The 57,671-nt window shown below is 55.2% G+C and carries 55 protein-coding genes and 2 tRNA genes (2 of these 57 cut by a window edge); 25 read left to right on the top strand and 32 right to left on the bottom strand.

Features of this window, described 5'->3' with window-relative positions; all coding sequences use genetic code 11:
* From rpsO to SK54_RS04700, 7 genes are all read right to left on the bottom strand, one after another.
* Positions 1–160, bottom strand: the 5' portion of a protein-coding gene (gene rpsO / locus SK54_RS04730) for a 30S ribosomal protein S15 (RefSeq protein ID WP_003861789.1). It extends 110 nt beyond the left edge of the window; only the first 160 of its 270 coding nucleotides appear in the window; its start codon is at positions 158–160; the stop codon falls past the left edge of the window.
* Between the two features lie 154 nt (positions 161–314).
* Complete coding sequence (gene truB / locus SK54_RS04725; RefSeq protein WP_017693918.1) at positions 315–1,265, bottom strand: tRNA pseudouridine(55) synthase TruB; 951 nt, start codon at positions 1,263–1,265, stop codon at positions 315–317.
* Positions 1,265–1,669 (bottom strand): 30S ribosome-binding factor RbfA, encoded by a 405-nt coding sequence (gene rbfA / locus SK54_RS04720; RefSeq protein WP_003861793.1) that lies wholly within the window; start codon positions 1,667–1,669, stop codon positions 1,265–1,267. The genes truB and rbfA overlap by 1 nt, the downstream gene beginning before the upstream one ends.
* Positions 1,670–1,775: 106 nt before the next feature.
* Positions 1,776–4,463, bottom strand: a complete 2,688-nt coding sequence (gene infB, locus SK54_RS04715) for a translation initiation factor IF-2 (RefSeq protein WP_006812117.1) — start codon at positions 4,461–4,463, stop codon at positions 1,776–1,778.
* 24 nt (positions 4,464–4,487) lie between these two features.
* Positions 4,488–5,990 carry a transcription termination factor NusA gene (gene nusA, locus SK54_RS04710; protein ID WP_003861798.1) on the bottom strand — a complete coding sequence of 501 codons (1,503 nt, stop codon included), beginning with the start codon at positions 5,988–5,990 and terminating at the stop codon, positions 4,488–4,490.
* Positions 5,991–6,018: 28 nt separating this feature from the next.
* Positions 6,019–6,471, bottom strand: coding sequence for a ribosome maturation factor RimP (gene rimP / locus SK54_RS04705; protein ID WP_014833432.1), 453 nt, complete (start codon positions 6,469–6,471; stop codon positions 6,019–6,021).
* Positions 6,472–6,678: 207 nt separating this feature from the next.
* A tRNA-Met gene (locus tag SK54_RS04700) sits at positions 6,679–6,755 on the bottom strand.
* Between the two features lie 286 nt (positions 6,756–7,041).
* Between SK54_RS04700 and argG the strand changes: the two genes are divergently transcribed.
* Positions 7,042–8,388, top strand: coding sequence for an argininosuccinate synthase (gene argG / locus SK54_RS04695; RefSeq protein ID WP_015571974.1), 1,347 nt, complete (start codon positions 7,042–7,044; stop codon positions 8,386–8,388).
* Between the two features lie 187 nt (positions 8,389–8,575).
* Here the strand turns inward: argG and SK54_RS04690 are convergent.
* The 6 genes from SK54_RS04690 to rlmE all read right to left on the bottom strand — a co-directional run bounded on the left by SK54_RS04690 (position 8,576) and on the right by rlmE (position 14,167).
* Positions 8,576–8,662, bottom strand: a tRNA-Leu gene (locus SK54_RS04690).
* Between the two features lie 9 nt (positions 8,663–8,671).
* Complete coding sequence (secG, locus tag SK54_RS04685; protein WP_003861803.1) at positions 8,672–9,004, bottom strand: preprotein translocase subunit SecG; 333 nt, start codon at positions 9,002–9,004, stop codon at positions 8,672–8,674.
* Between the two features lie 222 nt (positions 9,005–9,226).
* Positions 9,227–10,564: a phosphoglucosamine mutase gene (glmM, locus tag SK54_RS04680; RefSeq protein WP_003861804.1), complete on the bottom strand. Its 1,338-nt coding sequence runs from the start codon at positions 10,562–10,564 to the stop codon at positions 9,227–9,229.
* Positions 10,557–11,405 carry a dihydropteroate synthase gene (gene folP, locus SK54_RS04675; protein WP_003861807.1) on the bottom strand — a complete coding sequence of 283 codons (849 nt, stop codon included), beginning with the start codon at positions 11,403–11,405 and terminating at the stop codon, positions 10,557–10,559. Before folP ends, glmM begins: the two co-directional genes overlap by 8 nt.
* Positions 11,406–11,503: 98 nt before the next feature.
* Entirely contained in the window at positions 11,504–13,438 is a 1,935-nt protein-coding gene (gene ftsH / locus SK54_RS04670; protein WP_003861810.1) for an ATP-dependent zinc metalloprotease FtsH, read from the bottom strand.
* A 102-nt stretch (positions 13,439–13,540) separates the two neighbouring features.
* A complete protein-coding gene (gene rlmE, locus SK54_RS04665) occupies positions 13,541–14,167 on the bottom strand; it encodes a 23S rRNA (uridine(2552)-2'-O)-methyltransferase RlmE (RefSeq protein ID WP_003861812.1) in 627 nt (208 codons plus the stop codon).
* A gap of 127 nt (positions 14,168–14,294) precedes the next feature.
* Here rlmE and yhbY point away from each other — a divergent pair, with 127 nt between their 5' ends.
* Positions 14,295–14,588: a ribosome assembly RNA-binding protein YhbY gene (gene yhbY / locus SK54_RS04660; protein WP_003861814.1), complete on the top strand. Its 294-nt coding sequence runs from the start codon at positions 14,295–14,297 to the stop codon at positions 14,586–14,588.
* A gap of 151 nt (positions 14,589–14,739) precedes the next feature.
* Here yhbY and greA read toward each other — a convergent pair whose 3' ends face one another.
* Complete coding sequence (gene greA, locus SK54_RS04655) at positions 14,740–15,216, bottom strand: transcription elongation factor GreA (protein ID WP_006812122.1); 477 nt, start codon at positions 15,214–15,216, stop codon at positions 14,740–14,742.
* A gap of 228 nt (positions 15,217–15,444) precedes the next feature.
* On the opposite strand from greA, the gene dacB reads away from it, so the two are divergent.
* Genes dacB through pmrB form a run of 3 tightly spaced genes read left to right on the top strand, consistent with a single transcriptional unit; the run spans position 15,445 to position 18,583 of the window.
* Positions 15,445–16,878 carry a serine-type D-Ala-D-Ala carboxypeptidase gene (gene dacB, locus SK54_RS04650; RefSeq protein ID WP_015571976.1) on the top strand — a complete coding sequence of 478 codons (1,434 nt, stop codon included), beginning with the start codon at positions 15,445–15,447 and terminating at the stop codon, positions 16,876–16,878.
* Between the two features lie 2 nt (positions 16,879–16,880).
* Positions 16,881–17,543, top strand: a complete 663-nt coding sequence (pmrA, locus tag SK54_RS04645; RefSeq protein ID WP_015571977.1) for a two-component system response regulator PmrA — start codon at positions 16,881–16,883, stop codon at positions 17,541–17,543.
* On the top strand, positions 17,540–18,583 hold the full coding sequence (pmrB, locus tag SK54_RS04640; RefSeq protein ID WP_045334232.1) for a two-component system sensor histidine kinase PmrB: 1,044 nt from the start codon (positions 17,540–17,542) through the stop codon (positions 18,581–18,583). Before pmrA ends, pmrB begins: the two co-directional genes overlap by 4 nt.
* A gap of 33 nt (positions 18,584–18,616) precedes the next feature.
* On the opposite strand, the gene cgtA is transcribed toward pmrB, so the two are convergent.
* The 4 genes from cgtA to rplU all read right to left on the bottom strand — a co-directional run bounded on the left by cgtA (position 18,617) and on the right by rplU (position 21,457).
* A complete protein-coding gene (gene cgtA, locus SK54_RS04635; RefSeq protein ID WP_003861823.1) occupies positions 18,617–19,792 on the bottom strand; it encodes an Obg family GTPase CgtA in 1,176 nt (391 codons plus the stop codon).
* Between the two features lie 15 nt (positions 19,793–19,807).
* Positions 19,808–20,773 (bottom strand): DMT family transporter, encoded by a 966-nt coding sequence (locus SK54_RS04630; RefSeq protein ID WP_015571979.1) that lies wholly within the window; start codon positions 20,771–20,773, stop codon positions 19,808–19,810.
* A gap of 95 nt (positions 20,774–20,868) precedes the next feature.
* On the bottom strand, positions 20,869–21,126 hold the full coding sequence (gene rpmA, locus SK54_RS04625) for a 50S ribosomal protein L27 (RefSeq protein WP_003861831.1): 258 nt from the start codon (positions 21,124–21,126) through the stop codon (positions 20,869–20,871).
* Between the two features lie 19 nt (positions 21,127–21,145).
* A complete protein-coding gene (gene rplU, locus SK54_RS04620; RefSeq protein WP_003025032.1) occupies positions 21,146–21,457 on the bottom strand; it encodes a 50S ribosomal protein L21 in 312 nt (103 codons plus the stop codon).
* 257 nt (positions 21,458–21,714) lie between these two features.
* On the opposite strand from rplU, the gene ispB reads away from it, so the two are divergent.
* Both ispB and sfsB read left to right on the top strand, forming a co-directional pair.
* A complete protein-coding gene (gene ispB / locus SK54_RS04615; RefSeq protein WP_048246807.1) occupies positions 21,715–22,686 on the top strand; it encodes an octaprenyl diphosphate synthase in 972 nt (323 codons plus the stop codon).
* A gap of 229 nt (positions 22,687–22,915) precedes the next feature.
* Positions 22,916–23,203: a DNA-binding transcriptional regulator SfsB gene (gene sfsB, locus SK54_RS04610; protein WP_020480545.1), complete on the top strand. Its 288-nt coding sequence runs from the start codon at positions 22,916–22,918 to the stop codon at positions 23,201–23,203.
* A 63-nt stretch (positions 23,204–23,266) separates the two neighbouring features.
* On the opposite strand, the gene murA is transcribed toward sfsB, so the two are convergent.
* The 7 genes from murA to mlaF all read right to left on the bottom strand — a co-directional run bounded on the left by murA (position 23,267) and on the right by mlaF (position 28,060).
* Positions 23,267–24,526, bottom strand: a complete 1,260-nt coding sequence (gene murA, locus SK54_RS04605; protein ID WP_015571980.1) for a UDP-N-acetylglucosamine 1-carboxyvinyltransferase — start codon at positions 24,524–24,526, stop codon at positions 23,267–23,269.
* A 50-nt stretch (positions 24,527–24,576) separates the two neighbouring features.
* Positions 24,577–24,831 carry a BolA family iron metabolism protein IbaG gene (gene ibaG, locus SK54_RS04600; RefSeq protein WP_003861840.1) on the bottom strand — a complete coding sequence of 85 codons (255 nt, stop codon included), beginning with the start codon at positions 24,829–24,831 and terminating at the stop codon, positions 24,577–24,579.
* Positions 24,832–24,957: 126 nt separating this feature from the next.
* Positions 24,958–25,251: a lipid asymmetry maintenance protein MlaB gene (mlaB, locus tag SK54_RS04595; RefSeq protein WP_003861843.1), complete on the bottom strand. Its 294-nt coding sequence runs from the start codon at positions 25,249–25,251 to the stop codon at positions 24,958–24,960.
* Complete coding sequence (gene mlaC / locus SK54_RS04590; RefSeq protein WP_006812130.1) at positions 25,251–25,886, bottom strand: phospholipid-binding protein MlaC; 636 nt, start codon at positions 25,884–25,886, stop codon at positions 25,251–25,253. Before mlaC ends, mlaB begins: the two co-directional genes overlap by 1 nt.
* Before the next feature lie 18 nt (positions 25,887–25,904).
* The gene (gene mlaD / locus SK54_RS04585; protein WP_006812131.1) at positions 25,905–26,453 is read right to left on the bottom strand and encodes an outer membrane lipid asymmetry maintenance protein MlaD; all 549 of its coding nucleotides are present in this window, start codon (positions 26,451–26,453) and stop codon (positions 25,905–25,907) included.
* Between the two features lie 4 nt (positions 26,454–26,457).
* Positions 26,458–27,240 (bottom strand): lipid asymmetry maintenance ABC transporter permease subunit MlaE, encoded by a 783-nt coding sequence (gene mlaE / locus SK54_RS04580; RefSeq protein ID WP_003861848.1) that lies wholly within the window; start codon positions 27,238–27,240, stop codon positions 26,458–26,460.
* A gap of 7 nt (positions 27,241–27,247) precedes the next feature.
* A complete protein-coding gene (mlaF, locus tag SK54_RS04575) occupies positions 27,248–28,060 on the bottom strand; it encodes a phospholipid ABC transporter ATP-binding protein MlaF (protein WP_006812132.1) in 813 nt (270 codons plus the stop codon).
* Between the two features lie 227 nt (positions 28,061–28,287).
* Between mlaF and SK54_RS04570 the strand changes: the two genes are divergently transcribed.
* From SK54_RS04570 to npr, 11 genes are all read left to right on the top strand, one after another.
* Positions 28,288–29,265 (top strand): calcium/sodium antiporter, encoded by a 978-nt coding sequence (locus tag SK54_RS04570; protein WP_047051237.1) that lies wholly within the window; start codon positions 28,288–28,290, stop codon positions 29,263–29,265.
* 13 nt (positions 29,266–29,278) lie between these two features.
* Positions 29,279–30,265: an arabinose-5-phosphate isomerase KdsD gene (kdsD, locus tag SK54_RS04565; RefSeq protein WP_003861853.1), complete on the top strand. Its 987-nt coding sequence runs from the start codon at positions 29,279–29,281 to the stop codon at positions 30,263–30,265.
* 14 nt (positions 30,266–30,279) lie between these two features.
* Complete coding sequence (gene kdsC, locus SK54_RS04560) at positions 30,280–30,846, top strand: 3-deoxy-manno-octulosonate-8-phosphatase KdsC (protein WP_047051238.1); 567 nt, start codon at positions 30,280–30,282, stop codon at positions 30,844–30,846.
* A complete protein-coding gene (gene lptC, locus SK54_RS04555) occupies positions 30,843–31,418 on the top strand; it encodes an LPS export ABC transporter periplasmic protein LptC (RefSeq protein ID WP_015571983.1) in 576 nt (191 codons plus the stop codon). The genes kdsC and lptC overlap by 4 nt, the downstream gene beginning before the upstream one ends.
* Positions 31,387–31,941 carry a lipopolysaccharide ABC transporter substrate-binding protein LptA gene (gene lptA / locus SK54_RS04550; protein ID WP_015571984.1) on the top strand — a complete coding sequence of 185 codons (555 nt, stop codon included), beginning with the start codon at positions 31,387–31,389 and terminating at the stop codon, positions 31,939–31,941. The genes lptC and lptA overlap by 32 nt, the downstream gene beginning before the upstream one ends.
* Positions 31,942–31,947: 6 nt before the next feature.
* Positions 31,948–32,673 (top strand): LPS export ABC transporter ATP-binding protein, encoded by a 726-nt coding sequence (gene lptB / locus SK54_RS04545; protein WP_003861862.1) that lies wholly within the window; start codon positions 31,948–31,950, stop codon positions 32,671–32,673.
* A 47-nt stretch (positions 32,674–32,720) separates the two neighbouring features.
* Positions 32,721–34,154, top strand: a complete 1,434-nt coding sequence (gene rpoN / locus SK54_RS04540) for an RNA polymerase factor sigma-54 (RefSeq protein WP_003861864.1) — start codon at positions 32,721–32,723, stop codon at positions 34,152–34,154.
* 22 nt (positions 34,155–34,176) lie between these two features.
* Entirely contained in the window at positions 34,177–34,464 is a 288-nt protein-coding gene (gene hpf / locus SK54_RS04535; RefSeq protein ID WP_003861866.1) for a ribosome hibernation promoting factor, read from the top strand.
* 82 nt (positions 34,465–34,546) lie between these two features.
* Positions 34,547–35,038, top strand: a complete 492-nt coding sequence (ptsN, locus tag SK54_RS04530) for a PTS IIA-like nitrogen regulatory protein PtsN (RefSeq protein ID WP_003861869.1) — start codon at positions 34,547–34,549, stop codon at positions 35,036–35,038.
* Positions 35,039–35,083: 45 nt separating this feature from the next.
* Positions 35,084–35,938: an RNase adapter RapZ gene (gene rapZ / locus SK54_RS04525; protein WP_003861870.1), complete on the top strand. Its 855-nt coding sequence runs from the start codon at positions 35,084–35,086 to the stop codon at positions 35,936–35,938.
* Positions 35,935–36,207: a PTS phosphocarrier protein NPr gene (npr, locus tag SK54_RS04520; protein ID WP_003861872.1), complete on the top strand. Its 273-nt coding sequence runs from the start codon at positions 35,935–35,937 to the stop codon at positions 36,205–36,207. Before rapZ ends, npr begins: the two co-directional genes overlap by 4 nt.
* Before the next feature lie 39 nt (positions 36,208–36,246).
* On the opposite strand, the gene mtgA is transcribed toward npr, so the two are convergent.
* The 5 genes from mtgA to lptF form a co-directional block, all read right to left on the bottom strand.
* Positions 36,247–36,972 (bottom strand): monofunctional biosynthetic peptidoglycan transglycosylase, encoded by a 726-nt coding sequence (gene mtgA, locus SK54_RS04515; protein ID WP_015571986.1) that lies wholly within the window; start codon positions 36,970–36,972, stop codon positions 36,247–36,249.
* Complete coding sequence (gene elbB / locus SK54_RS04510; protein WP_015571987.1) at positions 36,969–37,622, bottom strand: isoprenoid biosynthesis glyoxalase ElbB; 654 nt, start codon at positions 37,620–37,622, stop codon at positions 36,969–36,971. The genes mtgA and elbB overlap by 4 nt, the downstream gene beginning before the upstream one ends.
* Positions 37,623–37,854: 232 nt before the next feature.
* Positions 37,855–40,188, bottom strand: coding sequence for an aerobic respiration two-component sensor histidine kinase ArcB (gene arcB, locus SK54_RS04505; RefSeq protein ID WP_017382727.1), 2,334 nt, complete (start codon positions 40,186–40,188; stop codon positions 37,855–37,857).
* A gap of 137 nt (positions 40,189–40,325) precedes the next feature.
* Positions 40,326–41,408: an LPS export ABC transporter permease LptG gene (gene lptG / locus SK54_RS04500; protein WP_001147540.1), complete on the bottom strand. Its 1,083-nt coding sequence runs from the start codon at positions 41,406–41,408 to the stop codon at positions 40,326–40,328.
* The gene (gene lptF, locus SK54_RS04495) at positions 41,408–42,508 is read right to left on the bottom strand and encodes an LPS export ABC transporter permease LptF (RefSeq protein WP_003861881.1); all 1,101 of its coding nucleotides are present in this window, start codon (positions 42,506–42,508) and stop codon (positions 41,408–41,410) included. The genes lptG and lptF overlap by 1 nt, the downstream gene beginning before the upstream one ends.
* A 265-nt stretch (positions 42,509–42,773) precedes the next feature.
* Between lptF and pepA the strand changes: the two genes are divergently transcribed.
* The 5 genes from pepA (at position 42,774) to SK54_RS04470 (ending at position 49,431) form a co-directional block, all read left to right on the top strand.
* Entirely contained in the window at positions 42,774–44,285 is a 1,512-nt protein-coding gene (pepA, locus tag SK54_RS04490) for a leucyl aminopeptidase (protein ID WP_003861882.1), read from the top strand.
* A 117-nt stretch (positions 44,286–44,402) separates the two neighbouring features.
* On the top strand, positions 44,403–44,846 hold the full coding sequence (gene holC, locus SK54_RS04485; protein WP_003861884.1) for a DNA polymerase III subunit chi: 444 nt from the start codon (positions 44,403–44,405) through the stop codon (positions 44,844–44,846).
* Positions 44,846–47,701: a valine--tRNA ligase gene (locus SK54_RS04480; RefSeq protein ID WP_015571990.1), complete on the top strand. Its 2,856-nt coding sequence runs from the start codon at positions 44,846–44,848 to the stop codon at positions 47,699–47,701. The genes holC and SK54_RS04480 overlap by 1 nt, the downstream gene beginning before the upstream one ends.
* Positions 47,702–47,824: 123 nt before the next feature.
* Positions 47,825–48,328: a GNAT family N-acetyltransferase gene (locus tag SK54_RS04475; RefSeq protein ID WP_003861887.1), complete on the top strand. Its 504-nt coding sequence runs from the start codon at positions 47,825–47,827 to the stop codon at positions 48,326–48,328.
* A gap of 83 nt (positions 48,329–48,411) precedes the next feature.
* Positions 48,412–49,431 carry an NADPH-dependent aldehyde reductase Ahr gene (locus tag SK54_RS04470; protein WP_015571992.1) on the top strand — a complete coding sequence of 340 codons (1,020 nt, stop codon included), beginning with the start codon at positions 48,412–48,414 and terminating at the stop codon, positions 49,429–49,431.
* A gap of 92 nt (positions 49,432–49,523) precedes the next feature.
* Here the strand turns inward: SK54_RS04470 and SK54_RS04465 are convergent, their stop codons facing one another.
* Positions 49,524–51,170 (bottom strand): dihydroxyacetone kinase subunit DhaK, encoded by a 1,647-nt coding sequence (locus tag SK54_RS04465; RefSeq protein ID WP_015571993.1) that lies wholly within the window; start codon positions 51,168–51,170, stop codon positions 49,524–49,526.
* A gap of 137 nt (positions 51,171–51,307) precedes the next feature.
* Here SK54_RS04465 and SK54_RS04460 point away from each other — a divergent pair, with 137 nt between their 5' ends.
* Positions 51,308–52,810: a helicase HerA-like C-terminal domain-containing protein gene (locus tag SK54_RS04460; RefSeq protein ID WP_048246803.1), complete on the top strand. Its 1,503-nt coding sequence runs from the start codon at positions 51,308–51,310 to the stop codon at positions 52,808–52,810.
* On the opposite strand, the gene SK54_RS04455 is transcribed toward SK54_RS04460, so the two are convergent.
* Positions 52,790–53,731 (bottom strand): tRNA modification radical SAM protein MnmL/YtqA, encoded by a 942-nt coding sequence (locus tag SK54_RS04455; RefSeq protein WP_096152317.1) that lies wholly within the window; start codon positions 53,729–53,731, stop codon positions 52,790–52,792. The two genes, SK54_RS04460 and SK54_RS04455, sit on opposite strands and share 21 nt — an antisense overlap.
* Positions 53,732–54,418: 687 nt before the next feature.
* Between SK54_RS04455 and gltB the strand changes: the two genes are divergently transcribed.
* A protein-coding gene (gltB, locus tag SK54_RS04450) for a glutamate synthase large subunit (RefSeq protein WP_048246801.1) crosses the window boundary here: on the top strand, positions 54,419–57,671 show its 5' portion. Its footprint extends 1,208 nt past the window's final position; 3,253 of the gene's 4,461 nt are visible here — the first part of the coding sequence; the start codon lies at positions 54,419–54,421; the stop codon falls past the right edge of the window.

The raw sequence follows: 57,671 nt of genomic DNA, 5'->3' as shown, positions 1-57,671 counted from the left end.
GACGGCTGTGGTGATCTTTTTTGTGCTCTGCAAAGTGACCTTGCAGGTGGTTAATCTGTGCAGTCAGCAGTGCAACCTGAACTTCGGTAGAACCGCTGTCGTTAGTACCACGACCAAACTCAGAAACGATTTTAGCTTTAGCTTCAACGCTTAGAGACATTTTCAAACTCCAAAGTATAAAGAATGTAAGGATGCCGATCTCTAATTCAGCTATCCCATGTACGCCCCGCAGATTGTTAAACAATTTACCAGGCGTTAAGCGGCGATATTCTACTCGTCTCCCCTGCTTATCGCAAGGTGAGGCGTTATCACCGTCACGCTTCGACCGGATATTCGACGACCAGACGACGCGGCGCCACACGCCCTTCGCCGTCCATTTCGCCCATACCGATGAATTTCCCTTCGTCACCTTCCGTCACGCGTACCAGGCCCTCAAGCGGCGCCCCCGATGTGCGAACCGGGTTTCCGTTCTTAAAGTAAACGGACGATGTTAAAGGAAGATTAACAACCGGGAAGTCCACTGCCGGACTGTCCATTGGCATCAGCAGCGGGTCCAGCAGATCGGCTGGCGCAACGCCCTGCGCTTGCGCCTGTTCAACCAGGGCGTGCAGATGCTCAAGCGTCACCATGCGTTCGACCGGATATTTGCTAACCGCCAGACGACGCAGATAAATCACATGCGCGCCGCAGCCCAGCTTTTCACCGAGGTCATCAATGATGGTGCGGATATAGGTCCCTTTCGAACAGTGTACTTCCAGCTCGAGTTCATCACCTTCGTGGCGAATGAACAGCAACTCATACACGGTAATCGGACGAGCTTCACGCGGAACCTCAATGCCCTGACGCGCATATTCGTAGAGCTTTTTGCCCTGATATTTCAGCGCCGAATACATCGACGGCACCTGTAGCGTATCACCACGGAAGCTGTCCAGCGCCGCATCAAGTTGCTCCGCGCTGAAGGTCACCGGGCGCTCTTCCACCACCAGGCCATCTGCATCGGAGGTATCCGTGCGCTGGCCCAGTTTGGCAATCACGCGGTAGCGCTTATCCGAATCCAGCAGGTACTGGGAAAACTTTGTCGCTTCCCCCAGGCAGATCGGCAGCATGCCGGTTGCCAGCGGATCCAGCGCGCCAGTGTGCCCTGCACGGTTGGCGTTATAAATACGCTTCACTTTTTGCAGCACGTCGTTGCTGGATGCGCCCTGTGGTTTATCCAGCAACAGCACGCCATGCACGTCACGACCGCGACGACGAGGACGACTCATCAGTCCTCCTTGCTGTCGTCCGCCGGGTTAACACGACGCTCATCGTCATGTTTCACCACGCTGGTCACCAGGTTGGACATACGCATACCTTCAACCAGCGAGTTGTCGTAGAAGAAGGTCAGCTCTGGCACGATACGCAGGCGCATTGCTTTGCCAAGCAGAGAGCGGATGAAACCAGAGGCTTCCTGCAACGCTTTAATGCCGTTCTTCACGGCGTCTTCATCCTGGTCATTCAGGAAAGTAACAAACACTTTGGCGTACGCCAGGTCGCGGGACATTTCCACGCCAGACACGGTGGTCATCATACCCACGCGTGGATCTTTGATTTCACGTTGCAGAATGAGAGCGATCTCTTTCTGCATCTCCTGCGCGACGCGCTGTGGGCGACCAAATTCTTTCGCCATAATAAATTCTCCAGACAAAAAAGGGGCTTAAGCCCCTTTTTAAAATTACTGCCGGGTGGCGCTTCGCTTACCCGGCCTACGCTAATTAATCTTCAGTTGACGAAGATTACGCGATGGTACGCTGAATTTCGATGATCTCGAACACTTCGATCATATCGCCAACGCGAACGTCGTTGTAGTTCTTCACGCCGATACCACATTCCATGCCGTTACGGACTTCGTTAACGTCATCTTTGAAGCGGCGCAGGGATTCCAGCTCACCTTCGTAGATAACCACGTTGTCACGCAGTACGCGGATTGGGTTGTGTCGCTTGATGGTCCCTTCGGTAACCATACAGCCCGCGATCGCACCGAATTTCGGTGATTTGAACACGTCACGTACTTCAGCCAGACCGATGATCTGCTGTTTCAGCTCAGGAGACAGCATGCCGCTCATCGCTGCTTTCACTTCGTCAATCAGGTTATAGATGACGGAGTAGTAACGCAGATCCAGGCTTTCAGCATCAATCACTTTACGCGCAGATGCGTCAGCACGAACGTTGAAGCCAACCAGGATCGCGTTGGACGCTGCTGCCAGGGTTGCGTCGGTTTCGGTGATACCACCTACGCCAGAACCGATGATCTTCACTTTCACTTCGTCGGTAGACAGTTTCAGCAAGGAGTCGGAGATCGCTTCCACAGAACCCTGAACGTCCGCTTTCAGAACGATGTTCACTTCGTGAACTTCGCCTTCGGTCATGTTGGCGAACATGTTCTCGAGTTTAGATTTCTGCTGACGAGCCAGCTTCACTTCACGGAATTTACCCTGACGATACAGAGCGACTTCACGCGCTTTCTTCTCGTCACGTACCACGGTGACTTCGTCACCGGCAGCCGGAACACCGGACAGGCCGAGAATTTCCACTGGAATGGACGGACCCGCTTCCAGCACTTCCTGACCCAGTTCGTTACGCATCGCACGAACGCGACCGTATTCGAAACCACACAGAACGATGTCGCCCTTGTGCAGAGTACCTTCGCGAACCAGAACGGTTGCAACCGGACCACGACCTTTATCCAGGAAGGATTCGATTACCGCGCCGCTCGCCATACCTTTACGAACCGCTTTCAGCTCCAGAACTTCAGCCTGAAGCAGGATAGCGTTCAGCAGGTCGTCGATACCGGTACCTGCTTTTGCAGATACAGGGATGAACTGCGCTTCACCGCCCCACTCTTCCGGCATAACGCCGTACTGGGACAGTTCGTTCTTCACGCGATCCATATCGGCTTCTGGCTTATCGATTTTGTTAACTGCGACAACCAGAGGCACCTGCGCCGCTTTCGCGTGCTGGATAGCTTCAATGGTCTGTGGCATCACGCCATCGTCGGCAGCAACAACCAGAACAACGATATCCGTTGCCTGAGCACCACGAGCACGCATTGAGGTAAACGCTGCGTGGCCTGGGGTATCCAGGAAGGTGATCATGCCGTTTTCGGTTTCTACGTGGTAAGCACCGATGTGCTGGGTAATACCACCCGCTTCGCCGGAGGCAACCTTAGTAGAACGAATGTAGTCAAGCAGAGAGGTTTTACCGTGGTCAACGTGACCCATGATGGTCACGACCGGTGCGCGCGGTTCAGCCGCTGCGCCCGTATCACGGTCGCTCATTACTGCTTCTTCCAGCTCGTTTTCACGACGCAGGATAACTTTGTGACCCATCTCTTCGGCAACCAGCTGTGCGGTTTCCTGGTCGATGACCTGGTTGATGGTGGCCATTGCGCCCAGTTTCATCATCGCTTTGATGACCTGAGAGCCTTTCACCGCCATCTTGTTAGCCAGTTCGCCAACGGTGATGGTTTCGCCGATCACAACGTCACGGTTAACGGCCTGAGCAGGCTTCTGGAAGCCCTGCTGGAGAGCGGAACCTTTACGCTTGCCGCCTTTACCGCCGCGAACCGCTGCACGCGCTTCTTCACGGTCAGCTTTTGATTCAGCGTGTTTGTTACCTTTTTTCGCAGGACGCGCAGCTTTTGCACTGCGAGTACGGCCACGACCACCTTCAACTTCGCGGTCGTTGTCGTCTTCTGCCTGACGCGCATGCTGAGACGTGGTGACGTGATAATCGCTGGTATCTTCAGTTGGTTCAGCGGTATTCACACCGTTCTTCTCGTTTTCTTCTGCCATGCGACGCGCTTCTTCGGCGACGCGGCGAGCTTCTTCTTCAAGCTTGCGGCGGGCTTCTTCTTCCGCTTTACGCTTCAGTTCGGCAGCTTCATTTTCACGGCGGGCTTTTTCAGCCTGGGCAGTTTTGGTCATTTCGTCGGTCTGTTGATTGCTCACTTTGTCTTTTTCCGCAGCGTCACGCTTCGCTTTTTCACCGGCGTCGCGTTTCGCTTTTTCTGCGGCCTCACGTTCAGCTTTTAATTCTGCTTCACGTTTGGCAGTGGCTTCTGCCTCACGCTGAGCTTGTTCTTCCGCTTCACGCTGTGCCTGCTCTTCCGCGGCAAGGCGTTCTGCCTCTTGCGGATCACGTTTTACAAAGGTGCGCGTCTTGCGGACTTCAATTTGTACCGACTTGCTTTTGCCACCGGTACCAGGGATGTTCAACGTGCTACGCGTTTTACGCTGTAGCGTTAACTTGTCAGGCGTAGAGCCGTGTTCACGGTTCAGGTGCGCTAACAAGGTTTGTTTTTCTTGCGCGGTCACCGAGTCATCAGCGGACTTCGGGATCCCTGCATCAGCAAATTGCTGTACCAGGCGGTCCACGGAGGTCTGAATCTCAGCAGCCAGCGATTTTACAGTTACATCAGTCATGCTGTTCCTTCCTGCTACAGTTTATTACGCTTCGTCGCCGAACCAGCAAATATTACGTGCGGCCATGATGAGTTCGCCGGCTTTCTCGTCGGTTAAACCTTCGATATCGGCCAGGTCATCAACGCCTTGCTCAGCGAGATCTTCCAGCGTACAAACACCACGGGCAGCCAGCTTGAACGCAATCGCACGATCAAGACCTTCCAGATTCAGCAGGTCATCAGCCGGCTTCTTATCGCCAAGGCTTTCTTCCTGAGCCAGCGCCAGGGTGGTCAGTGCGTTTTTAGCGCGTTCACGCAGGGCTTCAACGGTTGGTTCATCCAGACCGTCAATTTCCAGCAGCTCTTTCATTGGCACGTAGGCCAGTTCTTCCAGCGTAGAGAAACCTTCTTCAACCAGCACAGTGGCGAAGTCTTCGTCAATGTCCAGGTATTTGGTGAAGGTATCGATCGCCGCGTGGGCTTCAGCCTGATGCTTGGCCTGAAGGTCATCAACGGTCATCACGTTGAGTTCCCAGCCGCTCAGCTGTGACGCCAGACGTACGTTCTGACCGTTACGGCCAATCGCCTGCGCCAGGTTGCCCGCTTCTACAGCGATATCCATGGTGTGTTTGTCTTCGTCAACAACGATAGACGCCACATCAGCCGGTGCCATTGCGTTGATCACGAACTGCGCCGGGTTATCGTCCCACAGAACGATATCAATGCGCTCGCCGCCCAGTTCGGTAGAAACCGCCTGAACACGTGCGCCACGCATACCGACGCAAGCACCGACCGGGTCGATACGCTTGTCGTTGGTTTTCACCGCAATTTTCGCACGGGAACCCGGATCGCGGGCCGCCGCTTTGATTTCGATAACTTCTTCGCCGATTTCCGGCACTTCGATACGGAACAGTTCAACCAGCATTTCTGGTTTAGAACGCGTCACGAACAGCTGTGCACCACGCGCTTCAGGACGTACGGCATACAGCACACCACGAATACGGTCGCCTGGGCGGAAGTTTTCACGCGGCAGCATGTCTTCACGCAGGATCACGGCTTCAGCGTTACCCGGCAGCCCTTCGGATTTGATCTCCAGAGAGATGTTGTCGCGGTTCACTTTCTTCACCACACCAGTGATGATTTCGCCTTCCTGATCGCGGAACTGATCGACAACCAGCGCGCGCTCGGCTTCGCGCACTTTCTGCACGATAACCTGCTTCGCGGTCTGGGTGGTGATACGGTCGAAGGTAACAGATTCAATCTGATCTTCAACGTAGTCACCCACGTTCAGACTTTCGTCTTCAAAACGTGCCGCTTCCAGCGTGATCTCTTTGGTCGGTTGGGTCACTTCTTCAACGATTACCCAACGACGGAATGTATCGAAGTCACCGCTTTTACGATCGATTTCTACGCGAACATCGATCTCTTGTTCGTATTTTTTCTTGGTTGCTGTAGCCAGTGCACTTTCCAGCGCTTCGAAAATCTTCTCACGCGGCAGTGATTTCTCGTTGGAGACGGCTTCAACAACAGCCAAAATTTCTTTGTTCATCGCGGGCTTTTCACCTCAATCCAGACTGTTAAAAGTGGGGAACCAGGTTCGCCTTCTGGATATTACTCAGCGCGAACACTTCATCTTTGCCTTCGACTGTCACCGTGATCATTTCACCATCAACGGCTTTGATAATTCCCTGCCATTTACGGCGGTTCTGTACGGCCATACGCAGAACGAGAGCCACTTCTTCACCGGTAAAGCGCACGTAGTGCTCGGCCGTGAACATCGGACGATCGAGGCCAGGTGAGGAAACTTCCAGGTTGTACGCAACGGTAATCGGATCTTCAACATCAAGAACCGCACTCACCTGGTGGCTGACATCAGCACAATCATCAACATTGATGCCATCTTCACTATCAATATAGATGCGCAGTGTGGATGTACGGCCGCGAACGAATTCGATGCCGACCAGTTCGTAGCCCAGTGCTTCGACCGGCGCAGTAATCATCTCTGTTAATTTTTGCTCTAATGTGGACAAGCCCACCCCCAAGACATAAAAAAAGGGCGTAAAGCCCAGTTATTCTGTAGTCAGATAACAAAAAACCCCGATAAATCGGGGCTTTAGATAACTGAACCCTATAGCCACAACTGTGGCCTGGAGCACTCTCCGAAAGCATTTTTTCAAATCCAGCTACGAAGGCTCTAAGTCTTCACAGTATATTTGAAAAAGAACTTTATGGGAAAGTGGTTGCGGGGGCCGGATTTGAACCGACGACCTTCGGGTTATGAGCCCGACGAGCTACCAGGCTGCTCCACCCCGCGCCTGAAACGTGGCAAATTCTACGCGTTTTGGACAGAATTTGCAAATAATGCTGGGATTTGGTACCGAAGACGGGACGTAAAATCGGCGTTCAGTATATTGATAGTTGACCCCACCTGTCAACCCAACTTCAGCCAGGGCAATAAAAGGGAAATTTTTACAAAAAACGCACACGTCTCTTTCGGTCGTCGATAAAAGATGATTAAATGAATACTCACTTATTTTGCATAAACATGCATCGAGAGCGAAAGCGGTCTCTAATCAGTCAATCAAGCAGGGTTTTATTATATGACGACGATTCTCAAGCATCTCCCGGTAGGACAACGTATTGGCATCGCTTTTTCTGGCGGCCTGGATACCAGCGCTGCACTGCTGTGGATGCGCCAGAAGGGAGCGGTTCCTTATGCATATACTGCGAACCTGGGTCAGCCGGACGAGGAAGATTATGACGCGATCCCTCGTCGTGCCATGGAATATGGCGCAGAGAACGCACGTCTGATCGACTGCCGTAAGCAGCTGGTTGCCGAAGGGATTGCCGCGATCCAGTGCGGTGCTTTCCATAATACGACCGGCGGCCTGACCTATTTCAATACCACCCCGCTGGGTCGTGCCGTCACCGGCACTATGCTGGTCGCCGCCATGAAAGAAGATGGCGTGAACATCTGGGGGGACGGTAGCACCTATAAAGGCAACGATATTGAACGTTTCTATCGTTATGGCCTGCTGACCAACGCCGAGTTGCAGATCTACAAACCGTGGCTGGATACCGACTTCATCGACGAGCTGGGTGGTCGTCATGAAATGTCTGAGTTTATGATTGCCTGCGGCTTTGACTACAAGATGTCGGTTGAGAAAGCCTACTCAACCGACTCCAACATGCTGGGTGCGACGCACGAAGCGAAAGACCTGGAATTCCTGAACTCCAGCGTAAAAATTGTTAACCCGATCATGGGCGTGAAGTTCTGGGATGAGAACGTGAAGATCCCGGCGGAAGAAGTGACCGTGCGTTTCGAACGTGGTCATCCGGTTGCCCTGAACGGTAAAACCTTCTCCGACGATGTTGAACTGATGCTGGAAGCAAACCGCATCGGCGGTCGTCACGGTCTGGGTATGAGCGATCAGATCGAAAACCGTATCATCGAAGCGAAAAGCCGTGGCATTTACGAAGCGCCGGGGATGGCGCTGCTGCACATCGCTTACGAGCGTCTGCTGACCGGTATTCACAACGAAGACACCATCGAGCAGTATCACTCTCATGGCCGTCAGCTGGGCAAACTGCTGTATCAGGGTCGCTGGTTTGATCCACAGGCGCTGATGCTGCGTGACGCCCTGCAACGTTGGGTGGCAAGCGCAATCACCGGCGAAGTGACGCTGGAACTGCGTCGCGGCAATGATTACTCCATCCTCAATACCGTGTCTGACAACCTGACCTATAAAGCAGAGCGTCTGACCATGGAGAAAGGTGAGTCAGTGTTCTCTCCGGACGATCGTATTGGCCAGCTGACCATGCGTAACCTGGACATCACCGATACCCGTGAGAAGCTGTTCAACTATGTTGAGAATGGCCTGCTCTCCGCCAGTTCCGGTAATGGCCTCCCTCAGGTTGAGAACCTGGAACACAGCGATAAGAAATAATCGACAGCAAGTCATGCAAAAGGCGCCCATTGGGCGCCTTTTTTGTGGTCTTCGTAGGCCCGGTAAGCGCAGCGCCACCGGGCAAAACGGCGGGTGGCGCTGCGCTTACCCGCCCTACAAAAGATCGGATACACAGAATGTACAGACGAAAAAAAAGACGTCTTGCGACGTCTTTCTTCTGGAATATTGGTACCGAGGATGGGACTCGAACCCACAAGCCCGTTAGGGCACTACCACCTCAAGGTAGCGTGTCTACCAATTCCACCACCTCGGTACGGAATACTTACTGCGGGATATCGCTGGTTGGCTTAGCCGGTGCAGCTGGCTGAGTTTGCTCAGTTTTTGCTGGCGCGCTCAGATTTTCCCACTCGCTTCCTTTACTGGTCTTGTTGCTGTTGATATTGCCCAGCACCAGACTGATGATGAAGAACAGCGTAGCCAGAATCGCCGTCGTACGGGTCATGAAGTTCGCAGAACCACTTGAACCGAACAGCGTACCGGAAGCGCCTGCTCCGAAGGAGGCTCCCATATCAGCGCCTTTACCTTGCTGTAGCATAATCAGCGCTACGAGAGCGATGGCTACAATAAGGAAAATAACTAAAAGAGCTTCGTACATAATCAACCTGTTCCTTGCGGATTTGCCGCATACCAATGCTTCGACCAATTAGCAGGATTTTGTTTCCCACTGAAGCGGGTGTGAATACTAACCAAAGCGAATCACCTTCGCAAGGGCATTTTCGAGGCATTGTATCAACTGCGGAAAAAAACAGCAAAAAGCCATTCATTGCTTAAAACAAAGGCGGCAAACGCCGCCTTTTTAAACACTTATTCTGAAAGATTATGCAGCTTTGACTGCATCCGCAATACGGTGCGCAAATTCAGTTACCTGCGCTTCGTCTTCGCCTTCCACCATCACGCGGATCAGCGGCTCGGTACCCGACTTACGCAGCAGGACGCGCCCACGGCTGCCAAGAGTCGCTTCCACCTCTGCCATCACCGCTTTCACGTTATCATTTTCCAGCGGGTCGCCTTTACCCGCGGTGAAACGCACATTGACAAGAATCTGCGGGAACATTTTCATGCCGCTGCACAGATCGTGCAGGCTCATATGGTTACGCGCCATCGCGGCAACAACCTGAAGCGCCGCCACAATACCGTCACCGGTGGTGGTTTTATCGAGCAGGATCACGTGGCCGGAGTTTTCCGCGCCAATACGCCAGCCTTTCTCCTGGAGTTTTTCCAGCACGTAGCGGTCACCCACTTTCGCACGAACAAACGGGATGCCCAGCTGTTTCAACGCCAGTTCCAGGCCCATATTGCTCATCAGCGTGCCCACCGCGCCACCGCGCAGTTGCCCCTGACGCAGGCCTTCACGGGCAATGATGTAGAGGATCTGATCGCCATCGACCTTGTTACCTTCGTGGTCAACCATGATCACACGGTCACCATCGCCATCCAGGGCAATACCCAGATCGGCCTTTTCAGCCAGCACACGCGCCTGCAAGGCACGCACGTCTGTCGCGCCGACTTCTTCGTTGATGTTCAGACCGTCCGGCTCGCAGCCGATAGTGATCACTTTGGCACCCAGCTCGCGGAACACATTCGGCGCAATGTGGTAAGTCGCACCGTTGGCACAGTCCACCACAATTTTGAGGTGTGCCAGGCTCAGCTCATTCGGGAAAGTGCCTTTGCAGAATTCAATGTAGCGGCCTGCGGCATCGACAATACGGTTTGCTTTACCCAGCTCAGCGGAGTCAACACAGGTGATCTCTTTTTCCATTTCCGCTTCAATCGCCTCTTCCACGTCATCCGGCAGTTTGGTGCCGTCGATGGAGAAGAATTTGATACCGTTGTCATAGAACGGATTATGGGAAGCTGAAATGACGATGCCCGCTTCCGCACGGAAGGTGCGGGTCAGATAGGCAACAGCAGGGGTCGGCATTGGCCCCGTAAAGGAAGCTGAAAGCCCCGCCGCCGCCAGCCCGGCTTCCAGCGCGGACTCCAGCATATAACCCGAAATACGGGTATCTTTCCCAATAATGATCTTACGGGAGCCATGACGCGCCAGCACTTTCCCCGCTGCCCAGCCCAGCTTCAGGACAAAGTCAGGGGTAATTGGCGCATCGCCTACGCGCCCACGGATGCCATCGGTACCAAAATATTTACGATTACTCATAGCGTTTGTTTTCCTTCGCTGCCAGTGTGGCTTCTACCACACGCATGGCTTCTACTGTTTCTTTTACGTCATGGACGCGAATGATGTGTGCACCTTGCATCGCGGCAATCACCGCGCAGGCCAGACTGCCGCTCAGACGTTCGCTCGGCCCGACATTCAACAACTGACCAATCATCGATTTTCTCGACATTCCCACCAGCAGTGGCAGGCCGAACTGATGAAACTCTGATAAGCGCGCAAGCAACGCGTAATTGTGTGAGAGATTTTTACCGAAACCGAAGCCCGGGTCGAGCAGCAATTTCTCTTTTGCGATACCCGCACGTTCACAGCGTTCGATATGCTCAATAAAGAAGCGGGTGACGTCGGCAAACACATCTTCATATTTTGGCGCCTCCTGCATTGTCTTAGGCTGACCCTGCATATGCATCAGACACACCGGTAGCCCGGTTTCTGCGGCGGCTTCAATCGCGCCCGGCTCGGTCAGCGAGCGGATATCATTGATAATGTGAGCGCCCACTCTCGCCACTTCACGGATCACTTCGGGTTTGGAGGTATCAACGGAGATCCACACTTCAAAGCGCCGGGCGATAGCCTCCACCACCGGCACCACGCGCGCCAGCTCTTCTTCCACCGAAACCTCCGCCGCGCCAGGCCGCGTTGACTCCCCTCCAACGTCAATGATGGTGGCACCCGCGTTAATCATTAAATTCGCGTGTTTAACCGCGTCGATAAGCGAATTATGCGTGCCGCCGTCAGAGAAGGAATCAGGCGTGACATTCAGGATCCCCATCACATGGGGATGTGAAAGGTCGAGATGCGAGTCCTGGGCGAATAGTTTCATGGTGAAGTCCCTGGGATTAATGTGGTTAAACAGATAAGAAAAACCCCGGAGCAAGCTCCAGGGTTTGAGATACAGACAAACGCTTCAACAGCAGTGACTTACTTGTCGCCCAACTGCTCTGACATGGTGTTGCCCGGGTTTGGCGTACGCGGTTCATCGACCGGACGCGGCGCACGCGGGGTGCCATTGTTGTCAGAATTGTTAGACGCGCCTGGGTCTTCCCAGCCTGCCGGCGGACGCACTTCGCGGCGCGCCATCAGGTCGTCAATCTGCGGTGCATCGATGGTCTCATATTTCATGAGCGCATCTTTCATCGAATGCAGGATGTCCATATTGTCGTTCAGGATCTGACGGGCGCGAGCGTAGTTACGTTCAATCAGCGCTTTCACTTCCTGGTCGATGATACGTGCCGTTTCATCGGACATATGTTTCGCTTTTGCCACAGAGCGGCCCAGGAATACTTCGCCCTCTTCCTCTGCATACAGCAGCGGACCGAGTTTGTCGGAGAAGCCCCACTGAGTCACCATGTTACGCGCCAGGTTTGTCGCCACTTTAATATCGTTCGACGCACCGGTGGAAACATGTTCCGCACCGTAGATAATCTCTTCAGCCAGACGACCGCCGTACAGGGTTGAAATCTGGCTTTCCAGCTTCTGACGGCTGGCGCTGATCGCGTCGCCTTCAGGCAGGAAGAAGGTCACACCCAGCGCACGACCGCGCGGAATAATCGTCACCTTGTGTACGGGATCGTGTTCCGGCACCAGACGACCGATAATCGCGTGGCCCGCTTCGTGATATGCCGTGGACTCTTTCTGCGCTTCCGTCATCACCATGGAGCGACGTTCCGCCCCCATCATGATTTTGTCTTTCGCTTTCTCGAATTCCACCATGGACACCACGCGCTTGTTACCGCGAGCGGCAAACAGTGCTGCTTCGTTGACCAGGTTAGCCAGATCCGCACCGGAGAAGCCTGGAGTACCACGCGCGATGATTGCCGCGTCGATATCTGGCGCCAGCGGTACGCGTCGCATATGCACTTTCAGAATCTGTTCACGACCGCGAACATCCGGCAGACCGACCACAACCTGACGGTCAAAACGGCCTGGACGCAGCAGCGCAGGGTCGAGTACGTCCGGACGGTTAGTTGCCGCGATAACGATAATACCTTCGTTACCTTCGAAGCCGTCCATCTCAACCAGCATCTGGTTCAGCGTCTGCTCACGTTCATCGTGACCACCACCCAGGCCTGCGCCACGCTGGCGGCCTACGGCGTCGATTTCATCGATGAAGATGATGCACGGTGCTGCCTTCTTAGCCTGCTCGAACATGTCACGCACACGAGATGCACCGACACCCACAAACATTTCAACGAAGTCAGAACCTGAAATAGTAAAGAACGGCACCTTCGCTTCACCCGCGATGGCTTTTGCCAGCAGGGTTTTACCGGTACCCGGAGGGCCGACCATCAGGACGCCTTTCGGGATCTTACCGCCCAGTTTCTGGAAACGGCTCGGCTCGCGCAGGTATTCAACCAGTTCACCCACCTCTTCTTTTGCTTCGTCACAACCTGCTACGTCAGCAAACGTGGTCTTGATCTGGTCTTCCGTCAGCATACGCGCCTTGCTCTTACCGAACGACATGGCACCTTTGCCACCACCGCCCTGCATCTGGCGCATAAAGAAGATCCAGACGCCGATAAGAAGCAGCATCGGGAACCAGGAAATGAAGATAGAAGCCAGCAGGCTTGGTTCTTCCGGCGGCTCGCCTACCACTTTGACGTTTTTGGTCAGAAGGTTATCAAGCAGCTTAGGATCGTTCACCGGGATGTAAGTCGTGTAACGGTTACTATCTTTCTTGGTAACGTTGATCTCACGTCCGTTGATACGCGCTTCGCGAACCTGGTCCTGATTGACCTCTTGCAGGAAGGTAGAATAATCCACCTTGCGGCCATTCGACTCGCTGGGCCCAAAGCTCTGGAATACTGACATCAGCACAACGGCAATGACCAGCCAGAGTATTAGGTTTTTCGCCATGTCACTCAAGGGATTAACCTCATATTACAACTGTGTTAAAAACAGCGTCAGGATACTCTATATCCAGTTTCATTCAAACTTTCGCCTGAAATCTACCGGTTATCATTTTCGCCCGGTCGCTACAATATACACTTCACGGGAACGGGCCCGGGAAGAGTCCGGCTTACGAACTTTGACCTTCGCAAACAGGGAGCGAATTTCCTTAAGATACTCCTCGAAACCTTCGCCCTGAAACACCTTCACAACAAAACTACCACCAGGCGCTAGTACATCACGACACATTTCTAACGCTAGTTCCACCAGATACATGGCGCGGGGGATATCCACCGCCGGTGTTCCACACATATTTGGCGCCATATCCGACATGACAACCTGGACCTTACTGTCACCAACACGATCAAGTAGTGCTTTAAGCACTAATTCATCACGAAAGTCGCCCTGAAGGAAGTCGACACCGACGATGGGATCCATTGGTAAAAGATCGCATGCGATGATTCGGCCCGTTCCGCCGATCTGCGTAACCGCATACTGGGACCATCCGCCAGGTGCCGCACCGAGGTCGACCACCGTCATTCCCGGTTTAAAAAGTTTGTCACTTTGCTGTATTTCATCAAGTTTAAACCAGGCGCGGGAACGCAACCCCTTTTTCTGCGCCTGTTGAACATATTTATCGCTAAAGTGTTCCTGAAGCCAGCGGCTGGAGCTGGCAGAACGCTTTTTACCTGTCATTTAACATTTCCGTCCTGGTTCATCGTTGCTTGCCTGTGACGTAAATTTCTACGCAGCTATTTGGCGATATTAGGGAGATGGCGGTAGAATGAACCGTTTTCAATCCCAACGTAAGCAAAAATATACGATGAATCTGAGTACTAAACAAAAACAGCACCTTAAAGGTCTGGCACATCCGCTCAAGCCTGTAGTGATGCTTGGCAACAATGGTTTGACCGAAGGGGTGCTTGCCGAGATTGAACAAGCGCTGGAACACCACGAGCTGATCAAGGTGAAAATCGCCTCTGAAGACAGAGACACTAAAAACCTGATCGTGGAAGCCATCGTGCGCGAAACCGGCGCCTGTAATGTACAGGTCATCGGTAAAACGCTGGTGCTCTATCGCCCATCAAAAGAGCGCAAAATCTCGCTGCCACGTTAAGGATATCCTGAATCGAACACATTTTGTGTGTGAAACGAGGGATTTCTTTCAGCAGGCGAGCAAAATGCCATGCTCCTTGAGTTGATAAAAGGCCGCTATGCGGCCTTTTTCTTTTCTTTACAATGTATCAACATCTTAGTAGAGAAGCGAATTACAGGTATTCAACCTTAATAATTTCGTATTCCACTTCACCACCAGGGGTGCGGATGGTGACCACATCGTCCTGCTCTTTGCCAATCAGGCCACGAGCAATCGGCGAGTTCACCGAAATCAGGTTCTGTTTGAAGTCCGCTTCATCATCACCCACGATGCGATAGGTCTGCTCTTCGTCGTTGTCCAGATTCAGGACGCTGACGGTAGAGCCGAAGATCACACGGCCATTATTTGGCATTTTGGTGATATCGATAACCTGCGCGTTAGACAGTTTCGCCTCGATATCTTTAATGCGCCCCTCACAGAAACCCTGCTGCTCACGCGCCGCGTGGTATTCAGCATTCTCTTTCAGGTCGCCATGCTCACGCGCTTCCGCGATAGCGGCGATGATTTCAGGGCGACGCACGGATTTGAGAAAATCCAGCTCTTCGCGCAGTTTTTCGGCACCACGTAAGGTCATCGGAATAGCTTGCATTTGTTATACCTCTTAAACATTCCTGTTGGGAGCAGTGTTCCCTGCTCCAGCCCACCTGAACAGGCCAGAAGCAAAAAGAAAACCGACCCGGGAGCAACGCCCCAGGTCAGCAGCAATTTTTCAATTTGATACGCATTTTACCGCGAAGTTCACTATGGGTCATCGTTTACTTTACAGTGCCATGCACCGTAGTATGACGGTTTGTTTTCGGGTTGTTAGCGCGAGATTATGCGATTTTCCAGTTTTATCATCGGATTGACTACCAGTATAACGTTCACCGTTCAGGCCGCGAATGTTGATGAGTACATTAATCAACTGCCCGCCGGCGCGAACCTTGCCCTGATGGTGCAGAAGGTTGGCGCGCAGGCTCCCGAGATTGACTATCACAGTCAACAGATGGCGCTGCCTGCCAGTACCCAAAAGGTGATCACTGCCCTCGCCGCCCTGCTCCAGCTCGGGCCTGACTTCCGTTTTACTACCACCCTTGAAACCAGAGGTAACGTTGAGGGTGGCGAACTGAAAGGCGATCTTATCGCCCGTTTTGGTGGCGATCCCACCTTTAAGCGCCAGGATGTCCGCAATATGGTGGCGGTACTGAAAAAATCCGGCGTAACAAAAATTGATGGCAACGTGCTGATCGACACCTCCATTTTCGCCAGCCACGATAAAGCGCCTGGCTGGCCGTGGAACGACATGACGCAGTGCTTTAGCGCCCCGCCAGCCGCCGCCATCGTTGACCGTAACTGCTTCTCCGTATCGCTTTACAGCGCGCCAAAACCAAATGACTTAGCTTTTATCCGCGTGGCCTCATACTACCCGGTCACGATGTTCAGCCAGGTGCGGACGCTGGCGAAAGGCTCCCCGGAGGCGCAGTATTGCGAGCTGGACGTGGTACCGGGCGATCTCAATCGCTATACGCTCACCGGCTGCCTGACCCAGCGGTCCGATCCCCTCCCGCTGGCCTTCGCCATTCAGGATGGCGCGGGCTATGCCGGTGCCATTTTTAAAGATGAACTGAAGCAGGCGGGCATAACCTACACCGGAACGCTGCTGCGCCAGACGCAGGTGAATGAGCCAGGCACGGTGATCGCCAGCAAACAGTCCGCGCCACTGCATGATTTGCTTAAGATTATGCTGAAAAAGTCGGATAACATGATTGCCGACACGGTGTTCCGCATGATTGGGCACGCGCGATTTGGTGTGCCGGGCACCTGGCGGGCCGGTTCTGATGCCGTACGTCAGATCCTGCGCCAGCAGGCGGGTATCGATCTGGGCAACACCATCGCCGTTGATGGTTCCGGTTTATCGCGTCATAACCTGATCTCGCCGGCCACCATGATGCAGGTGTTGCAATACATTGCTCAGCATGACGCTGAGCTAAACTTTATTACGATGCTGCCGCTTGCCGGACACGACGGCTCTCTTCAGTACCGCGCGGGCCTTCACGCTGCGGGCGTGGATGGCAAAGTGTCAGCCAAAACGGGTTCCCTGCAAGGCGTTTACAACCTTGCCGGTTTTATCACGACCGCCAGCGGACAACGCATGGCATTTGTGCAGTATCTTTCCGGCTATGCCGTCGAACCGGCTGACCAGCGCAATCGCCGTATTCCACTGGTGCGTTTCGAAAGCAGGCTCTATAAGGACATCTACCAGAATAACTAGCGATGAAACTACTGATAGTTGAAGACGATCTGTTATTGCAGGAAGGGTTAGCGCTGGCGCTGGGGAATGAAGGCTACGCCCTGGATTGTGCCACCACGGCCGCTGAAGCAGATGCCCTGATCCAGAGCGGTGAATACAGCCTCGTGATCCTGGATTTAGGGCTGCCGGATAAAGACGGCGCGACGCTGCTCTGCCAGTGGCGTCGTCGCGGGGTTGAGAATCCCGTCTTGATTCTCACCGCCCGCGATGCCATTGAAGACAGAATTAACGGGCTGGATTCTGGCGCTGACGATTATCTGGTAAAACCCTTCGCCCTTGCCGAGCTACAGGCTCGCGTACGGGCGTTGATCCGCCGCTATCAGGGCCACAGCGACAACCTGCTGACGGACGGAGATATCACCCTCAATCTGCAAACTCAGCAGGTGCTGCGCCAGTCTCAGCCTGTGGAAGTGACGCCAAAAGAGTTCGCTCTGCTGACGCGCCTGATCATGCGCAGCGGGCAGACCGTGCACCGCGAAACGCTGCAACAGGACATCTACTCCTGGCAGGACGATCCAGGATCAAACACGCTTGAAGTTCACATTCATAATCTGCGGCGCAAGCTTGGTAAAGATCGCATCAAAACCGTACGCGGCGTGGGTTACCGTCTGGAGAGCCAGAAATGAACAGTATGCGCCGGCGATTAATGGTGTTGCTGGCGGTTATTCTGCTATTTTTTCAACTCATTAGCGTAGTCTGGCTGTGGCATGAGAGCCGCGAGCAAATCGGTTTTCTGGTGAATGAAACGCTGTCCGCCAAAGCGCGCAACAACCATGTCGAAAAAGAGATCCGCGAAGCCATTGCCTCCCTGCTGGTCCCTTCTCTGGTGATGGTCGGTTTTACCCTGCTCTTCTCATTCTGGGCAGTCACCTGGATCACCCGACCACTCAACAAACTTCGCGCCAGCCTTGCGAACCGCTCGGCGGATAATCTGACTCCCCTACCGATGTATTCCGATATGGAAGAGATAGGCGCTGTGACCACGTCGCTCAATCAACTCCTCGCCCGGCTGGACCACACTATTCAACAGGAACGCCTGTTTACCGCCGATGCGGCACACGAGTTACGTACGCCGCTTGCGGGGATCAGGCTCCATCTGGAACTGATGGCTCAGTCCGGTTCCCCGCAGGCCACGCCACTGATAAGCCGTATCGATCAGTTGATGCACACGGTGGAACAGCTGCTGATGCTGGCGCGTGCCGGGCAGGCGATGGCCAGCGGCCATTACGATACCGTGAACTGGACAGAGACGATCATTGCTCCGCTCAGCCTGGAGCATGAAGCCAAAGATCATACGGTAATATGGCCGGCCCACAGCGTGCTGACGGTTCAGGGGGACGCCGTCCTGTTACGTCTGATGCTAAGGAACCTTCTGGAGAATGCCGCCCGCTACAGCCCGGCAGGCACAACCATTGAAGTGGCATTAACAGCGACGGAGGGCGGTACCCGGGTGAGCGTTACCGATCAGGGGCCGGGTATTGATGAGGCGCACCGCCAGTCGATCACCGAACCTTTCCGACGTCTCGACCAGCGCTACGGCGGCAGCGGCCTTGGGCTGAGCATCGTACAGCGTATCGTACAGCTCCATCATGGCCATTTAACGCTGGAGAACGGCGCTGAGGGCGGCCTCATCGCCAGCTGTTGGTTACCGGCGAAAATAGGATAAAAAAAAGCCCCGTTAAGGGGCTTTATACAGGGGTTAGTGCTTGTAGATGAACTCGACGCCTTCTTCGTCGTCTTCATCCCAGTCATCGTCCCAGTCTTCATCATCTTCTTCCGCTTCCAGCTCTTCGAGCTGCTGGCGGTGGTAGTCATCCCACATGAATTCGACTTTTTCAGGCTGTTTCGCCTCTTCTGCCTGAACAACCGGATTCTCGATGATAAAGGTCATCACATCCCAGCAGAGATCTTTCACGCCAACCTGGCTGGCGGCAGAGATCAGATAGTACTTATCTTCCCAACCCATCGCTTCGGCAATCGCTTTAGCTTTCGCTTCAGCTTCCGCTTTGTCCATCAGGTCGATCTTGTTGAATACCAGCCAGCGCGGTTTTTGCGCCAGTTTTTCACTGTATTTCTCCAGCTCGCCAATAATGATACGGGCGTTTTCAACCGGATCGGAACCGTCGATTGGATCGATGTCGATGAGGTGCAACAGTACGCGACAACGCTCAAGGTGCTTCAGGAAGCGAATACCCAGACCGGCGCCTTCTGCTGCCCCTTCAATCAGACCCGGGATGTCAGCGACCACAAAGCTCTTCTCGTTATCCATACGGACAACGCCCAGGCTCGGCACCAGCGTCGTAAACGGATAATCCGCTACTTTGGGTTTCGCCGCAGAGACCGCACGGATAAACGTCGATTTACCGGCGTTTGGCATACCCAGCATCCCCACATCCGCCAGCAGCATCAGTTCCAGTTGCAGGTCGCGCTTATCACCCGGGGTACCCATGGTTTTCTGACGCGGGGTACGGTTAACGGAAGATTTGAAACGGCTGTTACCCAGACCATGCCAGCCGCCTTTCGCCACCATCAGGCGCTGACCGTGTTTGGTCATATCACCCATGGTTTCGCCCGTGCCCTGATCGATGACACGCGTACCCACCGGCACTTTGATCGTCACGTCTTTACCGCGTTTACCGGTACAGTCGCGGCTCTGGCCGTTCTGGCCACGCTCGGCGCGGAAAGATTTTTCGAAACGGTAGTCGATCAGCGTGTTGAGGTTTTCATCCGCCTCCAGCCACACGTCGCCACCGTCCCCACCGTCACCGCCGTCAGGACCGCCACGAGGAATATATTTTTCACGGCGGAAGCTTACACAACCGTTACCGCCATCACCTGCCACGACCAGAATCGTCGCTTCATCAACAAACTTCATTTTACTCTCCGTAACTCATTCGCCTGAGCGGGGGACTATTACAACCGCTTCATTTTTGCGCCAACGCCCCCAGAGACGATGACCAATGGCGGAATACATCGCGCCCGCAACCACGACAAACGCACCGAGATAACCCAACAGGTTGAGCATCGGCTTGACGAAGACATCGGGCCAGGCCATTGATAACAAATCTGAAAATAACAGCGTAAACAGCGGGGTAAGCGTGATTAAGGCGCTCACCTGTGCTGCCTGCCAGCGCGCCATGGCTTCAGCCAGAGCGCCATAACCGACCAGCGTATTCAGCCCACAAAAAATGAGGCACGCCAGTTGCCAGTCGCTGAGCTGGGTAATTACACCCGGCTTCGCTAAAGGCAATAATGCCAGTGTACACAAAGTGTACAGCAAAAAGAGGATCTGCTGTGAGGCAAGACGGCGCAATAACACCTTTTGCGCGACGCCATAACTCACCCAGACCGTTGCTGCGCCCACCCCAAAAATGACACCCCAGGTGTAATCCGTCAGGCGGGTAAAAATCTCAATCAGGCTGGTGTTAAAGAACATCACCAGCCCGCAAAGCAGCATGCTTGCCCCGATGATCTGCGTGCCGCGCATCTTCTCCTTGAGGATGAATACGCTGGCGACCATCATGCCGACCGGTGAAAGCTGACCAATCACCTGCGACGCTGTAGGGCTAAGATATTGCAGGGAAGAGCTGAACAGAATGAAGTTACCGAACAGACCGCCCGTCGCGATAGCCAGTAACACCAGCCAACGCGGTTTTCGGAAGATGCGCAGCGGTGGCAGCTTACCTTTGACGGCCAGAATGGCGCCCAGGCCTATGCTTGCCATCAGGAAGCGATAAAACACCACCGTCGGTGGCTCCATGACTTCCAGTACCTGCTTCATTGCAATTGGCAGCGCACCCCAGCACATTGCGGTAGTGAGCGCCAAAAGAATACCCATGCCGGCCTGCTGCTTCATGCCCGTTTTCCCTACAGAAAATTTTCCGGGTTTCCAATGTAAAAAGCCCCGCAACACGTTGCGGGGCTTTAATCCGTTACCGGACCGAGAAAACCTTACTCAGCAACGATGCTGATGTATTTACGGTTGTTCGGGCCTTTAACTTCAAATTTCACTTTACCGTCTGCTTTAGCAAACAGAGTGTGGTCACGACCGCAACCTACGTTGGTACCCGCGTGGAACTTGGTGCCACGCTGACGAACGATGATGCTACCCGCCAGAACGGATTCGCCACCGAAACGCTTAACGCCCAGGCGTTTAGCTTCTGAATCGCGACCGTTACGTGTGGAGCCGCCAGCCTTTTTATGTGCCATTTAAATCTCTCCTCAGGTCTTAGGCGCTGATGCCAGTAATTTTCACATCAGTGAACCACTGACGGTGGCCCTGCTGCTTACGATAGTGTTTACGACGACGAAACTTAACGATTTTAACTTTCTCGCCACGACCGTGAGCAACAACTTCAGCTTTGATAACGCCGCCATCAACGAAAGGAACGCCGATTTTGACTTCTTCACCGTTTGCGATCATCAGAACTTCAGCGAACTCAACAGATTCGCCAGTTGCGATGTCCAGCTTTTCCAGGCGAACGGTCTGACCTTCGCTTACTCGGTGTTGTTTACCACCACTTTGGAAAACCGCGTACATATAAACTCCGCTTCCGCGCACATCCTCGTATGATTCAGAGTGCGCTATAAATATTCACAATAGGGCGCGAATATTACGCAAAACGCGAGCCTTTGACAAGTGCTACCATCAATACATGAAGAAAAAAAACACAACACGTACGGTAACGTTTATCTGAGCCGTTTTTTCAGTACAATCAGCAATACTATTTATAAACCGAAACCCTTTGTGTACCCATCTCGTGTGGGATAAACAGGATAAAAAGCCCGGCTTTTGCGATGAATTTAGAAAAAATCAATGAGTTAACCGCGCAAGATATGGCGGGTGTGAATGCAGCAATCCTGGAGCAACTCAACTCTGACGTTCAGCTGATCAATCAGTTGGGCTATTACATCGTCAGCGGCGGCGGTAAACGTATTCGTCCGATGATTGCCATTCTGGCCGCACGCGCGGTTGGCTATCAGGGAAATGCCCACGTCACGATCGCGGCGCTGATCGAATTTATCCACACCGCCACCCTGCTTCACGACGATGTTGTGGATGAATCAGACATGCGTCGTGGAAAAGCCACCGCCAACGCCGCGTTTGGTAATGCGGCAAGCGTTCTGGTAGGCGATTTTATCTATACCCGCGCCTTCCAGATGATGACCAGCCTTGGCTCGCTGAAGGTGCTGGAAGTGATGTCAGAAGCCGTGAACGTTATCGCTGAAGGTGAAGTCCTACAGCTGATGAACGTCAACGACCCGGACATCACCGAAGAAAACTATATGCGGGTGATTTACAGCAAGACCGCACGTCTGTTCGAAGCCGCCGCGCAATGCTCCGGCATTCTGGCAGGCTGTAGCGAAGCTCAGGAAAAGGGCCTTCAGGACTATGGCCGTTACCTCGGCACCGCGTTCCAGCTGATTGATGATTTGCTGGACTACAGCGCGGATGGCGAAACGCTCGGTAAAAACGTCGGCGATGACCTGAACGAAGGCAAGCCAACGCTGCCGCTGCTCCACGCGATGCGCAATGGCACACCAGAGCAGGCGAAAATAATCCGGGAGGCTATCGAGCAGGGAAATGGACGCCATCTTCTGGAACCGGTACTGGAAACAATGGCTATCTGCGGCTCCCTGGAATGGACGCGTCAGCGCGCTGAAGAAGAAGCGGACAAAGCCATCGCCGCCATTCAGGTCATTCCCGACAGCCCATGGCGTGATGCGCTAATCGGCCTCGCGCACATCGCCGTCCAGCGCGACCGATAATCCCCTCCTCATCTCCCTGCGCCCACGCAGGGAGATTCCAGTACACACCAATAAATTACATTTCCGCGTAAGCCCATCGGGTTACAGGCCGCATGTATAAAGCCGTGCCTTATTCTGAATATTGCTTCTCGTAACATGAACTTTTTAGAACACATGTTCGAAGTGAGTATAGTAATGCTGTCTTTTCACACGAAACGACGTGGACGATAACGAACACAAGGACAGCATTATGGATACAAAATTCATCGACTGGCATTCTGCTGACATTATTGCGGCACTGCGTAAAAAAGGAACATCGCTGGCTGCCGAATCACGTCGTCATGGGCTAAGCTCGTCGACGCTGGCAAACGCCCTGACCCGCCCATGGCCGAAGGGGGAACTGATTATCGCGACGGCGCTGGATACGCATCCGTGGGTGATATGGCCGTCACGCTACCACGATCCTATTACCCATGAATTTATCGACAGAACGCGCATGATGCGCCAGGGCAAAACGAAGAAAGCACATCAGGACTGATGCACCAGGATTGACAGGAACAGCAATCCCCCGGCCTGTTATGGCAGGGGGGTGCCGGAACGATTACTCGCCCTTCACACGCTCGATATTTGCACCCAGCGCGCGCAGTTTGTCCTCAATACGCTCGTAACCACGATCGATGTGGTAGATACGATCGACAACGGTAGTCCCTTCCGCAATACAACCTGCCAATACGAGGCTCGCAGACGCGCGCAGATCGGTCGCCATCACCTGCGCACCGGACAGTTTTTCAACGCCGTGGCAAATTACCGTGTTGCTTTCAATCTCAGCATGCGCACCCATACGGATCAGTTCCGGTACGTGCATGAAACGGTTTTCGAAGATAGTTTCCGTGATGAAGCCCGTGCCTTCGGCCACCAGGTTCAACAGCGTGAACTGTGCCTGCATATCCGTCGGGAATGCCGGATGTGGCGCAGTACGCACGTTAACGGCTTTAGGACGCTGCCCGTGCATATCGAGGCTGATCCAGTCTTCACCGATTTCGATATCCGCACCCGCATCGTGCAGTTTCGCCAGCACCGCATCCAAGGTATCTGGCTGGGCGTTACGGCAGACAATCTTACCGCCAGAAATGGCCGCGGCCACCAGGAAAGTACCGGTTTCGATACGATCTGGCAGTACGCGATACACACCACCACCCAGACGTTCAACGCCTTCGATGGTGATACGGTCTGTGCCCTGCCCGCTGATCTTCGCCCCCAGCGCGACCAGGAAGTTCGCGGTATCCACGATCTCCGGCTCACGGGCGGCGTTTTCGATGATGGTAGTGCCTTCTGCCAGCGTAGCAGCCGACATGATGGTGACCGTTGCGCCCACGCTCACTTTGTCCATGACAATGTGCGCGCCTTTCAGACGACCATTGACGGACGCTTTAACGTAACCCTCTTCCAGCTTGATCTCCGCGCCGAGTTTTTCCAGGCCGAAGATATGCAGGTCAACGGGACGCGCGCCGATAGCGCATCCGCCCGGCAGTGAAACCTGTCCCTGACCGAAACGCGCCACCAGCGGACCAAGCGCCCAGATGGAAGCACGCATGGTTTTCACCAGCTCATACGGCGCTGAGAAGTTGTTCACGTTGCTGGCATCGATCCAGACGGAACCGTTACGCTCCACTTTGGTGCCCAACTGGCCGAGCAACTTCATGGTCGTGTCGATATCTTTTAGCTTCGGTACGTTCTGGATCTCTACCGGCTCTTCTGCGAGCAGCGCAGCGAAAAGAATGGGCAGCGCGGCGTTTTTAGCGCCAGAAATTGTGACTTCGCCCTGGAGACGCGTGGGTCCCTGTACACGAAATTTATCCATCGTTTGCTCTCTTATAAATTCAACCGTGCTGCGGGCGTTTCGCCCTCAGCTCAAAAACCGTTTAGTTTGCGATCGCGTGCCCACTCCTGTGGGGTAAACGCTTTAATCGACAGGGCGTGGATGCGGTTATCCGCAATGTATTCCATCAGCGGCGCGTACACAGCCTGCTGTTTCTTCACGCGACTCATTCCGTCGAACATCTCACCCACAGCAATAACCTGGAAGTGACTGCCATCGCCAGAGACGTGGGCTTCCTGAAGGGAGAGTGCATTCATCAGCACAGTCTGGATTTCATTATTTTCCATGGGGTCTACATCATCTGATAGTGAAAACAAGCTCAACATCTTAGAGCAAAGTGGCGCGGTCTTAAACAAGCAAAAAGCCCCGACGCGTAAACTGTCGGGGCTTTCAGAAGTAACGTACTGAAAAAATTAGCGAGGTAATACGTCTTCGGGCAAATTGTAAAGCTGTGCAAGGGTAATCACGTTATCGCTTACCCCCGTCAGGGTAACGCTGCTCCCCTGCTTTTTGCCCGTGGCCACCAGGTGCGCCAGCAGGGCGATACCGGCGGTATCTACCCGCGTAACGCCATGGAGATCAATCAGCGTCACGCCCTGCATCGCGTTATGGCGAGCGTCCCACAGCGGGTTAAGCAGATCCTGATCCAGCTCTCCCGTCAGCGTCAACGTCTCGCCGTCACGCGCCCAGCTAAGCTGCTGTGACATTACTTCTTCTCGTCCAGGGTAATTTTCTGACGAGAAATGGACTGAAGCTGAGCCGTCAGGCCATCGATGCCTTTAGTGCGCAGCAGATCGCTCCACTCGTTCTGTTTAGTGGTGATCATGCTGACGCCTTCAGCGATCATGTCGTACGCCTGCCAGTTTCCGGTCTGGCTGTTTTTACGCCACTGGAAGTCCAGACGAACCGGTGGACGACCGTTTGGATCGATAATCGTCACGCGAATAGGAATGATAGTGGCATCGCCCAGCGGCTGTTCAGGGGCAATCTGATAGGTCTGCCCGTGGTACATCGCCAGCGCCTGGCCGTAAGCCTGTTTCAGGTATTCACGGAACGCCGCAAAGTAAGCCTCGCGCTGTGCAGGGGTCGCATCTTTGTAGTAACGGCCCAGCACCAGTGCGCCCGCATACTTGATCTGCACATACGGCAGCAGTTCCTGATCCACCACATCACGCAGATAATCAGGGTTAGAACGGATTTTTGGCTGTTCGTTTTTAAGACGGTCGAAGGTTTTCTTCGCGGCCTCATCCATCAGTTTGTACGGGTTACTCTGATCCGCAGCGTGCGCCGCGGTAAGAGGGGCAATGACCAGCATGGCAACCATTAACAGTCGTTTAAACATGAATGACTTCTCCTGAAATTAATTCGTCGCGCCTGGCGTCGGTTCGACGTTGGTGTGGTCTTCACTCTGCGCAGGGGCATCGTCAGACTTTTTATCATCCCCTTTACTGTTGTAAAGGAACTGACCAATCATATCTTCCAGCACCATCGCTGACTTGGTATCCTGGATTACGCTACCGTCTTTAAGGATAGTCGTTCCCAGCTCAGGATCTTCAAAACCAACGTTAAGGGCCAGATATTGCTCCCCCAGCAGGCCAGAGGTGCGGATAGAAAGCGAGCTGGTGTCCGGAATGTGGTTATAGCGCTCTTCGATATCCATCGCGACGCGCGGCAGATAGGTTTTCTCATCAAGCGTAATGTCAGCGACACGTCCGATAACGACGCCACCAATACGCACCGGTGAGCGCGCTTTCAGGCCGCCGATGTTATCGAAAGTCGCGTAGACACGATACGTCGGCTCGGCGCGAACAGAGGTGATGTCCGCCGCTCGCAGGCAGATGAACAGCGCGGCCAGCAGCGCCAGAAGCAGAAACACGCCAACCCAAATTTCATTTTTTCTCGTTTGCATGAACTCAATTCCCAAACATCAGTGCGGTGAGCACAAAATCCAGACCTAAAACGGCCAGCGACGAATGTACGACAGTACGCGTCGTTGCACGGCTAATGCCCGCCGACGTCGGAATGGCATCGTAACCATTAAACAACGCAATCCAGGTAACCGTCACAGCGAAAACCACGCTCTTGATCAGACAGTTCACCAGATCCATCCGCAGATCGATGGCGTCCTGCATGGCAGACCAGAAGAATCCGGCATCAATGCCTTTCCAGTTAACGCCAACCAGCGCGCCTCCCCAGATACCTACCGCCACAAAGAGGATAGTCAGTAACGGCAAGGAGATAACCCCGGCCCAGAAGCGCGGCGAGATTACCCGGCGCAGCGGATCGACTGCCATCATCTCCATACTGGAGAGCTGCTCGGTGGCGCGCATCAGGCCAATTTCCGCCGTCAACGCTGACCCGGCACGCCCGGCGAACAGCAGCGCGGCAACCACCGGCCCGAGTTCACGCAGCAGCGAGAGCGCCACCAGCATGCCAAGGCTGGTTTCCGCGCTGTAGGTTGTCAGCACCAGATACCCCTGCAACCCCAGCACCATGCCAATAAACAGACCCGACACGATGATGATAAGCATCGACAGCACGCCGACGTTATAAAGCTGCCGCACCAGTAACGGCGCATGCTTGCGGAACTCCGGTTTGCCGACCAGCGCGTTGAACAACATTAATCCGGCACGCCCGAACGTACTGATGGTTTTTAGGCCACGGTGTCCAAGACCCGCCAACGCATTTAACAGCATGAGTGGCTTAACTCCCTATTCCCAGTAAATCGTCATGATAGTCGCCCGCCGGATAGCGGAAAGGCACCGGCCCATCTGCGATACCGTCCAGGAACTGCCGCACGCGCGGATCGCCATTCTCCTGCAACGCCTGCGCGCTGCCGTGGGCGACGATCTTCTTGTCAGCCACAATATAGGCGTAATCAGCGATACTCAGCACTTCCGGCACGTCGTGGGAAACCACCACGCAGGTGACGCCAAGGGCGCTGTTCAGCTCCGAAATTAACTTCACCAGCACGCCCATGGTGATAGGGTCCTGCCCGACGAACGGTTCATCGAACATGATTAAATCGGGTTCCAGGGCAATAGCACGCGCCAGCGCGGCGCGACGCGCCATCCCACCCGAGAGTTCGGACGGCATGAGTTTCGCAGCCCCCCGCAGCCCCACGGCTTCAAGCTTCATCATCACCGTGCTGTGCAACAGCTCAGGAGGAAGATGGGTGTGCTCACGCAACGGATAGGCCACGTTGTCAAAAACGTTCATATCCGTGAACAGCGCGCCCGACTGAAAGAGCATGCTCATACGTTTGCGAACCGTGTAGAGGCGCGAGCGAGACATCTCCGGGACATTTTCGCCGTCGAAGAGAATTTCGCCGCTGTCAGGGGGGATTTGCCCGCCGATAAGGCGCAGCAACGTGGTTTTACCGATCCCTGACGGCCCCATGATGGCGGTGATTTTACCGCGCGGCACGGTCAGCGAAATATCATCAAATATTAACCGGTTGCCGCGAGAAAAACTGACGCCCCGGACATCGACTATATTCGCCATCGTTTGGCTCATTTATGGTTCCTTACTTACCTTGCTTCACGGCTGGCATGAAGCGTAAATCAGCCCTAAACCCCGCATTTTTACAGAATATTCACTATTGGGGTTAGCGAAAGCTGGCATTTGTTTTACTTTTCCGGCGCATAAAGTCAAAATTAGGAATTCGTTACGTCTCAGACTTCATCTGGCGCCAACATTCGTGCGCAGTGGACCAGCGAGTATACCTGAAGAAAGGACTTTTGATGCTTTTAGCAACAGCACTGTTAATAATTGGTTTACTGTTGGTGGTCTACAGTGCTGACCGTTTGGTCTTTGCCGCATCCATTCTCTGTCGACTCATTGGCATGCCGCCCATCATTATCGGCATGACGGTGGTCAGTGTAGGCACATCGCTTCCTGAAATCATCGTTTCTGTTTCAGCCTCGCTGCATGGGCAGGTCGACCTCGCTATCGGCACCGCGATTGGCTCTAACATCGTCAATATCTTACTGATTTTAGGCTTAGCCGCATTATTGCATCCATTTCGCGTGCATTCTGATGTTTTGCGCCGGGAATTGCCGTTAATGTTAGTCGTCAGTCTGCTGGCAGGCTACGTACTTTATGACGGGGTGCTGAGCGTCGATGACGGTATATTCCTGCTCGCCCTGGCCGTGATCTGGTTGCTTTACAGCGTGAAGATCGCACGTCTGGCGGAAAAACAGGGCAACGATAGCCTCACGCGTGAGCATCTCGCCGAGCTGCCCCGGGAAGGGACCTTACCCGTCGCCCTGCTGTGGCTGGGCGTCGCGCTGATCATCATGCCAATGGCCACGCGGATGGTGGTCGATAACGCGACGGTGCTGGCGAACGCGTTTGCGATGAGCGAACTGACAATCGGTCTGACGGTAATCGCCATCGGCACCAGCCTGCCAGAGTTGGCTACCGCCATCGCCGGGGCGCGTAAAGGGGAAGATGATATCGCCATCGGCAATATCATTGGCTCGAATATTTTCAATATCGCAATCGTGACGGGGCTGCCGGCGTTAATCTCGCCGGGGCCGTTTAACCCTATGGTTTTCACGCGCGATTACGGTGTAATGCTGCTGGTCAGCGTGATTTTCGCCCTGCTCTGCTGGCGGCGAAAAGAGCAGATCGGCAAAGGCGCAGGCGCGCTGCTGACGGGTGGATTTATCGTATGGCTGGCGATGCTGTACTGGCTTTCGCCTCTTCTCTCTGGGTAAACGGAAACGCATTATGTCGCAAATAGAATTGCAGCCGGGTTTTGACTTTCAGAAAGCAGGCAAAGACGTTCTGGAGATTGAACGTGAAGGTCTGGCGCAGTTAGATCAGTACATTAATCAGGATTTTAGTCTGGCCTGTGAGAAGATGTTCTACTGTGCCGGCAAAGTCGTGGTGATGGGGATGGGCAAATCCGGCCATATCGGACGCAAAATGGCGGCGACCTTTGCCAGTACCGGCACGTCGTCATTCTTCGTTCATCCCGGTGAAGCCGCGCACGGTGACCTCGGCATGGTTACGCCGCAGGACGTGGTTATCGCGCTGTCCAACTCCGGGGAATCGAATGAAATCCTGGCGTTGATCCCGGTGCTGAAGCGTCTGCACGTACCGCTGATTTGCATGACCAGCCGCCCGGAAAGCAGTATGGCGCGTGCGGCGGATATTCACCTGTGCGTGAAGGTGCCTAAAGAAGCCTGTCCGCTGGGGCTGGCGCCGACCTCCAGCACAACCGCCGCGCTGGTGATGGGCGATGCCCTTGCCGTTGCGCTGCTGGAAGCCCGCGGTTTTACGCCTGAAGATTTCGCCCTGTCTCACCCCGGCGGCGCGCTCGGGCGCAAACTGCTGCTGCGGGTTAACGATATTATGCACACCGGGGATGAGATCCCGCACGTCAGCAAAGAGGCCTCTTTGCGCGACGCGTTACTGGAGATCACCCGTAAAAACCTGGGCATGACGGTTATCTGCGACGATCTGATGAAGATTCAGGGCATTTTCACCGACGGCGACCTGCGCCGGGTATTCGATATGGGTGTGGATGTCCGAACGCTGGGCATCGCTGATGTGATGACGCCAGGCGGGATCCGCGTCCGTCCGGGCACGCTGGCGGTCGATGTGCTGAACCTGATGCAGTCCCGTCATATTACCTCAGTGATGGTTGCCGATGGCGACCAACTGCTGGGTGTGGTACATATGCATGATCTGCTGCGCGCTGGCGTAGTGTAATGAAGGATAAAACAATGAGTAATGCGGGTGCATCCCTTGCAACCTGTTATGGCCCGGTGAGCGCCCAGATGATGGCAAAGGCGGAAAATATCCGCCTGCTGATCCTCGATGTGGATGGTGTGCTCTCCGACGGTCTGATTTATATGGGCAATAACGGCGAAGAGCTGAAAGCCTTTAACGTTCGCGACGGTTACGGTATCCGCTGTGCGCTCACGTCCGGTATTGAAGTTGCTATCATCACCGGGCGGAAAGCTAAACTGGTAGAAGATCGGTGTGAAACGCTGGGCATTACCCATCTCTATCAGGGGCAGTCTGATAAGATGGTAGCCTTCCGGGATCTGCTGGGAAAACTGGCCATTGCACCAGAGAATGTGGCATACGTCGGGGATGATTTGATCGACTGGCCAGTGATGGCGGAGGTGGGTCTGAGCATCGCGGTGGCTGACGCGCACCCGCTGCTGATCCCGCGTGCTGATTACGTTACCCATATTCACGGTGGCCGCGGCGCCGTCCGTGAAGTTTGCGATCTGCTTCTGCTGGCGCAGGGCAAGCTTGATGAGGCGAAAGGGCAATCGATATGAGTAAAACCAGACGTTGGGTTATCATTCTGCTTGCGCTTGTCGCCCTGGTACTGATTGGCGTCAACCTCGCTGACCGCGATGATACGCAAGCGGAAGTGGTTAACACGAGCGACCCGACTTATAAAAGCGATCACAGCGACACCGTGGTCTATAGCCCGGAAGGCGCGCTGAACTATCGCCTCGTTGCTCAGCATGTAGAATATTTTTCAGATGACGGTACCTCGTGGTTTACCCAACCGGTCATGACCACCTTTGATACGGACAAAGTGCCGACGTGGTCTATCAAGTCTGACCGGGCAAAACTGACAAATGACCGTATGCTTTACCTGTATGGTCACGTTGAAGTCAACGCCCTGACCGCTGACGCGCAACTGCGAAAAATTACGACGGATAACGCCCAGATCAACCTGGTCACCCAGGATGTCACGTCGCAGGATCTCGTCACCCTGTATGGCACAACATTTAATTCCAGCGGTTTAAGAATGCGCGGGAACTTACGCAGCAAAAACGCCGAGCTGATTGAAAAGGTTAGAACCTCCTATGAAATTCAAAACAAACAAACTCAGCCTTAAAGTTGTTATCGCCAGCGCGCTGCTGGCGGCCAGTCTTCCCGCGCTTGCTGTGACTGGCGACACCGAACAGCCGATTCATATTGAATCCGATACCCAGTCTCTGGATATGCAGGGTAATGTCGTCACCTTTACCGGCAACGTCGTCATGACCCAGGGCACCATCAAAATCAACGCCGACAAAGTGGTCGTTACCCGTCCGGGCGGCGAGCAGGGCAAAGAGATTATCGATGGTTATGGCAACCCGGCTACCTTCTACCAGATGCAGGACAACGGCAAGCCGGTGAAAGGCCATGCCTCGCATATGCACTATGAACTGGCGAAGGATCTGGTCATCCTGACCGGTAATGCTTACCTGGAACAGCTGGACAGCAATATCAAAGGCGACAAGATCACCTATCTGGTGAAAGAGCAGAAAATGCAGGCCTCCAGCGAAAAAGGCAAACGCGTCACGACCGTGCTTGTGCCTTCGCAGTTGCAGGACAAGAACAACGGTCAGGCTCCGGCAAAGAAAAAGAGTAACTAATTCGTTATGGCAACTTTAACTGCAAAAAACCTCGCGAAAGCGTATAAGGGCCGCCGCGTCGTCGAAGATGTCAGTCTGACCGTCAACTCCGGCGAAATCGTGGGTTTGCTTGGCCCTAACGGGGCGGGTAAAACCACGACCTTCTACATGGTGGTGGGCATCGTCCCGCGTGACGCCGGCAACATCATCATCGATGATGAAGATATCAGCCTGCTGCCGCTGCATGCCCGCGCGCGTCGTGGCATCGGCTATCTGCCGCAGGAAGCCTCCATCTTCCGCCGCTTAAGCGTGTTCGACAACCTGATGGCCGTGCTCCAGATCCGTGACGATCTGACCAGCGAGCAGCGCACTGACCGTGCGAACGAGCTGATGGAAGAGTTTCATATCGAACATCTGCGTGACAGCCTCGGTCAGGCGCTGTCCGGTGGTGAACGCCGCCGCGTTGAGATTGCGCGCGCGCTGGCAGCAAACCCAAAATTCATCCTGCTGGATGAACCGTTTGCGGGCGTTGACCCCATCTCCGTTATCGATATCAAACGTATTATTGAGCACCTGCGCGATAGCGGGCTTGGCGTACTGATCACGGACCACAACGTTCGTGAAACGCTGGCCGTGTGTGAGCGCGCCTACATAGTGAGCCAGGGCCATCTGATTGCCCACGGTACGCCGCAGCAAATCCTCGAAGATGAGCATGTTAAGCGCGTGTACCTTGGGGAAGACTTCAGACTCTGATAGGGTAGAGGTTAAGTCACGCCGAACCGGAGAAAAACGCTCTGAACATGAAGCAAGGTTTGCAATTACGGCTCAGCCAGCAACTGGCCATGACGCCGCAGCTACAGCAGGCAATCCGTCTGTTGCAGCTGTCCACGTTAGAACTCCAGCAGGAACTCCAGCAGGCGCTGGACAGCAATCCGCTGCTGGAGCAAACCGATCTTCATGACGAGGTAGACGCCCAGCAGACGCAGGACACAGAAACGCTCGACTCCGTAGATGCGCTCGAACAGAAAGAGATGCCGGACGAACTGCCGCTGGATGCCAGCTGGGATGAAATCTACACCGCGGGTACCCCTTCCGGGACACGTGCAGACTACCAGGACGATGAACTCCCGGTCTACCAGGGCGAAACCACTCAGTCGCTTCAGGACTACCTGATGTGGCAGGTAGAGCTGACCCCTTTCTCGGATACCGATCGCGCCATTGCCACCTCGATTGTCGATGCCGTTGACGACACGGGCTATTTGACCGTGACGCTGGACGAGATTCTGGAAAGCATCGGCGATGACGAGATTGAACTGGAAGAGATCGAAGCCGTCCTGAAACGCGTTCAGCGTTTCGACCCGATTGGCGTCGCCGCGAAAGATCTGCGCGACTGCCTTCTGATCCAGCTTTCGCAGTTTGCCAAAGAGACACCGTGGATTGACGAAGCCCGGCTCATCATCAGCGATCATCTGGATCTGCTGGCGAATCACGACTTCCGCACCCTGATGCGCGTCACGCGCCTGAAAGAAGAGGTGCTGAAGGAAGCGGTGAATCTGATCCAGTCCCTCGATCCGCGTCCGGGGCAGTCGATCCAGACCAGCGAACCGGAATATGTCATTCCTGATGTGCTGGTGAGAAAACACAATGGCCGGTGGGTCGTTGAACTGAACGCCGACAGCATTCCTCGCCTGCAAATCAACCAGCAATACGCCTCCATGTGCACCAGCGCACGTAACGACGCTGATAATCAATACATTCGCAGCAACCTTCAGGAAGCACGCTGGTTGATCAAGAGTCTGGAGAGTCGTAATGATACGCTGCTGCGCGTCAGCCGCTGTATTGTCGAACAGCAGCAGGCGTTCTTTGAACAGGGCGAAGAGTTTATGAAACCGATGGTGCTGGCGGACATCGCCCAGGCCGTCGAGATGCATGAATCAACCATTTCCCGCGTGACCACGCAGAAGTATCTGCACAGCCCACGCGGTATTTTTGAGCTTAAGTATTTCTTCTCCAGCCACGTGAACACCGAAGGCGGCGGCGAAGCCTCGTCAACGGCCATTCGCGCACTGGTGAAGAAGTTGATCGCCGCGGAGAACCCCGCGAAGCCACTCAGTGACAGTAAGTTAACCACCATGCTGTCCGATCAGGGTATTATGGTGGCACGTCGTACTGTCGCGAAGTATCGAGAGTCTTTATCCATTCCGCCGTCTAACCAGCGTAAACAACTGGTTTGACACAACCGATAAGGAAGACACTATGCAGCTCAATATCACCGGACATAACGTCGAGATTACTGAGGCTTTACGCGATTTTGTAAACACTAAGTTTGCGAAACTCGAGCAGTATTTCGAGAGGATCAACCAGGTCTATGTTGTGTTGAAAGTGGAGAAAGTGACGCATATCTCGGATGCGACCCTGCACGTCAACGGAGGGGAACTCCATGCCAGTGCGGAAGGGCAAGACATGTACGCGGCTATCGACGGCTTGATTGATAAGCTTGCGAGACAGCTCAATAAACATAAAGATAAACTGAAACAACACTAATTGTCCGGGCAGTTAACGGGTGCAGGACGGCCTGTTGTGAAACACAACAGGCCATTTGTACAGTTAGCGCTTAGGTGAAATTATGATAAACAACGATTCCGCTCTTCAACTGAGCAATGTCCTTAACCAGGATTGTACCCGCAGTGGCGTTCACTGCCAGAGCAAAAAACGTGCGCTGGAAATCATCAGTGAGCTGGCCGCAAAACAGCTGGGTCTGCCGCCGCAGATCGTGTTTGAAGCCATTCTGACCCGTGAAAAAATGGGCAGTACCGGCATCGGCAATGGCATTGCGATCCCGCATGGCAAGCTGGAAGAAGATACGCTGCGTGCCGTGGGGGTGTTTGTGCAACTGGAAACGCCTATCGCTTTTGACGCCATCGATAACCAGCCTGTGGATCTGCTTTTCGCGCTGCTGGTTCCTGCCGATCAGACCAAAACCCACCTGCACACGCTGTCGCTGGTTGCCAAACGTCTGGCGGATAAAACCATTTGTCGTCGACTGCGCTCAGCCCAAAGTGATGAAGAGCTTTATCAAATTATCACTGAAGCAGAAGGCAATCAGGATGAGGCATAATCGGGAAAGGGCCTTCAGAACGGCTGCCCTGAGGAGAAACGGAACATGGTGCTGATGATCGTCAGCGGTCGTTCGGGGTCCGGGAAGTCCGTGGCCCTGCGCGCGCTGGAAGACATGGGATTTTACTGTGTAGATAACCTGCCGGTAGTGTTGTTACCCGATCTGGCGCGGACGCTGGCGGACAGGCAAATCTCTGCCGCCGTCAGTATCGACGTGCGTAACATGCCGGAATCGCCGGAAATCTTCGAGCAGGCAATGAACAGCCTGCCGGAATGCTTCTCGCCTCAGCTCTTGTTCCTGGACGCTGACCGCAACACGCTGATCCGTCGCTACAGCGATACACGTCGTTTGCATCCGCTCTCCAGTAAAAATCTTTCGCTGGAAAGCGCCATCGATAAAGAGAGCGATCTGCTTGAGCCGCTGCGTTCCCGGGCCGACCTGATTGTCGACACCTCCGAAATGTCCGTCCACGAGCTGGCGGAAATGCTGCGTACGCGCTTACTCGGCAAGCGCGAGCGCGAACTGACGATGGTGTTTGAATCCTTCGGCTTTAAGCACGGCATACCTATCGATGCGGATTACGTTTTTGATGTGCGTTTCCTGCCGAACCCACACTGGGATCCGAAACTGCGTCCGATGACCGGTCTGGATAAGCCGGTGGCGGCGTTCCTCGACAGACACACAGAAGTACACAATTTTATCTACCAGACGCGAAGCTACCTTGAGCTATGGTTACCTATGCTGGAAACAAACAATCGCAGCTACCTGACGGTGGCGATTGGCTGTACCGGCGGTAAACATCGTTCGGTCTACATTGCCGAACAGCTGGCCGATTACTTCCGCTCACGCGGGAAGAACGTTCAGTCCCGCCATCGCACGCTGGAAAAACGCAAAACATGACCGTAAAACAGACCGTCGAAATCACCAACAAGCTGGGCATGCATGCGCGCCCGGCGATGAAGCTGTTTGAACTGATGCAGGGTTTTGATGCTGAGGTGCTGCTGCGCAACGACGAGGGAACCGAGGCAGAAGCCAACAGCGTGATTGCGCTACTGATGCTGGATTCTGCCAAAGGCCGTCAGATTGAAGTTGAAGCCACCGGCCCGCAGGAAGAAGAAGCGCTGGCGGCAGTGATTGCCCTGTTCAACGCCGGGTTTGACGAAGACTAACGTTCGCCATGTCGGCGGGTAGCGCTGCGCTTACCCGCCCTACCTAAGATTATTTCGCTCCATAAACCCTTCCCCACCCAGCTGACGCATCTGGCGCATAATCCACGCCTGGCGGCTTCGCACGTAGCCTGACGGGGCGCTGGCCTTAAAACGCAGCGGGTTCGGCAGCACGGCGGCAAGCAGTGCCGCTTCGGACATAGTCAGCCTGCTGGCGGGCTTGCCAAAATAGCGCTGCGATGCCGCTTCGACACCAAATACGCCGTCACCAAATTCCGCGATATTCAGGTAGACGGTTAAAATGCGTTTTTTGCTCCACACCGTCTCGACCCCCAGCGTCAGCCCGGCCTCCAGCCCTTTTCTCACCCAGCTGCGACCGTCCCATAAGAACAGGTTTTTTACCGTCTGCTGAGAAAGCGTTGACGCGCCGCGGACGCGGTTTTCATGACGTTCATTATGATCCAGCGCCTTCTCGATAGCCGCCACGTCAAAACCCCAGTGCTCCGGGAATTTCTGATCTTCTGCCGCAATGACCGCCAGCCCCATCCACGGGGAGATGGCATCCATGCTGACCCAGTCAGAATGGGCAACATAGCCAAAATCCCCAGAGAGCCAGGCGCTAATCTGCCGCTCTGCCATCACGGCCGAGAACGGGACGGGCAGGATGCTGAACAGCGCAATACCGCCGCCCCAGAACACAGCCAGGACCAGCACAATACGCAGCAGGATCCGTTTTAACCACCCGCCGGGGGAGAATTTACGACTCATTCGGTCAGGACCAGCACTCTGTCCACCAGCTTTTCAATGCCTGCGGCAGCCTCGGCGATGTTCTGCGCCAGCATATACGCTGGCGTGGTGATGATCTTGTTGTCCTCGTCCACCACAATGTCGTCTACCGGACATGGCACGTGTTCACCGCCCATATCCTCGACAATCTCAGCGGTATCAATGTCGGTTCCGATCGTGAGCCGCAGCGGGAAATCAAAAATTTTCGGCAGCATGGCCGGCGCAATGCAGATAAAGCCCTGCGGCTTACCTGCCGCATGCATCGCCAGCGATAGCGCTTTCAAATCGGGATCGACATGACACGCCGTGCCTTCCGTTGCAAACGTGCTCAGGTTTTTCGCCGCGCCAAAACCGCCCGGCACGATGAGCGCATCAAGCTCAGCGGCATCGGCCTGTGCCAGCGGGTGAATATCGCCGCGCACAATACGCGCCGCTTCAATCAGCACGTTACGGCTTTCCGCCATTGGCTCGCCGGTGAGATGATTAATCACGTCTGCCTGGGTTTTATCCGGGGCGAAGCAGATAACGTCTGCCCCCTGGCGCGATAATGCCAGCAGCGTTAATACGGTTTCATGTATCTCTGAACCATCGTAAACACCACATCCGCTCAGCACGACACCAATCTTTTTCATTCTGACGATCCTTCTATGCAACTCGCTGAAGCACATTAAAAATTCTGATTAAAACGCTATGCTTCACACATTTCACTGATTCATGTAACAAACTGTTTAAGATTTGCTATCTTATCTGCGTGCGGCCTCAATTTTCAGGCGGCGTCCATGCGAAAACAACCCATAAAAATCAGGCGCAGCCACGATTTCCCTGGTGTTGGCGCAGTATTCGCGCACCCCGGTATAGCCGGGGTCATTTTTTTCTGGCATCCACCCAGGCTTTCAGCACTGCCACATCGTTTTGCCACTCTTGTTTCATCTCTTCGACCCAATCACCTACGTTATCTTCCCAGGCAGGTAAATCAGGAGACTGAATCTGTTGGCCCAGCTGCTGGAGATGGCGTAACCCGACAGATCCTGCCGCGCCTTTGATTTTATGCCCCTCTTCGACGATGCCCTTCTGGTCACGCGCCGTCAGGTTGGATTCGAGCACGTTCAGATAGCCCGGCATCATTTTTTCGAACACGGCGAGGCCATCGGTGATCAGTTTTGGTCCCACCAGATCGATATACTGCTCCAGCATGGCGGTATCCAGTATCGTTTGGGCTTTAGCGCTATCAACAGACGTCATGGTGCTCTCCTCTTCATCACAGGTATCCCAGAACTTCTTGATCATCGCCGTCAGGGCGGGTACCGCCAGCGGCTTGCTGAGCACATCGTCCATACCGGCCTCGAGATACTCTTTTTTATCTTTCAACACGTTTGCGGTCAACGCCACCAGCGGCGGCAGCTCGTCAGGAGCATATTTGCGCGTCAGCTCGCGGGAGATATCCAGCCCGGTCATGTCCGGTAGCTGAATATCGAGCAGCACCAGGTCATACTCGCCCGGCGTGAACATCTCCAGCGCGGCTTTCCCGGTCATCGCCACATCCACGCTGTTACCGAGTTTTTCCAGTACCGACCGAGCGACAATGACGTTCAGCTCAATATCTTCCACCAGCAGAACGTGCAGGGCTGGCAGCGGCATATCGTCGTTCTCAAACGTATCTTCCACCTCTTCCGCCACGGCAGGCGCGTGGACGGTAAGCGTAAAGGTGGAGCCTTTACCCGGCTGGCTGGCAACGGTGATATCCCCGCCCATACTTTTCGCCAGACGTTTCGACACCGCCAGTCCAATGCCCGTACCGGTCGCCGGTTTACCGCCGTGGCTGTCTTTAACCTGATAATACATGGCGAAGATCTTATCCTGTTCCTCTTGAGGAATGCCGATACCCGAGTCCTCAACTTCAAAGTGCAGCATGTCGCCTTCGTCATAGCGAATGCGCACCGCAACCTGCCCCTTCTGGGTAAACTTCACGGCGTTGCTGATGAGGTTCCACAGGATCTGCCGCAGACGTGTGCCGTCCGTCACCACTTTATGCGGCAACGGCAGCGTTGGCTCCATCACAAAGCTCAACCCTTTTTGCTGAGCCTGTAAACCTGACAGGTTTTCCAGGTCCGCGAGGAAACCGGTAAAATCAACCGGCTGGTTGTCGAGCTGAACTTTACGGCGTTCCATCTTATCCATGTCGATAATATCATTGAAGATATTGCCCAGCGTGACCGCCGAGACGTGGATCGTTTTCAGGTATTTTTCCTGCTCGCTGGTCAGCTCGGTATCCAGCAGAATGCGGCTCAGCCCCACAATGCCATTCAGCGGGGTGCGCAGTTCATGGCTGATGGTGGAGATGAAGGTGGTTTTATCCCGGCTGGCGCGCTCCAGCGCATCCTGATAGCGCTTACGCTCGGTGATATCGCGGCCAAAGCCCATCAGACCATGACGTTTCCCCACCCGGTCGTAATAAGGCACTTTGCGGATCTCAAAGCAGGCTTTGCGCCCGTCAGGATAGTCCAGCCACTGCTCATAGGTCAGCGAAACGTTATGGCGGAAGACCTTTTCATCCGTCTCCATCACTTTTGCTGCCGCCTCTTCGGAATAGACATCCTGAGGTTTCAGGTGGATCAGCTGCTTTTCGCTTTTCCCGGTCAACAGTTCCATGGCCCGGTTACAGCCGGAGAACTCTTTATCTTCATTACGGTAGAACACCAGATCCGGCGACGCATCGAGGAACGAGCGCAGGAAAGAGGATTGCTGTTCAAGCTGGATCTGCGTCACTTCACGCTCTTTCATCTCAACTTTTAGCTGCTCAAGCGTGGTCTGACGCTCGGCTTCCGCCTTCTCACGGTCTGAAATTTCCTGATTCAGCTGGGCAATGTTGTCCTTGAGCTGGACGTTGAGTTTGAGATCGCGCTCGCGCATCTCTTCCAGCTTATCCACCAGTTTCGATAAACGCTGTCGGGACTCTTCCAGTTGCTCAACCACCACGGAGAGAAAATAGACCGCCCATGGGGTAATCAGCAGGCCAAAGAAAATAGAGCGGATCACGTCGATGCTCTCGACCTGACCATGCAGAACCATGGTCACGGCCATTTGCACGACGATGGCCAGAACGACCAGCGCCAGCGCCAGCAGCATGGAAAAACGCACCAGCCCGAGCTTCATCATCAGGTCGACGTAGTACTGGGCCAGCATTCGAATTTGCTTCATAGAGGATCCCTTCACGACTTTATCGCTCAATAATACTCAAATTCACGGCGAGGCGTTGAAGGTTGTGAGAAAAAGTGCGGAGTGAAACAGGAGATTAGCCTCGCCCCCGGGCAACCGGGAGCGAGGAAGAAGGTTTATCAGGAGCGTTTTAGCAGCATCCAGAGGCTGATCAGGAAGAAACTGGCGCTCGGCAACAGTGCTCCGATAATTGGCGGAATGCCATACACCAGCGTCAGCGGACCGAAAATCTGATCGAGGACGTAGAACACAAAACCAAAGCTGATACCGGTTACCACGCGAACCCCCATCGGCACGCTACGCAGCGGTCCAAAGATGAACGATAGCGCCATCAGCATCATCACGGCCACGGACAGCGGCTGGAAGATTTTGCTCCACATGTTGAGCTGGTAACGCCCCGCATCCTGTCCGCTCGATTTCAGATACTTCACGTAATTATGCAGACCGCTGATGGAGAGCGCATCGGGATCGAGCGCAACCACCCCAAGCTTGTCCGGCGTCAGGTTGGTTTTCCAGGTACCGCTAACGGTCTGCGAACCGGTGATCTGTTTCGGGTTCGTCAGGTCAGATTCATCAACCTGGGATAACCGCCACAGCTTGTTGTTCGCATCAAATTTAGCGGAGGCGGCATAACGCACCGACTGTAAACGACGATCGTTATTGAAGGCATAGATACTCACGCCGCCCAGTTCATCGTCCCCTTTCACGCGTTCGATATAGACAAAGTTCTGACCATCTTTCGCCCATAATCCCTGCTGCGTGGAGAGCAGTGAACCGCCGTACATAGCCTGAGCACGGTAGTTACGCGCCATCTGTTCGCCCTGTGGCGCGACCCATTCGCCAATCGCCATGGTCAACAGCACCAGCGGGATCGCGGTTTTCATCACCGACAGCGCAACCTGCATACGGGTAAAACCCGATGCCTGCATCACCACCAGCTCGCTACGCTGAGCCAGCATCCCCAGGCCCAGCAGCGCCCCCAACAGGGCCGCCATCGGGAAGAAGATCTGCACATCTTTTGGTACGCTGAGCAGGGTATACATCCCGGCGCCCAACGCGTCGTAACTCCCCTGCCCGGCTTTTTTCAGCTGGTCGACAAATTTGATAATGCCCGAGAGCGACACCAGCATGAACAGGGTCATCATGATGGTGGTGAAAATCGTTTTACCGATATAGCGGTCAAGTACGCCAAACGCCTGCATTAGATGGCTCCTTTACGCGTAAACCGGGCACGAAGACGACGCACAGGCACCGTGTCCCACAAGTTGAGTCCGACTGCCAGCAGCAGATACAAACCATTCACGACCCAGGTCCAGATCATCGGGTCAATTTTTCCTTTCCCGCCGTTAGACTTGATTGAGGTTTGCAGCAGGAAGAACACCAGATACAGCAGCATCGCTGGCAGCATCGACAGCACGCGGCCCTGGCGCGGGTTTACCACGCTCAGCGGAACCACCATCAGCGCCATCATAAATACGGTGAAGACCAGCGTGATACGCCAGTGCAGTTCAGCACGCGCACGATCGGTATCGGTATTCATTAAGGTGCGCATATCCATCTGCTCAGTATCCGTGGGATCGAGCGCGACGGCCTGATGGCCAATGATGGCCTGGTAGTTCTGAAAATCGGTAATACGGAAGTCGCGCAGCATAGCCGTGCCTTCGAAACGCGTTCCTTTGTTCAGCGTGACAACCTGAGAGCCGTCTTTACGCTGAGACAGCTGACCGGAGTCCGCCACCACCACAGAAGGCCGGGCGTTACCTTTCGGGCGCAGTTGAGCAAGAAACACGTCATTGAAGCGGTTGCCATCGACGCTTTCGATAAACAGCACGGAGTTACCGTCGGTCGCCTGCTGGAACTGCCCCTGCGCCAGCGCCGCCAGCCCCGGGTTAGCTTTTGCTTCCGCCAGCACCTCATCCTGATGACGAGAGGAGGTCGGCCCCGCCCACATGACGTTAACCGCGGCAACAATGCCCGTAAACAGCGCCAGCACCATGGCTGCTTTTACCAGTACGGCTTTACTGAGGCCGCAGGCATGCATCACGGTGATTTCACTTTCGGTATAGAGCTTACCCAGGGTCATCAGCAGACCAAGGAACAGGCTTAACGGCAGGATAAGCTGCGCCATTTCCGGCACGCCAAGCCCGAGCAGGGAAAGCACCAGATTCGTTGGGATTTCGCCATCAACCGCCGCGCCGAGGATCCTGACCAGCTTCTGACAGAAAAAGATCAGAAGGAGGATAAAGAGGATCGCCAGTTGGCTCTTCAGCGTCTCCCGAACCAGATATCTTATGATTATCACTTTAAATACGCCCGTTAAAACTCGTCTTATGCAGGAATTTAGCTTGTTTCATGGCTTAAACGTCATTTATTCTCTTGAGTCGTCGAAATCATCGCTAAGATTAAAAAACCCGGCGGATTCGCGCTTCATGACATTTATTGACGTGTCGAAACCGTAGTAACGTAAGATTAACACGAAGTCACCACAACGGCGGACATGAGTTACGAAAGGTTTCAATTCTATCCGTAGCCGCCGCCGTTGTCTTTAAGATTCAGGAGCGTAGTGCATGGAGTTCAGTGTAAAAAGCGGTAGCCCGGAGAAACAGCGGAGTGCCTGCATCGTTGTGGGCGTCTTTGAACCACGCCGACTCTCCCCGATCGCCGAGCAACTCGATAAAATCAGCGACGGTTATATCAGCGCCCTGCTGCGCCGTGGCGAACTGGAAGGCAAACCAGGGCAGACCTTGTTGCTGCACCATGTTCCGAACGTCCTGTCCGAGCGTATTCTGCTGATTGGCTGTGGTAAAGAACGTGAGCTTGATGAGCGCCAGTACAAGCAGGTTATTCAGAAAACCATTAATACACTGAATGATACTGGTTCGATGGAAGCCGTCTGCTTCCTGACGGAGCTCCACGTTAAGGGCCGCAACACGTACTGGAAAGTGCGTCAGGCCGTCGAAACCGCAAAAGAGAGCCTCTACAGCTTTGATCAGCTGAAGACCACCAAAAGCGAGCCGCGTCGCCCGCTGCGTAAAATGGTCTTTAACGTGCCAACCCGTCGCGAGCTGACCAGCGGCGAGCGCGCTATTCAGCACGGTCTGGCCATTGCCGCCGGTATTAAAGCGGCAAAAGATCTTGGCAATATGCCGCCAAACATCTGTAACGCCGCGTACCTGGCGTCTCAGGCGCGCCAGCTGGCTGACGCCTACAGCAAGAACGTCATCACCCGCGTTATCGGCGAACAGCAGATGAAAGAGCTGGGGATGCACTCTTATCTGGCGGTCGGTAACGGTTCCCAGAACGAATCCCTGATGTCGGTCATTGAGTACAAGGGCAATCCGTCAGAAGATGCGCGACCCATCGTGCTCGTCGGTAAAGGGCTGACCTTCGACTCCGGCGGTATTTCCATCAAGCCTTCAGAAGGCATGGATGAGATGAAATACGACATGTGCGGCGCGGCGGCGGTTTACGGCGTCATGCGCATGGTCGCGGAACTTCAGTTGCCCATCAACGTGATCGGCGTGCTGGCGGGCTGCGAAAACATGCCTGGCGGCCGCGCTTATCGTCCGGGTGATGTGCTGACCACCATGTCCGGCCAGACCGTTGAGGTGCTGAACACCGACGCCGAAGGCCGTCTGGTGCTGTGTGACGTGCTGACCTACGTTGAGCGTTTCGAACCTGAAGCGGTTATCGACGTGGCTACCCTGACCGGCGCCTGCGTGATCGCGCTGGGCCATCACATCACCGGCCTGATGTCGAACCACAACCCGCTGGCGCATGAGCTGATCGGCGCGTCCGAACAGGCCGGCGACCGCGCGTGGCGTCTGCCGCTGGGGGACGAGTTCCAGGAACAGCTGGAGTCTAATTTCGCAGACATGGCGAACATCGGCGGTCGTCCTGGCGGAGCAATCACCGCAGGCTGCTTCCTGGCGCGTTTCACCCGCAAGTACAACTGGGCGCACCTGGACATCGCGGGGACCGCATGGCGCTCCGGTAAAGCCAAAGGCGCGACCGGACGTCCGGTGGCGCTGCTGTCGCAGTTCCTGCTCAATCGTGCGGGTTTTAACGGCGACGAGTGATGTAAAACGCCGGGTGGCGGCTACGCCTTACCCGGCCTACACGCCACTCAACCGTAGGCCGGGTAAGCGAAGCGCCACCCGGCTTTGCATTTAAATCCACGACAAGAAGCCCCATATATGAAGAATGCAACGTTCTACCTTCTGGACAATGACACCCATCAGGATGGCCTCAGCGCCGTTGAACAGCTGGTGTGTGAAATTGCCGCAGAACGTTGGCGCGCAGGTAAACGCGTCCTGATTGCCTGTGAAGATGAGCAGCAGGCGATTCGCCTGGATGAAGCGCTATGGGCGCGCCCGCCGGAGAGTTTTGTTCCGCATAACCTGTCGGGCGAAGGTCCACGCGGCGGGGCACCGGTGGAGATTGCCTGGCCGCAAAAACGCAACAGCAGCGCGCGCGACATTCTCATTAGCCTGCGGACAGACTTTGCAGATTTTGCCACCGCTTTCACAGAAGTGGTAGACTTTGTCCCTTACGAAGAATCCTTGAAACAACTGGCGCGCGAACGCTACAAAGCGTACCGCCTGGCCGGTTTTAACCTGAATACGGCAACCTGGAAATAATGGAAAAGACATATAACCCACGCGATATCGAACAGCCGCTTTACGAGCACTGGGAACAGCAGGGCTATTTCAAGCCTAACGGCGACGAAAGCAAAGAGTCCTTCTGCATCATGATCCCGCCGCCGAACGTCACCGGCAGTTTGCATATGGGGCATGCTTTCCAGCAGACCATCATGGATACCATGATCCGCTACCAGCGCATGCAGGGCAAAAACACCCTGTGGCAGGCGGGGACTGACCACGCGGGTATCGCGACCCAGATGGTGGTTGAGCGTAAAATTGCCGCTGAAGAGGGTAAAACCCGCCACGACTACGGTCGCGACGCGTTCATCGACAAAATCTGGCAGTGGAAAGCGGAATCCGGCGGCACCATTACCCGTCAGATGCGCCGTCTCGGCAACTCCGTAGACTGGGAGCGCGAGCGCTTCACCATGGACGAAGGCCTGTCCAACGCCGTGAAAGAAGTCTTTGTGCGCCTGTACAAAGAAGACCTGATTTATCGTGGCAAGCGCCTGGTCAACTGGGACCCGAAACTGCGCACAGCCATCTCTGACCTGGAAGTGGAAAACCGCGAGTCTAAAGGCTCCATGTGGCACATCCGCTATCCGCTGGCCGACGGCGCAAAAACCGCCGACGGTAAAGATTACCTGGTGGTGGCGACCACCCGTCCGGAAACCCTGCTGGGCGATACCGGCGTGGCCGTTAACCCGGAAGATCCGCGTTATAAAGATCTGATCGGCAAATTCGTGGTGCTGCCGCTGGTGAACCGCCGTATTCCGATTGTGGGCGACGAACACGCCGACATGGAAAAAGGCACCGGCTGCGTGAAAATCACCCCGGCGCATGACTTCAACGACTATGAAGTCGGTCGTCGTCATCAACTTCCGATGATCAACATTCTGACCTTCGACGGCGATATCCGCGAAAGCGCAGAAGTGTATGACACCAAAGGCAACGAATCCGACGTTTATTCCAGCGACATCCCGGCTGAGTTCCAGAAGCTGGAGCGCTTTGCCGCGCGTAAAGCCATCGTAGCCGCCGTTGACGCACTCGGCCTGCTGGAAGAGGTTAAACCTCACGATCTGACCGTGCCGTACGGCGACCGTGGCGGCGTGGTTATCGAGCCAATGCTGACCGACCAGTGGTACGTGCGTGCCGACGTGCTGGCGAAACCGGCTGTGGAAGCGGTTGAGAACGGCAGCATTCAGTTCGTGCCGAAGCAGTACGAAAACATGTACTTCTCCTGGATGCGCGATATTCAGGACTGGTGTATTTCCCGTCAGCTGTGGTGGGGTCACCGTATCCCGGCATGGTACGACAACGAAGGCAATGTCTACGTTGGCCGCACCGAAGAGGAAGTGCGTCAGGAAAACAACCTGGGCGCGGATGTTGCCCTGCGCCAGGACGAAGACGTGCTGGATACCTGGTTCTCCTCCGCGCTGTGGACCTTCTCCACCCTCGGCTGGCCGGAAAACACCGACGCGCTGCGTCAGTTCCACCCAACCAGCGTGATGGTCTCCGGCTTCGACATTATCTTCTTCTGGATTGCCCGCATGATCATGATGACCATGCACTTCATCAAAGACGAAGACGGCAAGCCGCAGGTTCCGTTCCATACCGTCTACATGACCGGCCTGATCCGCGACGACGAAGGCCAGAAGATGTCCAAATCCAAGGGTAACGTTATCGACCCGCTGGATATGGTGGACGGTATCTCTCTGGAAGAGCTGCTGGAAAAACGTACCGGCAACATGATGCAGCCGCAGCTGGCGGAGAAAATCCGCAAGCGTACCGAGAAGCAGTTCCCGAACGGGATCGAATCTCACGGTACCGACGCCCTGCGCTTCACCCTGGCGGCGCTGGCCTCCACCGGTCGTGACATCAACTGGGATATGAAGCGTCTGGAAGGTTACCGTAACTTCTGTAACAAGCTGTGGAACGCCAGCCGCTTCGTGCTGATGAACACCGAAGATCAGGATTGCGGCTTTAACGGCGGCGAAATGACCCTGTCTCTGGCAGACCGCTGGATCCTGGCGGAATTTAACCAGACGGTGAAAGCGTTCCGCGACGCGCTGGACAGCTACCGCTTCGACATCGCGGCAGGCATCCTGTACGAATTCACCTGGAACCAGTTCTGTGACTGGTATCTGGAGCTGGCGAAGCCGGTCATGAACGGCGGTTCTGAAGCGGAACTGCGCGGCACGCGTAATACGCTGATTACCGTTCTGGAAGGTCTGCTGCGCCTTGCGCACCCGATCATTCCATTCATCACCGAAACCATCTGGCAGCGCGTGAAGGTGATTGCCGGTATTAATGCCGATACCATCATGCTCCAGCCGTTCCCGGCATTCGACGCCGCGAAAGTGGATGAAGCCGCATCTGCGGATACCGAGTGGCTGAAACAGGCGATCGTTGCGGTACGTAACATCCGCGCGGAAATGAACATCGCTCCGGGTAAACCACTGGAGCTGCTGCTGCGCGGTTGCAGCGAAGCTGCCGTTCGTCGCGTCACCGAGAACAACACCTTCCTGAAAACCATGGCGCGTCTGGAAAGCATCACCGTGCTGCCTGCCGATGACAAAGGTCCGGTTTCCGTGACCAAAATCATCGACGGCGCGGAGCTGCTGATCCCGATGGCGGGCCTGATCGACAAAGATGCGGAGCTGGCGCGTCTGGCGAAAGAAGTGGCGAAAGTCGACGTGGAAATTGGCAAAATCGAAAGCAAACTGGCGAACGAGGGCTTTGTGGCCCGCGCGCCGGAAGCGGTCATCGCCAAAGAGCGTGAGCGTCTGGTTGCCTTCGCCGATGCGAAGACCAAACTGATCGAGCAGCAGGCGGTTATCGCGGCGCTGTAATGCTTTTACCCCTTACGCTTCAGGGCGTAAGGGGTATCCTTCCTGAAAACTCCTCGCTTGCACTCCCCTTTCTGCGGTGCTATTAACAGCAGTTGTGTGTCAATTTTTGTCATGAGTAATGCTATGAGCGTGATTACCCCCGTCGCGACGACAATGCGTCGGATCACTGAGCAGGACAACCCGGCTATCGCCGCCGTTATCCGCACGGTTTCTGCCGAATATGGCCTGACCGCCGACAAAGGCTACACCGTGGCCGACCCAAATCTGGACGAACTTTTTCAGCTGTACAGCCAGCCGGGTCATGCCTACTGGGTCATCGAGCAGGACGGCCAGGTCGTGGGCGGCGGCGGCATTGCCCCACTGCTTTGCAGCGAGCCGGATATCTGTGAACTCCAGAAAATGTATTTCCTGCCAACGATACGCGGACAAGGCCTGGCGAAAAAGCTGGCGCTGGTCGCCCTGGAACATGCACGCTCACAGGGCTTTAAACGTTGCTACCTTGAAACCACCGCTTTCCTTAAAGAGGCCATTGGCCTGTATGAACATCTCGGCTTTGAGCATATCGATGCGCCACTGGGCTGCACGGGCCACGTGGACTGCGAAGTCAGGATGCTGAAAAGTCTGTAAGTTTTGTTCCTGCCGTCTTCTGTTAAGCGTCTGTAAACTGAATGCTCTACACTCACAGTTCACACCAAAACAGGGGAAAAGCGATGTCGAAGATAAAAAGCTACGCCGCACCGCAGGCGGGTGCAGAACTTGAGCTGTACGAGTACGATGCGGGCGAACTAAAAGCGGAAGACGTCGAAGTACAGGTTGATTACTGCGGGATCTGCCACTCAGATCTCTCGATGATCGACAATGAATGGGGCTTCTCCAGCTATCCGCTGGTGGCCGGGCACGAAGTCATTGGCCGCGTCGTGGCGCTCGGCAGCGCCGCGCAGGACAAAGGGCTGAAAGTGGGCCAGCGCGTGGGTATCGGCTGGACGGCACGCAGCTGCGGCCACTGCGACGCCTGTATCAGCGGCAATCAGATCAACTGCCTTGAGGGCGCAACGCCGACCATCCTGAACAAGGGCGGTTTCGCCGATAAGCTGCGCGCCGACTGGCAATGGGTTATCCCGCTGCCGGACAGCATTGATATTGAATCCGCAGGTCCGCTGCTGTGTGGCGGTATCACCGTCTTTAAACCGCTGCTGATGCATCACGTCACCGCCACCAGCCGCGTGGGCGTGATCGGGATTGGCGGTCTGGGCCATATCGCCATCAAGCTGCTGCACGCGATGGGCTGTGAAGTGACGGCGTTCAGCTCTAACCCGGCGAAAGAGCAGGAAGTGCTGGCGATGGGTGCGGATAAAGTGGTGAACAGTCGCGATCCCCAGGCGCTCACCGCTCTGGCAGGCCAGTTTGACCTGATCATTAACACCGTGAACGTCGATCTCGACTGGCAGCCGTACTTTGAAGCCCTGGCCTACGGCGGTAACTTCCACACCGTGGGTGCGGTGATGAAGCCGCTGCCGGTTCCGGCGTTTACCCTGATCGGCGGCGATCGCAGCATATCCGGCTCTGCTACCGGCACACCATATGAGTTACGCAAGCTGATGAAGTTTGCCGGACGCACAAAAGTGGCGCCAACCACCGAGCTGTATCCGATGTCAAAAATCAACGAAGCGATCCAGCACGTGCGCGACGGCAAAGCCCGCTACCGCGTGGTGTTGAAAGCGGATTTCTGATGTGAGATTGCCGGGGAATGTGCGGCCTGATGCCCTCACCCCAACCCTCTCCCACAGGGAGAGGGCGCAAACACTAAAAACGGTAACGGTTGTTACCGTTTTGCATCTACCATGGTCTTAAACACTTCCGCCACCGCGACCGCCCCCGGATCCATCACCCCGTCCAGATTCTCTTTATTCACGTACGACGAGCGTCCCGCGCCGGCTTTCGCCATTTTCGCCGTTGCTTCAGCCCCTTGCTGCGCGGCCTGCGCTGCCGCCTGAATATTGCCTTTCTGTAACGCCTCCAGCGCCGGTTGCAGGGCATCGATCAGCGTACGATCGCCGAGATCTGCACCGCCATACTGCTTCATCTGCGCCAGTCCGCTCAGCAATGCTTCAGGTAGCGACTGTCCATCGTGAAGCTTTTGTCCTGCCGCAGTGAAGAAGATCGACATCAACACCCCACTCGATCCGCCCATCACCGTTGCCAGCCGCTCGCCAACCAGCAGGAGGAATGTCGGCACGTCGTTAAGGGGCAGGTTGTTCTCCTCAAGTCGCTGCGCAATATCCCGCGCCCCTTGCGCAAAGGTGGAGCCCGTATCGCCATCGCCTACTTTGGCATCCAGCGCGTTAAGGCGATTTTCCAGCTGGATCAATGTTTTCGTTACCGAGGCGACGGCCTCGCTCACCTGCGGATTGTCCGACGGGGTATATTCCACGCGATCATGAAGGGCGCTATGGGGGACGGTACGCAGGGGCGCGAACGCGACGGGCTTCTGCCAGCCCAGCGTCTCGACCTCGGCGTGAATCGCCTTCTCGAAGAAATCGTTGAGCTTTAACAGCGTTAGCGAAAAGCCTTTCATATCCAGCGCACTCACCAGCGGCGCCGGGCCAATCAGATACGCAATGTTCTCTTTCAACGCCGAATGCGCCAGCTCTTTGGTGAGCAGAGCCATCTCCAGCGCTGACACGCCGCCGAGGTTGTTGATCAGCACCGCAAAGCGCCCGTCACCCGCCTGGGCTTTTAGCGGCGTCACCAGCGTATCGATAATCGCCCTGCTGTTCTGCGTATCCACCACCGATGCCCCCGGCTCGCCGTGAATCCCCAGCCCCAGCTCCACGTGGCCTTGCCTGATGCGTCCTTCTTCATCATCGCTACCCGGCAGGTTACAGGTTTGCATCGCAACCCCCAGGCTCCAGAGGTTATCGCAGGCCTGTTGTGCAATATCCCGCACGTCGTTTAGCGATTTCCCCTGTTCTGCCGCATATCCCGCAATCTTATGCACCAGCGCCGTTCCCGCGATACCACGCGGCTGCTTGTTATCCGGTAGGGCGATATCATCCGCCACGATAACCATCTCGACCTTCAGGCCGTAGCGTTTGGCTTTTTCCGCCGCCAGGCCAAAGTTAAGCCGGTCACCGGTGTAGTTTTTCACAATCAGCAGGCAGCCACGATCGCCCGTCACCGCCACAATGGCATTGAGGACCGCATCCACGCTTGGGGAAGCGAACAGATCGCCACACACCGCTGCGGTAAGCATGCCTTTACCGACGAACCCGGCATGTGCCGGTTCATGGCCGGAGCCGCCACCGGAGATCACCGCCACGCGGCTTTTATCCCAGTCGCCGCGAGCCACCACGCGGATGGCCGGATCGATATCCAGTTTGACGAGATTACCGTGCGGCGCGGAGAGAAGTATGCCTTCAATGGCATCGTTGACAAGCTGTTTGCGGTCGTTAAAAAAGAATCTGGACATAGTTTCCCAAAATTTTGTTTACCGTATGCAAAAGCATAGTCCGCACTGGATAATGCGCCGCAAAGTGAGGAATTTACGCAGACATTTTGCCGTCAGGTTGCCTATACTCCACCCAGGACTACGAGAGGACGTGCATCATGAGTACACCATTGTTAATCGCCAGGACGCTGGAAAAAGAGCTGTTTTTACTGCCCGCGATGGCGAACCGTCATGGCCTGATCACCGGCGCGACCGGGACGGGAAAAACCGTCACCCTGCAAAAGCTGGCTGAGTCGTTGTCAGAGACTGGCGTGCCGGTATTTATGGCTGACGTGAAGGGCGATTTAACCGGGGTGGCTCAGGAAGGTGCAGCGTCAGAAAAACTCCTCGAGCGCCTGAAAAATATCGGCATCACCGACTGGACGCCGCACGGTAATCCGGTGGTGGCCTGGGATATCTTCGGCGAAAAAGGCCATCCGGTGCGCGCCACCGTCTCCGACCTCGGCCCGCTGCTGCTGGCCCGTCTGCTTAACCTCAACGACGTGCAGTCCGGGGTACTGAACATTATCTTCCGTATCGCCGACGATCAGGGGCTACTGCTGCTCGACTTCAAAGATCTGCGCGCCATCACCCAGTACATTGGCGATAACGCCAAATCCTTCCAGAACCAGTACGGCAATATCAGCAGCGCCTCGGTGGGCGCCATTCAGCGCGGGCTCCTGACGCTGGAGCAACAGGGTGCCGAACACTTCTTCGGCGAGCCAATGCTGGATATCAAAGACTGGATGCGTACCGACAGCAGCGGCAAAGGCATCATCAACATTCTGAGCGCAGAGAAGCTCTACCAGATGCCGAAGCTTTACGCCGCCAGCCTGCTGTGGATGCTCTCTGAACTGTACGAACAACTGCCGGAAGCAGGCGATCTGGAAAAACCCAAACTGGTGTTCTTCTTTGACGAAGCGCACCTGTTGTTTAACGACGCGCCGCAGGTGCTGCTGGATAAAATTGAACAGGTTATCCGCCTGATCCGCTCCAAGGGTGTCGGGGTCTGGTTTGTGTCGCAAAACCCGTCGGATATTCCGGACAACGTACTGGGGCAGCTGGGTAACCGCGTGCAGCACGCCCTGCGCGCCTTTACGCCGAGAGATCAGAAAGCGGTGAAAGCCGCGGCGCAAACCATGCGTGCCAATCCGGCCTTTGATACCGAAACCGCCATTCAGGCGCTGGGTACCGGTGAAGCGCTGATTTCGTTCCTCGATGCAAAAGGCAGCCCGACAGTTGTCGAGCGTGCGATGGTGATTGCGCCCTGCTCGCGCATGGGGCCGGTAACGGACGATGAACGCAACGGCCTGATTAATCACTCCCCGGTGTACGGGAAGTATGAAGACGAGGTGGATCGCGAATCCGCGTTCGAGATGCTGCAAAAAGGGGTGCAGGCGACTGCCGAATCGCAGGATGCCCCTGCCGCAAAAGGGCAATCTGTTGCCGTGGACGACGGCATTCTCGGCGGGCTGAAAGATATTCTGTTCGGCAGCACCGGGCCACGCGGCGGCAAACGCGATGGCGTGGTTCAGACCATGGCAAAAAGCGCGACGCGTCAGATTACCAACCAGATAGTACGCGGCATGCTGGGAAGTCTGCTAGGCGGCCGTCGCCGGTAGCGGGGGAACCCACGGGCGGCCAAGCGCCGACCCCTGTACACCGTTCTCCTGTAGATAGCGGTCGATTTCCAGCATCCCCGTCCAGCGGTTCTCACACCAGAGCGGTGCCAGAAGCGTTGGGCGGCGGGCGCTGGCCGAGATGCGGTGGTAAACAATCTCCGGAGGCGTGTGGCGAATCATCTCCCCCGCCGTCACCGTATAGTCGTCGAGTTCGATACCACTTAACCGCCCCGCTTCCCAGGCTTTCGCCATTATGCTGCCCTTCACGATATGCAGCGGATGCAGCTTAATGCCATCCACGCCGGTCTCGACGACTTTTTCCAGCGTTTCCAGCCCGTGCTGCTGCCCTTCTCCTGGCAAGCCGACAATCAGATGCGAGCAGACTTTTAATCCACGCTCACGGGCGAGACGCGTGGTGCGCTGGTAGCAGGCGAAATCATGCCCGCGATTGATACGGTGCAGGGTTTTGTCATGCGCGGTCTGCAAGCCCAGCTCCAGCCAGATCTCGTAGCCCTTCTCTTTGTACTCACTAAGTAAATCCAGCACGGCCTCCGGCACGCAGTCCGGACGCGTCCCCACGCACAGCCCGACAATGTTCGCTTGAGCAACCGCCTGCTGATACATCGAGCGCAGTACCTGCACCTCAGCCCACGTGCTGGTGTAGGCCTGGAAATAGGCCAGATACTGCTTCGCGCGATTCACCAGACTCGCCTGATGGGCGAGCTGTTCAGCGATAGATTTATGCTGCTGGGCCTCGTCAGCAAACGAGGCCACGTTACAGAAAGTGCAGCCACCACGCCCGATGGTGCCATCGCGATTCGGGCAGCTAAAGCCGCCGTGCAGCGTCAGTTTGTGAACCTTTTGCCCATAGCGCTGCAAAAGATCCCCACCAAACATATTGACTAATTTCTGTAACTGCATAATCTGATAGACCGTCCCGAAGAAAGGGGACAAGCCTGCCATTTTTAGCCTCTGTCGGCGATGACCTGGATCAATCGCCTTGGACGGCCTTTACCTGTTTGAATAAATAATCACGATTACCGAGATTTCATTCACCCTGTACGTAATTACTTTTCCTTATGTTCTGATGGTTTTTTTCATTTATAGCGCCAGGACTGAAAAACAGTGATTTTATGCGGATTTGAATGCAACACCAGATTAATATTCTGCTATAAATCTGCATTTCAGCACGCTGCATCGATAATACCGCTTTCATATAGTGAGTCAGATCACACTCCCCTGCACCTCCCCGGTGCTTTAAGTGGTTGTAAAAATAGTTAAATACATATTAAAAACAAAAAGATAACTACGCTTTAGCACATTTTTGTATAAATAAGATTGCCATTTGACCTGTGTACCAATTCCCGATAAGTTGGAAATCCGCTGGAAGCTTTCTGGATGAGCGGCCTGCTCATCATATTTATGCAGTAATTGAGATTCCCTCTGAAGCAAGTCCTCAAACTTGTTTACCTGCGCGAAAGGATGAAAAAGAGGGCGAATGCGAGGTCCGCGTATGAAACGCTAACCCCGTCGCCATGCTCTTTCTGCGCCTGTGCGCCACGGTAAAGTTCAGTGGGAAGCCCGACGAGCCTGGGGAGGTTCACTGATATGTTGTACGATAAATCCCTTGAGAAGGATAACTGTGGTTTCGGCCTGATCGCCCACATAGAAGGCGAACCTAGCCACAAGGTAGTGCGTACTGCTATTCACGCACTGGCCCGTATGCAGCACCGTGGCGCCATCCTTGCCGATGGTAAAACCGGCGACGGTTGCGGCCTGCTGCTGCAAAAACCGGATCGTTTCTTCCGTATCGTAGCGGAAGAGCGCGGCTGGCGTTTAGCCAAAAACTACGCTGTCGGTATGCTGTTCCTGAATCAGGATCCTGAAAAAGCTGCCGCCTCACGCCGCATCGTTGAAGAAGAACTTCAGCGTGAAACCCTGTCGATCGTCGGCTGGCGCGATGTGCCAACCAACGAAGGGGTGCTCGGTGAAATCGCCCTCTCCTCGCTGCCTCGTATTGAACAGATTTTTGTCAATGCGCCTGCGGGCTGGCGTCCGCGTGATATGGAACGCCGTCTGTTTATCGCCCGCCGCCGCATTGAAAAACGTCTTCAGGATGATAAAGAGTTCTACGTCTGTAGCCTCTCTAACCTTGTGAACATCTATAAAGGTCTGTGTATGCCGGCTGACCTGCCGCGCTTCTACCTGGACCTGGCGGACCTGCGTCTGGAATCGGCCATTTGCCTGTTCCACCAGCGCTTCTCCACCAACACCGTTCCACGCTGGCCGCTGGCGCAGCCGTTCCGCTACCTGGCGCATAACGGCGAGATCAACACCATCACCGGCAACCGCCAGTGGGCCCGCGCCCGTACCTATAAATTCCAGACGCCGCTGATCCCGGACCTGCACGATGCCGCGCCGTTCGTGAACGAAACCGGCTCGGACTCCAGCTCCATGGATAACATGCTGGAACTGCTGCTGGCGGGCGGGATGGACATCGTGCGCGCCATGCGTCTGCTCGTGCCACCGGCCTGGCAGAACAACCCGGATATGGACCCTGAGCTGCGCGCGTTCTTCGACTTTAACTCCATGCACATGGAGCCGTGGGACGGCCCGGCGGGCATCGTTATGTCCGACGGTCGTTTTGCCGCCTGTAACCTGGACCGTAATGGTCTGCGTCCGGCGCGCTACGTTATTACCAAAGACAAGCTCATCACCTGTGCCTCTGAAGTCGGGATCTGGGATTACCAGCCAGACGAAGTGGTCGAGAAAGGCCGCGTCGGACCGGGCGAGCTGATGGTGATCGACACCCGCGGTGGGCGTATTCTGCATTCCGCCGAAACCGACAACGATCTGAAGAGCCGCCATCCGTACAAAGAGTGGATGGAGAAAAACGTGCGTCGTCTGGTGCCGTTTGAAGATCTGTCGGACGAAGAAGTGGGCAGCCGCGAGCTGGACGATGACACCCTCGCGAGCTTCCAGAAGCAGTTTAACTACAGCGCGGAAGAGCTGGACTCGGTTATCCGCGTGCTCGGTGAAAACGGCCAGGAAGCGGTCGGCTCAATGGGTGACGATACCCCGTTTGCCGTGCTCTCCAGCCAGCCACGCATTATTTATGACTACTTCCGTCAGCAGTTTGCGCAGGTCACTAACCCGCCAATCGATCCGCTGCGCGAAGCCCACGTCATGTCGCTGGCCACCAGCATCGGCCGTGAGATGAACGTCTTCTGTGAAGCTGAAGGCCAGGCGCACCGTCTGACCTTTAAATCACCGATCCTGCTGTACTCCGATTTCAAACAGCTCACCACCATGACCGAGGAGCACTATCGCGCCGACACGCTCGATATCACCTTCGACGTGACCGAAACGAGCCTCGAAGAGACGGTGAACGCGCTGTGCGATAAAGCCGAGCAGATGGTGCGTAACGGCACCGTTCTGCTGGTGCTGTCTGACCGCAACATCGCGAAAAACCGTCTGCCGGTGCCTGCACCCATGGCGGTGGGGGCTATCCAGACGCGTCTGGTGGACAAGAGCCTGCGCTGCGATGCCAACATCATCGTTGAAACCGCGAGCGCGCGCGACCCGCACCACTTTGCGGTGCTGTTAGGCTTTGGCGCCACGGCAATCTACCCGTATCTGGCCTACGAAACGCTGGCCCGCCTGGTAGATACCCGCGCGATCGACAAAGACTACCGCGCTGTGATGCTGAACTACCGTAACGGCATCAACAAAGGTCTGTACAAAATCATGTCCAAAATGGGCATCTCGACCATCGCCTCTTACCGCTGCTCGAAGCTGTTTGAAGCGGTCGGCCTGCATGACGACGTCGCCAACCTCTGCTTCCAGGGCGTGATCAGCCGTATCGGCGGCGCCGGTTTTGCTGACTTCCAGCAGGATCTGGTGAACCTATCGAAACGCGCCTGGCTGGCACGTAAGCCGCTGGAACAGGGCGGCCTGCTGAAATATGTCCACGGGGGTGAGTATCACGCTTATAACCCGGACGTGGTGCGCACGCTGCAACAGGCGGTGCAGAGCGGCGAGTACAGCGATTATCAGCAGTATGCAGAGCTGGTGAATAACCGTCCGGCAGCGACGCTGCGCGATCTCATTGCCCTCAATCCAGGTGATGAAGCGGTCAGCATTGACGAGGTTGAACCCGCGTCTGAGCTGTTCAAACGTTTCGACACCGCGGCGATGTCTATCGGCGCGCTGAGCCCGGAAGCCCACGAAGCGCTGGCGGAAGCCATGAACAGCATCGGCGGCAACTCCAACTCCGGCGAAGGCGGTGAAGATCCGGCCCGCTATGGCACCAATAAAGTGTCCCGTATTAAGCAGGTGGCGTCTGGTCGCTTTGGCGTAACGCCTGCGTACCTGGTTAACGCCGACGTGATTCAGATTAAAGTCGCGCAGGGTGCGAAACCGGGTGAAGGCGGTCAGCTGCCGGGTGATAAAGTCACCCCATACATCGCTAAGCTTCGCTATTCAGTGCCGGGCGTGACGCTGATCTCCCCGCCGCCGCACCACGATATCTACTCTATCGAGGATCTGGCGCAGCTGATTTTCGACCTGAAACAGGTCAACCCGAAAGCGATGATCTCCGTGAAGCTGGTTTCCGAACCGGGCGTTGGCACCATTGCCACCGGCGTGGCGAAAGCCTATGCGGATCTGATCACCATCGCCGGTTACGACGGCGGCACCGGCGCAAGCCCGCTCTCCTCCGTGAAATACGCGGGTTGTCCGTGGGAGCTTGGCCTGGTGGAAACCCAGCAGGCGCTGGTCGCTAACGGCCTGCGTCACAAGATCCGTTTGCAGGTGGACGGCGGACTGAAAACCGGCCTCGACATCATCAAAGCGGCGATTC

The organism is Enterobacter sp. MGH120 (assembly GCF_001037725.1).
Classification (GTDB): domain Bacteria; phylum Pseudomonadota; class Gammaproteobacteria; order Enterobacterales; family Enterobacteriaceae; genus Enterobacter; species Enterobacter hormaechei_C.
Note: the sequence above shows the minus strand (reverse complement) of the source record. Positions and strands in the feature narration are given on the sequence as shown.

Coding starts and splice junctions, on each gene's coding strand:
- infB (WP_006812117.1), bottom strand. CDS start 4,463: ATGACTGATGTAACTGTAAAATCGCTGGCTGCTGAGATTCAGACCTCC.
- ftsH (WP_003861810.1), bottom strand. CDS start 13,438: ATGGCGAAAAACCTAATACTCTGGCTGGTCATTGCCGTTGTGCTGATG.
- sfsB (WP_020480545.1), top strand. CDS start 22,916: ATGGATACAAAATTCATCGACTGGCATTCTGCTGACATTATTGCGGCA.
- mlaB (WP_003861843.1), bottom strand. CDS start 25,251: ATGTCACAGCAGCTTAGCTGGGCGCGTGACGGCGAGACGTTGACGCTG.
- SK54_RS04465 (WP_015571993.1), bottom strand. CDS start 51,170: ATGTCCAGATTCTTTTTTAACGACCGCAAACAGCTTGTCAACGATGCC.
- holC (WP_003861884.1), top strand. CDS start 44,403: ATGAAGAATGCAACGTTCTACCTTCTGGACAATGACACCCATCAGGAT.
- dacB (WP_015571976.1), top strand. CDS start 15,445: ATGCGATTTTCCAGTTTTATCATCGGATTGACTACCAGTATAACGTTC.
- greA (WP_006812122.1), bottom strand. CDS start 15,216: ATGCAAGCTATTCCGATGACCTTACGTGGTGCCGAAAAACTGCGCGAA.
- npr (WP_003861872.1), top strand. CDS start 35,935: ATGACCGTAAAACAGACCGTCGAAATCACCAACAAGCTGGGCATGCAT.
- rplU (WP_003025032.1), bottom strand. CDS start 21,457: ATGTACGCGGTTTTCCAAAGTGGTGGTAAACAACACCGAGTAAGCGAA.
- rpoN (WP_003861864.1), top strand. CDS start 32,721: ATGAAGCAAGGTTTGCAATTACGGCTCAGCCAGCAACTGGCCATGACG.
- murA (WP_015571980.1), bottom strand. CDS start 24,526: ATGGATAAATTTCGTGTACAGGGACCCACGCGTCTCCAGGGCGAAGTC.
- SK54_RS04630 (WP_015571979.1), bottom strand. CDS start 20,773: ATGAAGCAGCAGGCCGGCATGGGTATTCTTTTGGCGCTCACTACCGCA.
- SK54_RS04475 (WP_003861887.1), top strand. CDS start 47,825: ATGAGCGTGATTACCCCCGTCGCGACGACAATGCGTCGGATCACTGAG.
- SK54_RS04455 (WP_096152317.1), bottom strand. CDS start 53,731: ATGCAGTTACAGAAATTAGTCAATATGTTTGGTGGGGATCTTTTGCAG.
- ispB (WP_048246807.1), top strand. CDS start 21,715: ATGAATTTAGAAAAAATCAATGAGTTAACCGCGCAAGATATGGCGGGT.
- truB (WP_017693918.1), bottom strand. CDS start 1,265: ATGAGTCGTCCTCGTCGTCGCGGTCGTGACGTGCATGGCGTGCTGTTG.
- mlaC (WP_006812130.1), bottom strand. CDS start 25,886: ATGTTTAAACGACTGTTAATGGTTGCCATGCTGGTCATTGCCCCTCTT.
- ptsN (WP_003861869.1), top strand. CDS start 34,547: ATGATAAACAACGATTCCGCTCTTCAACTGAGCAATGTCCTTAACCAG.
- ibaG (WP_003861840.1), bottom strand. CDS start 24,831: ATGGAAAATAATGAAATCCAGACTGTGCTGATGAATGCACTCTCCCTT.
- mlaF (WP_006812132.1), bottom strand. CDS start 28,060: ATGAGCCAAACGATGGCGAATATAGTCGATGTCCGGGGCGTCAGTTTT.
- kdsC (WP_047051238.1), top strand. CDS start 30,280: ATGAGTAATGCGGGTGCATCCCTTGCAACCTGTTATGGCCCGGTGAGC.
- folP (WP_003861807.1), bottom strand. CDS start 11,405: ATGAAACTATTCGCCCAGGACTCGCATCTCGACCTTTCACATCCCCAT.
- hpf (WP_003861866.1), top strand. CDS start 34,177: ATGCAGCTCAATATCACCGGACATAACGTCGAGATTACTGAGGCTTTA.
- cgtA (WP_003861823.1), bottom strand. CDS start 19,792: ATGAAGTTTGTTGATGAAGCGACGATTCTGGTCGTGGCAGGTGATGGC.
- lptG (WP_001147540.1), bottom strand. CDS start 41,408: ATGCAGGCGTTTGGCGTACTTGACCGCTATATCGGTAAAACGATTTTC.
- pepA (WP_003861882.1), top strand. CDS start 42,774: ATGGAGTTCAGTGTAAAAAGCGGTAGCCCGGAGAAACAGCGGAGTGCC.
- lptC (WP_015571983.1), top strand. CDS start 30,843: ATGAGTAAAACCAGACGTTGGGTTATCATTCTGCTTGCGCTTGTCGCC.
- lptB (WP_003861862.1), top strand. CDS start 31,948: ATGGCAACTTTAACTGCAAAAAACCTCGCGAAAGCGTATAAGGGCCGC.
- kdsD (WP_003861853.1), top strand. CDS start 29,279: ATGTCGCAAATAGAATTGCAGCCGGGTTTTGACTTTCAGAAAGCAGGC.
- SK54_RS04470 (WP_015571992.1), top strand. CDS start 48,412: ATGTCGAAGATAAAAAGCTACGCCGCACCGCAGGCGGGTGCAGAACTT.
- rbfA (WP_003861793.1), bottom strand. CDS start 1,669: ATGGCGAAAGAATTTGGTCGCCCACAGCGCGTCGCGCAGGAGATGCAG.
- elbB (WP_015571987.1), bottom strand. CDS start 37,622: ATGAAAAAGATTGGTGTCGTGCTGAGCGGATGTGGTGTTTACGATGGT.
- yhbY (WP_003861814.1), top strand. CDS start 14,295: ATGAATCTGAGTACTAAACAAAAACAGCACCTTAAAGGTCTGGCACAT.
- SK54_RS04460 (WP_048246803.1), top strand. CDS start 51,308: ATGAGTACACCATTGTTAATCGCCAGGACGCTGGAAAAAGAGCTGTTT.
- arcB (WP_017382727.1), bottom strand. CDS start 40,188: ATGAAGCAAATTCGAATGCTGGCCCAGTACTACGTCGACCTGATGATG.
- rapZ (WP_003861870.1), top strand. CDS start 35,084: ATGGTGCTGATGATCGTCAGCGGTCGTTCGGGGTCCGGGAAGTCCGTG.
- nusA (WP_003861798.1), bottom strand. CDS start 5,990: ATGAACAAAGAAATTTTGGCTGTTGTTGAAGCCGTCTCCAACGAGAAA.
- SK54_RS04570 (WP_047051237.1), top strand. CDS start 28,288: ATGCTTTTAGCAACAGCACTGTTAATAATTGGTTTACTGTTGGTGGTC.
- pmrB (WP_045334232.1), top strand. CDS start 17,540: ATGAACAGTATGCGCCGGCGATTAATGGTGTTGCTGGCGGTTATTCTG.
- mtgA (WP_015571986.1), bottom strand. CDS start 36,972: ATGAGTCGTAAATTCTCCCCCGGCGGGTGGTTAAAACGGATCCTGCTG.
- rpmA (WP_003861831.1), bottom strand. CDS start 21,126: ATGGCACATAAAAAGGCTGGCGGCTCCACACGTAACGGTCGCGATTCA.
- mlaE (WP_003861848.1), bottom strand. CDS start 27,240: ATGCTGTTAAATGCGTTGGCGGGTCTTGGACACCGTGGCCTAAAAACC.
- rlmE (WP_003861812.1), bottom strand. CDS start 14,167: ATGACAGGTAAAAAGCGTTCTGCCAGCTCCAGCCGCTGGCTTCAGGAA.
- pmrA (WP_015571977.1), top strand. CDS start 16,881: ATGAAACTACTGATAGTTGAAGACGATCTGTTATTGCAGGAAGGGTTA.
- SK54_RS04480 (WP_015571990.1), top strand. CDS start 44,846: ATGGAAAAGACATATAACCCACGCGATATCGAACAGCCGCTTTACGAG.
- lptA (WP_015571984.1), top strand. CDS start 31,387: ATGAAATTCAAAACAAACAAACTCAGCCTTAAAGTTGTTATCGCCAGC.
- argG (WP_015571974.1), top strand. CDS start 7,042: ATGACGACGATTCTCAAGCATCTCCCGGTAGGACAACGTATTGGCATC.
- mlaD (WP_006812131.1), bottom strand. CDS start 26,453: ATGCAAACGAGAAAAAATGAAATTTGGGTTGGCGTGTTTCTGCTTCTG.
- glmM (WP_003861804.1), bottom strand. CDS start 10,564: ATGAGTAATCGTAAATATTTTGGTACCGATGGCATCCGTGGGCGCGTA.
- secG (WP_003861803.1), bottom strand. CDS start 9,004: ATGTACGAAGCTCTTTTAGTTATTTTCCTTATTGTAGCCATCGCTCTC.